Raw genomic sequence first — 56,854 nt, forward strand, 5'->3', positions numbered from 1 at the left:
ACCCTCTCGGGCTTTCCTCCGGGCGCTTCCCTTCGGTCTTGCGTTTCCGACTCTATCAGATCTTTTCTCGATCCGATTTCCTCGGTGCTTTCCGGGCTTCCGCTTTTGTTTCGCGGTTTCCCTTCCGGCGGTTCCGACTTTATCAGAAGTTCTGGGCCGGTCTGACCGGCGGCCATTCATTCCCGATTCATCGGAGGAGGCTTCTGCGGAATCGATACTCCGAGATGCCGATAGATTCTCACTGTCGCCGACCGGGTCACGCCCAGTTCCAGGCAACTGTTCGAATCTACCTCCCCGCTTGATCCGTGTCAACGGCTCTTGCGGGGCGAAGAGGAGACTAGCAGCTCAGCGGCCGTGTCCGCACATCAAGCGGCTGTCGGCAGCGTGGCGCTGCGTTCCGCGGCCTCGACGTCACCCGTCTCGCCGGTACGGACCGCGCGTCCGCCCAGGACATAGACGTAGGCAAGGAAGGCGAGCTCGGCGAGGACGCCGATGGTGATGCGGGACCAGGTGGGCAGGCCGGACGGGGTGACGAAGCCTTCGATGGCGCCGGAGACGAACAGGACCAGGGCCAGGCCGATCGCCATGCCCACGGCGGCTCGGCCTTCCTCGGCGAGGGCGATGCGCCGGGTGCGTGGGCCCGGGTCGATGACGGTCCAGCCGAGGCGCAGGCCGGTGCCGGCGGCGACGAAGACCGCGGTCAGTTCGAGCAGGCCGTGCGGGAGGACCAGGCCGAGGAAGGTGTCGAGGCGTCCGGCCGAGGACATGAGGCCGATTCCGATGCCGAGGTTGAGCATGTTCTGGAGCAGGATCCAGAGGACGGGCAGGCCCAGGAAGACGCCCAGAACCAGGCACATCGCGGCGGCCTGGGCGTTGTTCGTCCAGACCTGGGCGGCGAAGGCGGCCGCGGGGTGGCTGGAGTAGTAGGTCTCGTACTCGCCGCCGGGGCGGGTCAGTTCGCGCAGTTCGCTGGATGTGGCGATGGTGGACTGCACCTCGGGGTGGGTGCCTATCCACCAGCCCAGGACGACGGCCACGGCAGTGGACACGAGTGCGGTGGGTACCCACCAGTGGCGGGAGCGGTAGACCGCGGCGGGGAATCCATGGGTGAGGAAGCGGGTGACGTCGCGCCATGAGGCCCGGCGGGTGCCGGTCACGGCGCTACGCGCGCGTGCCACGAGTTGGCTGAGGCGGCCGGTGAGTTGTGGGTCGGGTGCGCTCGACCGGATCAGGGAGAGGTGGGTCGCGGTGCGCTGGTAGAGGGTGACGAGTTCGTCTGCCTCGGCGCCGGTGAGGCGGCGCCTGCGCAGCAGGGCGTCGAGCCGGTCCCACTCGGCGCGGTGAGTGGAGACGAAGACGTCGAGGTCCATCGGGGTGCCTGCTCCTCGGCTGTTCGTGTCAGCTTTTCGTACCGCGGCGCGATGTGTCCTCAGCTTGGCAGACTGGCCGTTCTTGGGGCAGGTCAGGGAAGGGGCGGCGGACGTGAGTGAGCTGGTGACGGGTGAGGCGGTGGCGCTGGAGCTGAGGCCCGCCAGGTTGCCCAGCAGGGCGCTGGCCGTGTTGCTGGATCTGACGTTGGCTCTGACCGTCTATGTGATCGTGACGATCGGGTTGGTGGTGGCCACGGCTTCTTTGGACGAGGCGGTGCGGTTCGCGTTGTCGATCGCTTCGTTCCTGCTGGTGCTGGTGGGTGGGCCGGTCGCGGTCGAGACGCTCAGTCATGGGCGTTCGCTCGGGAAGATGGCGTGCGGGTTGCGGGTGGTGCGGGACGACGGGGGGCCGATCCGGTTCCGGCACGCGCTCGTGCGGGGGGCGATCGGGGTGGTGGAGATTCTGCTGACGGGCGGGGTCGTGGCGTGTATCGCCTCTTTGGTGTCGGCGCGGGGGCGGCGGCTCGGGGATGTGTTCGCGGGGACGCTGGTGGTGCGGGAGCGGGTGCCGGTCGCTCGGGCGGGTTTCGCGCCGCCGCCTCCTCCGTGGCTGGCGGGACGTTTCTCCGGGCTTGATCTGTCGGCGGTGCCGGATGGTCTGTGGTTGGCCGTGCGGCAGTACCTCGGTCGGATGCATCAGCTGGATCCGCAGGTCGGCTGGAGCATGGCGGAGCGTCTGGCGGGCGATCTCGCGGCGCGGACCGGGGTGCCCGTGCCGCAGGGGGTGCCTCCGGCCGCGTATTTGGCCGCGGTGGTTCAGGAGCGGCAGGGGCGGGAGGTGCGACGGGCTGGTGGGGGTGCGTCGGTGGGCGGTGTGTACGGTCCGGCGGTGAGCGGTGGTGGGGGTGTGGCCGGGGGTGTGGGGGCGGGCTCCGGGCCGGTGGCCGGTGAGGACGAGCGGCGTCCTGCGTCGTCTTCGGGGGATCGGCCCGCGACGGGGTTCGTGCCGCCGGCTTGATGCGGCCCGGCTCGGGTGCGGGTGGGGCTGGTGGGGCCCTCCCCTGTCCGGCTGCGGGGCCCGTGTCTCAGGGGAACGTCGACGGGGGTGAAGCGAGGTCCTCCAGCTCGATTCCCGGGGCTGCCAGGACCACGTCCCCGGCGATGTGGACGGTGTGCTGTTCTCCGGTGTCCAGGGCTGTGACCTGGTATTCGTCCACGGTCAGGGGGCCGTTGTCAGTGGCGTGTGCTTCTCTTTCCAGCAGGGCCCAGGACTGGTCGACGGTGCGCGGGGCGAGGACCGGGTCCGTGAAGGTCACGAGGCGTACGCGGGTCGCGGAGGCGGAAGGGGTGAGGCGCAGGAGACGGGTGGTGGCGATGAGGAACGCCGGGGAGGTGCCGGTGAAGGCGTGGGCGCGCACGTTGCCTTCGGTGGCATGGACCCCAGTGGGGTCGGTACGGACCCAGGTGACGCCGTCCAGGGCGGCGCCGCGGACCTGCCAGCCGCCCGCGTGGAGTTCGAGGCGGATGGGGCGGCCGAGGTCGTCGAGGGTGAGGTCGACGGAGCCGCGGTGATCGCCGCTGGGGGTGGTCAGTTGGGAGACGTAGCGCCAGCCGGAGGGGCCCGGGGCGCACTGGAAGTGTTCTTCCGCGAGAGGGGTGTGATCGTGCGGATCGTGGAGCGAATAGCGGCCGCGGGGCATGGGGGTCCTGAGGTCTGACGAGCTGGTCGGGCGGGTCCGCCGGCGCCCTGCTGGGTGCGGTGGTCCGGTCGACGGGCCCAAGGGGCAGGCCCCCGACACGGGGGTGCGGGGGCCTGCCTCTGAGGTTCTGCCGTCACTGGCCCGACGTGGTGCGGGCGGGGGGCTCAGTAGCGGTAGTGGTCCGACTTGTACGGGCCGTCGACCTCGACGCCGATGTACGCGGCCTGCTCGGGGCGCAGCTTGGTGAGCTTCACGCCGAGCGCGTCCAGGTGGAGGCGGGCGACCTTCTCGTCCAGGTGCTTGGGCAGCGTGTAGACGCCGGTCGGGTAGGCGTCGGGCTTGGTGAACAGCTCGATCTGGGCCAGGGTCTGGTCCGCGAAGGAGTTGGACATCACGAACGACGGGTGGCCGGTGGCGTTGCCCAGGTTCAGCAGGCGGCCCTCGGACAGGACGATGATGACCTTGCCGTCGGGGAAGGTCCAGGTGTGGACCTGCGGCTTGACCTCGTCCTTGACGATGCCGGGGACCTTGGCGAGGCCGGCCATGTCGATCTCGTTGTCGAAGTGGCCGATGTTGCCCACGATGGCCTGGTGCTTCATCTTGGCCATGTCGGCGGCCATGATGATGTCCTTGTTGCCGGTCGTGGTGATGAAGATGTCGGCCTTGTCGATGACCTCGTCGAGGGTTGTGACCTGGTAGCCGTCCATCGCCGCCTGGAGGGCGCAGATCGGGTCGATCTCGGTGACGATGACGCGGGCGCCCTGTCCGCGCAGGGACTCCGCGCAGCCCTTGCCCACGTCGCCGTAGCCGCAGACGACCGCGGTCTTGCCGCCGATGAGGACGTCGGTGGCGCGGTTGATGCCGTCGATCAGGGAGTGGCGGCAGCCGTACTTGTTGTCGAACTTCGACTTGGTGACGGCGTCGTTGACGTTGATCGCCGGGAAGAGGAGGACGCCGTCGCGCTGCATCTCGTACAGGCGGTGGACGCCGGTGGTGGTCTCCTCGGTGACGCCGCGGATCTCGGACGCCAGCTGGGTCCACTTCTGCGAGCCGTCGGTGATGGTGCGGTGCAGGAGTTCGAGGATGACGCGGTGCTCGTCGGACTCGGCGGTGTCGACGGAGGGGACCTTGCCGTCCTTCTCGTACTCGACGCCCTTGTGGACGAGGAGGGTGGCGTCACCGCCGTCGTCCAGGATCATGTTGGGGCCGCCGGTGAGGCTGTTCGGCCAGGTCAGGGCCTGCTCGGTGCACCACCAGTACTCCTCCAGGGTCTCGCCCTTCCAGGCGAAGACCGGGACGCCCTGGGGGTTCTCGGGCGTGCCGTTCGGGCCGACGGCGATGGCGGCGGCGGCGTGGTCCTGGGTGGAGAAGATGTTGCAGGACGCCCAGCGGACCTCGGCGCCCAGGGCGACCAGGGTCTCGATCAGGACGGCGGTCTGCACGGTCATGTGCAGGGAGCCGGTGATGCGGGCGCCGGCCAGGGGCTGCGCCTCGGCGTACTCCTTGCGGATCGACATCAGGCCGGGCATCTCGTGCTCGGCGAGCGTGATCTCCTTGCGGCCGAAGGCGGCGAGGGAGAGGTCGGCGACCTTGAAGTCCTGTCGGTTGTCGACAGTGGTCATTGCGGGCTGCTCCTCGGGGTTGGGGCGAGGTGTGGGTAGGGCTGGTCTGCGCGGCGGCGGACACAGGGGTGCCCTGAGGGGACACAGGCATGCCCGCGTGCGCGCAGCGCAGTCCGTCGGAGGCCCTCTCTCCCTCGGTCGGTCCGTGTCGGGACCGCCCGACCGCCATCAGCAGCGACGTCTGGCTCCGTTCAAAGCTACACGCTGGTCGCCGTCGTCCCCAGTCCGCGTCCGAACAGATCGCGCCGATTACGGGGGGTTGGTCGTGCGGTGGGCGGGTGGGGGCCGGGTTCGGTCGGGTGAGTCAGTGGTCGGCGGCGTGGGGGGTCGGGCCGCCGGGGGTGGCTTGGGGGTCGGGGCCCTGGGCGGCCGCTGCCTCGCTGTAGATGTCCGGCTCCAGGTAGATGACGCGGGCGATGGGGACGGCCTTGCGGATGCGGGCCTCGGCGGCGTCGATGGCGGAGGCGACCTCGGTGGCCGTGTCGTCGTGCTGGACGGCGATCTTGGCGGCGACCAGGAGTTCCTCGGGGCCGAGGTGGAGCGTGCGCATGTGGATGACGCCGGTGACGGTGTCGCCGTCGACGATCGCGGCCTCGATCTTCTTCACCTCGTCCAGGCCGGCGGCCTCGCCGAGGAGCAGCGACTTGGTCTCGGCGGCCAGGACGAGGGCGATGAGGACGAGGAGGATGCCGATGAAGAGGGTGCCGATGCCGTCCCAGACGCCGTCGCCGGTGATCAGGGCGAGGCCGACGCCGCCGAGGGCGAGGACCAGGCCGATGAGGGCGCCGAAGTCCTCCAGGAGGACGACGGGCAGCTCGGGGGCCTTGGCGCGGCGGATGAACTGCGACCAGGAGAGCTTGCCGCGCAGTTCGTTCGACTCCTGGATGGCGGTCTTGAACGAGAAGCCCTCGGCGATGATCGCGAAGACGAGGACGCCGACCGGCCAGTACCAGTGCTCCACCTCGTGGGGGTGCTTGATCTTCTCGTAGCCCTCGTAGATGGCGAACATGCCGCCGACGGAGAAGAGGACGATCGAGACGAGGAAGGCGTAGATGTAGCGCTCGCGGCCGTACCCGAAGGGGTGTTGCGGGGTGGCCTCGCGCTGCGCCTTCTTGCCGCCGATCAGGAGGAGGAACTGGTTGCCGGAGTCGGCGAGCGAGTGAACGCCCTCGGCGAGCATCGACGAGGAGCCGCTGAAGGCGAACGCCACGAACTTCGATGCCGCGATCGCGAGGTTGGCGCCGAGTGCCGCCACGATCGCCTTGGTGCCGCCTGACGCGCTCATGTGTCCGCGTTGTCCCTTCGCCTTCGTACGTATCGCCTTCGTACGTATCGCCTTCGTGCGTACGCCGTCCGGGGTCCAGCCTCGTCGTGGCTTTGCCCGTCCTTTGCCGGTGGGTCATTCTTGCAGCCCGCCCGGGCACGGGCGCGTCAGGTGTCCACAGGTCCGGTCATACGATCACAGTGGCCCGGAAGAGTGTTCCCGTGCCGGACACCCGGGCCGTCTCGCCCGCCGGGACGAACACCGACCGGCCGGGGGTGAGGTCGTACTCCCCCGCCCGGACGGCGCCCGCCGTGCACAGCAGGATCTGCGGGGCGGGGCGGGTGAGGTCGTGGGCGGCGGTGCCCGCGGGGAGGACGTACCGGGACAGCCGGAACTCGTCGATGGGCGTCTCGTAGACCTCTTCGCCGTCGGGGGACGCCTCGGGGCGCAGTACGCCGGGGTCGCCGGGTTCGAAGCGGACGACGCGCAGGAGCTCGGGGACGTCGACGTGCTTGGGGGTCAGGCCGCAGCGCAGGACGTTGTCGGAGTTGGCCATGATCTCGACGCCGAGGCCGTTCAGGTACGCGTGCGGGATGCCTGCGCCGAGGAAGAGGGCCTCGCCGGGTTGCAGGCGGACGTGGTTGAGGAGCAGGGCGGCGATGACGCCGGGGTCGCCGGGATAGTGGTGGGCGATGCCGGCGTAGGGGGCGTAGGGGCCGCCGAGGCGGTCGCAGGCGGACGCGGTGGCGGCAACGGTGTTGGCCATCTCCGTGCGGTCGGCGGTGAGGACGGCGGTGAGGACTTCCCGCAGGGCGGCTTCCTCGGGGTGGGCGCGCAGCAGGTCGGCGTACGGCTTGAGGGAGTCGACGCCGAGTCCTTCGAGGAGGTCGGCGGTGCGGGCGGGGTCGCGGAAGCCGCACAGGCCGTCGAACTCGGTGAGGGCGCAGATGAGTTCGGGTTTGTGGTTGGCGTCCTTGTAGTTGCGGTGGCCGGCGTCGAGGGGGATGCCGCGGCGCTCTTCGTCGGCGTAGCCCTCCTTCGCCTGTGTGAGGTCGGGGTGGACCTGGAGGGAGAGGGGGGCGCCGGCGGCGAGAAGCTTGAGGAGGAAGGGCAGGCGGGGGCCGAACCTGGTGACGGCGCGGGGGCCGAGTTCCTGCTGGGGGGCGGCCCGGATCACCTCGTCGAGGGTGCCGCGGGCGGTGCGCGAGGGGGCTCCGGGGTGGGCGCCCATCCACATCTCGGCCTGCGGCTCGCCGGTCGGCTCGACGCCGAGGAGGTGCGGGATCGCGGTGGGCGAACCCCAGGCGTAGGGGCGGACGGTGTTGTCGAGGCGGTCCATGCGCTTGTCTCTGCCTGCTCTCTCTGTCGTGCGGCGCGTACGACGCTCAGGGATGGCCCAGAGGGTTACACCAGCCTCGTCAAGCTCCCGTGGCGAGCGCGAGGTAGATGGCGGCGAAATCCGTGATGGCGATCAGTTCGGCGAGGGTCTCGAGTTCGTCGCCGGGTTCGGGTTCGAGTTCGCTGATCGGCGTGTCGTGGCTGAGGGCCAGCTCACGGGCGGCGCGGGCGGCGGTGAGGCCCTCGATGGGGCGGTCGCGCAGCAGCACTACGCGCGCGTGCAGGGCGGGTGCTTCCTCTACGCGGTCGCGGAAGAAGTCGTCGGGGTCGGCGCTGGCGGCGAGGGGGCCGGCGAGGAGGGCGCTGTGTTCGGCGAGGGCCTCGGGGAGTTCGGCGACGAGGGCGGGGCGGCCGGCAAGTTCCGCGAGGGCGGCGGCGAAACGGCGGCCGGCGGGGCCGGCGGAGACGCCTTCGGTCCATACGACGGGCAGCGCGTCGGCGAGTTCGGCGGCGAGGGTCTTGGCGGGGTTGCTGTAGGTCGCGATGGCGGGGCCGCAGCGCTCGGCGATGTGGTCGAGGCGGTCGGCGACCTTCTCCAGGGCCTCGGTGGGGGCGGAGATCAGGGTGATGCGGTCCAGGAGGGCGAGCAGGGGGGTGAGCAGGGCCCACAGTACGCCGGGGGCGGACGCGGTGGGGGGTTGTTGTTCGTCGTGTTCGTAGGGGGCGGCCGCCATCGGGACGAACAGGCCGTGGGCGACGCCGGAGGACTCCGTGAGGGGGGAGCGGGCGGGGGCGACGGCGACGACGGTGCAGCCTCGGCGGTACGCCTGCTCGGCGAGCAGGGAGAGGCCGGGTTCGGTGCCGTCGGGGGTGGCGATGAGGAGAAGGTCCACGGAGCCGGCCCAGCCGGGGAGTTCCCAGCGCAGGGCGCCCGCGGCGGGGGCTACGCCGGTGGGGGCGAGGCGGGTGACGGGGCAGGCGGCGCCGGCGAGGGTGCGGAGGAGGTCGGCGACGCAGGCTGCGGCGGCGCCGGGGCCGGCGATGAGGATGGCTCGGGGGCGGCCGTCCGGTTTCAGTTCGTGGACGCCGGCCTCTGTGGCGTGGCGGGCGGCGGTACGGACGCGGGCGCCGGCTTCTGCGGCGCCGCGGAGCAGGGCGCGGCGGTCGGCCTCGGCGAGGGCCTCCGGCGTGTCCAGCAGCGATTCGTCGAGCATGGGGTCAGTCTCCGGTCGCCGGGGGTCGGGGGGTAGGGGTGCGGCGGGGTGTGCGGTACCGGGGGGCTGTTGGTGGTGAGGTGCGGGTGGGCGGGGGTGGGCCGGGGGTGGGTTGCGCAGCCCGGCGCCGGCGGGGTGCCGCCCGCGCCCACCCGTGCCGCCCCAGCGGCACGATTGCCCGCGGAGGGGCGGATGGGCGGATGCGGCTGACGGGAGCCGGCCGCGGAGGGGCGGGCACGGCTGACCGGGAGCTGGTCGGCGTCTGACGGACGCGCCGGTCGACGGCAGCTGCCCGCAGATTGACGGCCGCAGATTGACGGGCGCGGCTGATCGGGAGATGGCCGCTCTTTGACGGAAGCTTCGCGGAGCGGCTGTCGGTTGGGGCCGGCAGGGCTGAGTGGCCGTGGCGGTGCCGCGCCGGGGCGTCGGTGGTGGGGAGGGCGTGAAGGGGTGCTGCCGGGCGGGAGGGAGCGCGGCTGGGGGTGGGTGGGCGCCCTGTGGTCACGCCGGGCGGCGGGCCTCGTCGACCAGGAGGACGGGGATGCCGTCGCGGACGGGGTACGCCAGGCCGCAGTCCTGACCGGTGCAGATCAGCTCGGCGTCCTGCTCCTTGAGCGGGGCGTGGCAGGCCGGGCAGGCGAGGATCTCCAGGAGGCCGGCTTCGAGCGGCATGGGATGTCCCTTCGGGGTGGTGGTGCGGTGTGCGGTTGTGCGCGGGCGCGCCTGGTCAGCGTACCGCCGGGAAGGGGCCCGGCGCGGGTCGGCCGGGCCACGGGGACGGGGCGGTGACGTACCCCGCCGGCCTTGGGGAACGGCCCGGTTCAGGCGCGGATGAGGTGCAGGATCTCGTCGCGTACCTTCGTCATCGTCGCCTCGTCCCTGGCCTCCGCGTTGAGGCGGAGGAGGGGCTCCGTGTTGGAGGGGCGGACGTTGAACCACCAGTCGGCGGCGCTGATCGTGAGGCCGTCGAGTTCGTCGACGGTGACGTCGGCGCGGTCGGCGTACGCCGCCCTGATCGCGGCGAGGCGGGCCGCCTGGTCGTCGACCGTGGAGTTGATCTCGCCGGAGCCCGCGTAGCGGTCGTACTGGGCGACGAGGCCGGAGAGGGGACCGTCCTGGCCGCCGAGGGCGGCGAGGACGTGGAGGGCGGCCAGCATGCCCGTGTCGGCGTTCCAGAAGTCCTTGAAGTAGTAGTGGGCGGAGTGCTCGCCGCCGAAGATCGCGCCGGACCGGGCCATCTCCGCCTTGATGAAGGAGTGGCCGACGCGGGTGCGGACCGGTGTGCCGCCGTTCTCCTTCACGACCTCCGGGACGGTCCAGGACGTGATCAGGTTGTGGATGACCGTGCCCTTGCCGCCGTTCCTGGCGAGTTCGCGGGCGGCGACCAGGGCGGTGATCGCGGACGGTGAGACCGGCTCGCCCCGTTCGTCGACGACGAAGCAGCGGTCGGCGTCGCCGTCGAAGGCGATGCCGAGGTCGGCGCCCTCCTCGCGCACCCGGTGCTGAAGGTCCACGATGTTGGCGGGGTCGAGGGGGTTGGCCTCGTGGTTGGGGAAGGTGCCGTCGAGTTCGAAGTACATCGGGACGAGGGTGAGGGGCAGGCCGGCGAAGACCGTGGGGACGGTGTGGCCGCCCATGCCGTTGCCCGCGTCGACGACGACCTTCAGGGGGCGGATGGCGGTGAGGTCGACGAGGGAACGCAGATGCGCCGCGTAGTCCTCCAACGTGTCGCGGCGCGTGACGGTTCCCGGCGTGGCCGTCGGCGCGGGCGCGCCCGATGCGAGCCACTGCTCGGCGAGTTCACGGATCTCGGCGAGGCCGGTGTCCTGGCCGATCGGGGCGGCGCCGGCGCGGCACAGCTTGATGCCGTTGTACTGCGCCGGGTTGTGCGAGGCCGTGAACATGGCGCCCGGCAGATCGAGCGCGCCCGAGGCGTAGTAGAGCTGGTCCGTCGAGCACAGGCCGATCTCGGTGACGTCGACGCCCCGGGCCGACGCGCCGCGCGCGAAGGCGGCCGCCAGGCCGGGTGACGAGGGCCGCATGTCGTGGCCGATCACGATGGCCGACGCGCCGGTGATCCGGACGAACGCCGCTCCGAACAGTTCCGCGAGCGACTCGTCCCACTGGTCCGGGACGACCCCGCGTACGTCGTACGCCTTCACGATCTGCGACAGATCAGCAGCCACGGCCAACCCTTCTGAAAGTCCTGTGGTTCGGCCCAAAACTACCCGTCCGGTCCGGCACTCCGCTGTGGGTCCGCTGGGTGGACTTCCAGACGTAACGTCCAGGTCAAAAGGCGCCCGCAAGGGGTCCGCCCAGGAACGGGCGGGGGGAATCAGTTGTCCGGCGAGCGCAGGACGCGGAGGTGTCCCCGGCGGGCGACCTCCATCGGGTCGGCCGCGCGGCTCCCGCCGCCGGCGCCCGCCGCCCGCTCCTGCGGACGGGCCGCCTCACGGACGGCGTTGGCAAGCGCTTCCAGGTCGTCGCCGCTGGGCCGGGCCGGGGCCGAGCCGTCGAGGAGGCGGACGACCTCCCAGCCGCGGGGCGCGGTGAGGCGCTCGGAGTGCTCGGCGCACAGGTCGTAGCAGTGGGGTTCGGCGTAGGTCGCGAGCGGGCCGAGGACCGCGGTCGAGTCGGCGTAGACGTACGTCAGCGTCGCGACGGCGGGTCGGCCGCAGGCGGTTCGCGAACAGCGACGTACAGGGCTCACGACGTTGGACGGTACCGCACTCTTGAGCGGGCCGCGACGACTCTCCACCAGGTCACTCCACCGTGTCGTGTTGTGAAACGCCTCACGGGCACCTCCTGTCATACCCCGCTGACCTGCATGAACGCCAGTCTTTAGCGAAGGCTTCGGGGATGGATCCGGTCGCCTGTCGGGACAAACGCCCTCAATTGCCATGAGCTTGCCGGTCTCGGAGAGATACGGAATCGAGCCCAACCTTGGCTGGAATGGTCATCCTGCGACACGCGGTGATCAGTGGCCGGACGGTGACGGTGATGGCGCGTGGGGCGGGGCGCCGGGGCGTGCCGGGGACTACGCTTCAGTAGTGATGGACAACCCCGTACCGCCCCGTGCCGCAGGCCCCGGGCCCCGCCGTCGTGATCGACACGGTCGGGGCATGCGGGGGCCCATCGCGCCGCCCCAGGTGCCGTTGGCGGCCAGCCGGGCGGAAGCGTTTGCTGATCTGGTGCAGGACTCCGTGGAGCGGCTGGAGCGGCGGTGGCCGCAGCTGGCCGAGATCGACTTCCTGGTGCTGGAGGTGCCTCGGCTGGACGGGGCGGCGGGGCGCGGGCCGTGGAACGACGAGGCGGTACCCCTCGGGGGGACCGTGGCGGCGCGGGACGGGCGGCGGGCTCGGGTGGTGGTGTACCGGCGGCCGGTGGAGATTCGTACGAAGGGGCGGGACGAGCGGGCCGCGTTGGTGCATGAGGTCGTGGTCGAGCAGGTTGCCGAGTTGTTGGGGCTTACTCCGGAGACGGTGGATCCTCGGTACGGGGAGGACTGAGCCGGTCGTCGCGTGGTGACCGGTGTTGGGCTGGGCCGGGGGTGGGTTTCGCTCGCCAGCGCCGGCGGGGTGCCGCTGCTCCCACCCGTGCCGCCCCAGCGGCACGACTGCCCGCAGCTACGGCGACAGAAGTGCCATCACTTCTGGAGTACCTCCAGGTTCTCGTCCGCCACCGGTACCGACACCGTTCCCCTGTCGTTCGGGAGGGTTTGGATCGTGAAGCCCGGGGTGTCCTTGTCCGTCGAGGTCAGGAGGCGGGAGGCGTAGACCGGGGTGTCCGTCGTCTGTTCCACCGTCAGGGCGTAGGTGCCTTTCAGGCCCGCGGGGACGGGCGGGGTGATGTCCTGGGTCGTGCCGGCCTTGATCGTGTACGTCTTGGACGTCGTCGTGCCCGCCTCGGTGCCCGCCGAGGCCGTGATCTTGATCTGGGCGGTGCCCGTGGGTGCCGTCAGGGAGAGGGTCGTGCCCTTGGCCGTGTTGGCCACGACCGACGCGCGCGGGCCGACCGCGGCCGTGGCCGGGATGAAGGCCGACTCCTGGTTGTCGCCCTTGCCACGCACGATCCGGACCGCCGCCACGACCGGCGTCTTCCCGCCCGTCGGTGTGAGGACCAGGGAGCCCGCCTCGCCGCGCGTGACGTCGCCCAGGTCGACCGCGGTGGTCATGCCGGCCTTGAGGTGCAGCGTCTCGTGGCCGGCCGGGGTGATCAGGCCGCTGGCGGAGGCCAGTTGGATCTTGAGGTCGGCGTCGGCGTCGCCCGGCGCGAAGGCGATCAGGCGGGCGGAGACGGCGTCCTTGGGGATGCCGGGGATGACCAGGCTCTCCGCCGGGTCGCCGGCGGCGGCCAGCCAGTCGCCACCCAGTTTGGCGTCCAGGGCCTGGACGGCGGCGGCCACGCGCCCGCTGCGCACGTTGACGTGCACGGTCAGTTCGTCGAGCTTCTCGCCGGTGAGCGTGGACAGCAGGATGGGGTCGGTGGAGTGCGGCTTGACGGTGATGTTCTCGCCGACCGTCGTCGCGATGGCGCCGTCCTTGCCGTAGAGCTCGATGTCGACGACGGCGGCGGAGTCGTCCGGGTTGGTGAGGTGGACGTAGTCCGTGCGGTCGGCGGCCGTGCTGGCGCCCGGGAACCAGAACTCGGCGTCCGGGGCGGTGCAGTTGACGCCGAGCAGGCCGCGGCCCGTGCCCACGGCGACCTCGGTGGTCTCCTGCACGGTCCAGCCGGGCGCGTACCCGCCCTCGGCGGTTCCGATGAACGCGGGCGTGTCGCCGCCGCTGGTGGATCCGGTGGCCGGGGTGCCGGGCGCCTTCGGGGTGAGGACCGGCTTGGCCGGGGTCTTCTTCTTGCCGCCCTTGCCGGACTTGGCGCCCTTGGCGGCCGTCGGGTCCGCCGACTCCTCGGTGGCGGCGGTCAGTTGGGCGGTGCCCTTGCCGCTCGCGCCCCGGACGACGGGTGTGAACGACGTGTACGCCGTCTCCGCGATCTCGGAGGTGCTGGGCGCCGGGCAGACCAGGCTGGTGCGCTCCACGGGCATCTCGGCGGCCGCCTTGGCGGTGGCGGTGCCGGTGGTGTCGGGGGCGGTGAGCACCGCGAGTCCGGTGACGGCGGTGAGCGCGGCCGTGCCGGCGATCAGGGACAGGGTGGTGCGGTTCACTGCTGGCTCCCGTCGGGGCGCTCGCTGCCGGTGCCGTGGGGGTGGTGCTGCGCCGGGTCGTAGGAGGGGTCGTAGCCCTGGCCGTACGCCGGGTCGTAGGGCTGCTGGTACGCCGTCTGGTCGTACGAGGCACGGGTCCCGCCCTCGTACGCGTAGGGGTCGTACTGGCCGCCCTGGTAGGGGTCGTACGTCTGCTGGTCGTAGCCGCCGGCCGGGTACTGCTGGGCGCCCTGGTACGGGTCGCCCGCGTAGGTGTCGTAGCCGGCGCCGGCGTAGTCCGGGGTGTCCCAGTCGCCGTAGGGCTGCTGCTGCGGGACGGCGGCCGGGGGCCGGTCCGGCTCGGGGGACTGCGGGTCCTCCTCGCCGGCGGGCTCCTCGGCCTCGGCGCGGTCGCGCAGGCGGCGGGCGCGGCGGCCCTCGCCGCCGACGGCCTGGGCGGGCAGGGGCTGTTCCTCCTCGGGGAGGTCGTCGTCCACGTCGCGGCGGCGGCCGGGCAGGGCGAGGACGACGAGGACGAGGGCGAGGAAGCCCTGCGTCCACAGCCAGGCGGTGTGGGTGAACGGGTCGTCGTAGACGACGTCCAGCCTGCCGCCGGAGGCGGGGAGTTCGAAGCCCTGGGCCCAGCCGTCGAGGGTGGTGGCCTTGAGGGGCTTGCCGTCCAGGGTGGCCGTCCAGCCGTCGGCGGCGGTGTCGGCCAGGCGCAGGACGCGGCCGTCGGTGCCCTCGGGGATCTCGGTGTGGATCTCGACGGGGCCGGCGGCGACCGCGGTGGTGGTGCCGGAGCCGGAGGCGGGCACGATGGCCGCGCGGGAGACCTCCCGGTCGACCGTCCACAGGGCGCTGCCGCCCTGCTGGCTGAGCCGCTTCAGGCCGGGGGTCGCGTCCAGGACGCGGGCGACCTCGCGGGGCGCGCCCTTGTGGACGAGGACGTAGGCGACGGCGAACTTGCCGAGCTGGTCGGCCTGGTCGGCGCCGGAGCCGGCGACGAGGTTGGCGACGACCTTGTCGAGCTGCCCGTTCTCGCCGTCGGCGGTGGCGAGTTCGGCGTCGCCGAGGCGGGCGCCGGAGCCGCGCACCAGCATGTAGTCGACGTGGGCGGTGGAGTCGCTGTCGAGGACGAGGGTGCGGGCCTGGTCGCGGTTGCCGGCCTCCTCGGCGACGAACGCGGGCACCTGGACGGGGTCGCGGCGCTCCAGGGGGCCGTCGGCGCCGCCGATCATCCAGCCGGCGGCGACGAGCAGCGGGCCCGCGGCCGAGGCGAAGGCGATCAGGGCGGCGACGGGCTGGCGCCAGCCGAAGCTCTGCTCGGCGACGCGCGCGCGTGCCCCGTCGGCGCCGAGGACGGCGGCGGCGATGAGGGCGATGCCGTAGACGAGGGTGGCGGGGCCGGCCCAGGTGGAGCCGTTGGACAGGGCCGCGAAGACGAGGCCGACGAGGGCGATCGCCCAGGCGATCCAGATCGCGTACTGCCGCTGCGATCGCAGGAGGGCGGCGAGGGCGGCCAGGACGACGCCGATGAGCATCAGCCCGTCGACCGTGCCGGGCCCGCCGGGGCTGGCGCCGAGGAGGTCGAGGGCGCCGGCGGCCGAGGCGCCGTAGTCGAGGCCGGCCTGGGTGAAGAAGCCGAGCGGCAGCAGGGACAGCGACCAGGGCGCGAGGACCAGCAGCGGGGTGCCGAGCTGGGCCAGGAAGCGGGGGCCGTAGCCGATGAGGTCGGTGCGGCGCAGGGCGAGGACGGCGAGGCCGAGGGTCAGGGCGATGGGCCAGACGATCGGCGTGAACGCGGTGGTGATCGTCAGTAGCAGTGCGTAGGCCCAGGTGGCGCGCCAGCTGCCGCGGGCGCCGGGGCGACTCGTGAGGCCGCTCGCGGCGATGCCCGCGCGCGCGATGAGCGGCAGCAGGACGGCGAGGACGGCGGTGCCGACGCGGCCGCCGGCGAGGGCGCCGGTGGCGGCGGGCAGGAAGGCGTAGACGATGGCCGCCCACGCGCGCAGCAGGCGGGATTCGACGAGCGGGCGGGAGGCGAAGTACGCGGTGCATCCGGCCAGCGGCACCGAGCAGACCAGCAGGACCGTGAGCGCGAGGCCGGTCGAGCCGAACAGCAGGGTGGCGAGCGTGGCGATGATCGCGAGGTAGGGCGGCGCGGAGGGGGTGCCGCCGGCGCCGACGGGGTGCCAGGCGTCGAGGTAGCGCGACCACAGGTCGGAGGCGTCGGCCGGGGCGGGCAGCAGGGCGCCGCCCGCGAGCGCGCCGCCGCCCAGCAGGTTGCGGCAGGCGGCGAGGGAGACGAGCAGCAGCACCAGGAAGAGCACCGGTCCCGGCTTGCGGGCGATGCGCTTGAGGCGGGCGAACTGCTCGACCTCCAGGAAGTCGGCGTCGTCGCCGCCGGGCCCGGACTCCAGTCCGCCGCCGTGTCGTCCGGCCGCGGTCGACTCGGTGTCGGAGCCGCCGAAGACGTTGCCCGCGGCCTGTTCGAAGGTGGCCCGCACGGTCGCGCCGGGCGGCGGGAACAGGGCCCGCAGCTCGTCCTTGTCGATGGCCGGGCGGCCGCGCCTGCGCCGGCCGGCGATGATCCGCTCGGGGCGCAGCAGGGTGCCGAGCAGGCCGCGGATCTCGTCGACGGCCTGTCCGGGGACCTTGCCGACGAGGTAGGCGAGGGTGCGCAGGAGGGTGCCGAGGACCACGCGCAGCAGCACCCAGGGCAGGGCGGCGGTGCGCGTGTTGACGAGCAGGGTGTAGACGGCGCCCGCCTTGTCGACCTTGTGCGGGGAGGCGGTGGTGCGGCCGGCGCAGTCGACGGCGCGGCGCTCGCGGGAGGCGGCCTCCGCGTGGCGGACGACGGCGTCGGGGGCGATCAGGACGCGGTGGCCGGCGGCGTGGGCGCGCCAGCACAGGTCGACGTCGTCGCGCATGAGGGGCAGCCGGCGGTCGAAGCCGCCGAGCTGTTCGAAGACGTCGCGGCGGATCAGCATGCCCGCGGTGGACACCGACAGCACCGAGCGGACGTGGTCGTGCTGGCCCTGGTCCTGCTCGCGGCGGTCCAGGCCGGTCCAGCGGCGGCCGGAGGAGGCGATGGTGACGCCGACCTCCAGCAGCTGCCGGCGGTCGTACCAGCCGCGCAGCTTGGGGCCGACGACCGCGACGTCGTCGCGGCCGAGGTCGGCCTCGGTCTCGACGACCCGCAGGAGCTCGGCGAGGGCGTCGGGTTCGGGGGCGCAGTCGTCGTGCAGCAGCCACAGCCACTGGACGGGCTCGCCGTGCGGCAGCTCGGGCAGGTCGTAGGCGTCGTCGCGCCAGGTGCGCGTGACGGGGTCCCAGCCGCTGGGCCGCTTCAGGTACGGCAGGTCGTCGGGGGTGAGGACCGGCGCGGTGCGGTTGGCCTCCTCGACGGCCTGGCCGAAGCCGGTGCGGCGGGCGAGGTGCAGCACGCGGTCGTCGCCGAGGGCCTCGGTGACCAGTCGCGCGGAGTCGTCGGCGCTGCCGGTGTCGGCGGCCATGACGGACTGGACGGGTCGCTCCTGGCCGAGCAGCCCGGCGAGTGCGTCGGGCAGCCAGCGGGCACCGTCGTGGGAGACGAGGACCGCGGTCACGACATGACGCGGAAACTCTGGTGTGGCAGCGGCTTCGTGATGCCCTGCCGGGTGGCTGTGCACGGTCATCGAGGTACGGGCCCCGGTTCGATGGACTGCGGTGGACGCCTGTGCCATATGGGGGTGGCGGGGCGTCTCGGACGAGCGACCACACTATCGGCTGGGCATGACCGCGGCCCGCCGCCTGTGGATAACCCACCTGCGACGGGCCGTTCGAACGTCTTTCGAAGACGGTGGACGGGGGCCGGGGTGCCCCCTCGGGTCGGACGGCGACCTGCTTCGGACCGCGGCTCTCTTCAGACCGCGACTTCCTTCAGACGGCCGCCTTCTTCAGACGGCGGCGTTCCCGTTCGGACAGGCCGCCCCAGATGCCGAAGCGTTCGTCGTTGGCGAGGGCGTATTCGAGGCACTCGGAGCGGACCTCGCAGGCGAGACAGACCTTCTTGGCCTCGCGGGTGGAGCCGCCCTTCTCGGGGAAGAAGGACTCGGGATCGGTCTGGGCGCACAGCGCGCGCTCCTGCCAGCCGAGTTCCTCGTCCGCGTCGTCGACCAGCAGTTGCTGCACCAGCTCGGTCATGTGCGCCCCTCGTCTGTCTTTCGCGTCCCCGTGACGTGGCCGTTACCGATTTCGGCTGAACGACACGAGTGAAATTACAAGTGTGCTGCTCCGGGCGAGTCAAGCCGAGATCTGCTATTGGGCCCCTTATTCACTCTGCGGAACCAAGGCCGTGCGGAAAGTGTTCAAATCGGCATAAACCTTGACACGCAGAGGGAGCCCTGGAGGGCCTCCGGCCCCGCACAGGGCCTGTGCAGGGGAGGACGCCCAGAAGGTCGATCTCGTTCCGACGCGCGCGTCGTGGCCATCCGGATCACGGTCCGATCACGGGATCACAACGAGGCTTGCGCGCCCGGCTTGTGCGCCATGTGTCCGGGCCTGCGGATGAACAAACCTTTCGCCGCCGAGATGAACCGGATGAGGTGAACCATGTCCCACATGGCGGGCGTCGAGTTGACACTCCGGGTGTGAACCGCTGTCCTTGTGGGCATGCTCGCGAATCAGGCACTCACCTCGACCCGCACCGCCGGGTCCCACGGTGCTGCCCGCGCTCGCTGTCGCTGTCGCTGTCACAGCTGTTGAGCCACACCCGCTCCAGCTGTGGGCCGAGCCTCCCGTGACTCGGCTTACGTTCCCTCTGACCTTTCTTTCACTGAGGAACCACCGCACCCCATGAACAGCGACAGCGACCTCCAGATCGCCGGCGACATCCTCGAAGTCCCCCACCTGCTCCAGATCCCGCGCGAACACCCGGCCACCGTCGCCGAGTTCGTCGGACTGGCCCGCTCCATCGCCGCCGACCGCGCCCAGTGGGAGCACCTGGTGCGCTATGACGCGGTCAGTCGCTGGTACCACCGGCTGCGCACCGGCCCCGGCTACGAGGTGTGGCTGCTGTCCTGGGTGCCCGGTCAGGGCAGCGGGCTGCACGACCACGGCCGCTCCTCCGGTGTGCTGACCGTGCTCGACGGCACGCTGACCGAGCGGACCGAGCGCGGCACGCGCGCGCTGGGGGCGGGCGCCGAGCGGGTCTTCGCGCCCGGCTATGTGCACGAGGTCGTCAACGACACCCTGGAGCCGGCGGTCAGCCTGCACGTCTACCACCCCGGCCTCACCGAGATGCCCATGCACACGGCCCCGCACTGCGAGGCCCGTCCCGAGGCCGGCGTCGAGGCGCGTTCCGTGACTGCGTGACGCGTTGTCGTACCCGCCTGCAAGACTTGGCGCATGCGCATTGTGGTTCTGGCAGGCGGCATCGGCGGTGCCCGGTTCCTGCGCGGTCTGAAGCAGGCCGCGCCGGACGCGGACATCACGGTCATCGGCAACACCGGGGACGACATCCACCTCTTCGGGCTGAAGGTCTGCCCGGACCTCGACACGGTGATGTACACGCTCGGCGGCGGCATCAACGAGGAGCAGGGCTGGGGGAGGGCCGACGAGACCTTCCATCTCAAGGAGGAGCTCGCCGCGTACGGCGTCGGGCCCGAGTGGTTCGGCCTCGGCGACCGGGACTTCGCCACGCACATCGTGCGGACCCAGATGATGGGCGCGGGTTATCCGCTCAGCGCGGTCACCGAGGCGCTGTGCGATCGGTGGCAGCCGGGCGTGCGGTTGATCCCGATGACCGACGACCGCGTCGAGACGCATGTCGCCGTCGAGCTCGACGGCGAGCGCAAGGCGATCCACTTCCAGGAGTACTGGGTGCGGCTGCGCGCGTCCGTGCCGGCCGAGGCGGTCGTGCCGGTGGGCGCCGAGCACGCCAAGCCGGCGCCCGGTGTGCTGGAGGCGATCGCCGCGGCGGACGTCGTGCTCTTCCCGCCGTCCAACCCGGTCGTCTCCGTCGGCACGATCCTCGCCGTGCCCGGCATCCGGGAGGCCATCGCGAACGCGGGCGTGCCGGTCGTCGGCCTCTCCCCCATCGTCGGGGACGCGCCGGTGCGCGGGATGGCCGACAAGGTGCTCGCCGCGGTGGGCGTGGAGTCCACGGCGGCGGCGGTCGCCGAGCACTACGGCTCGGGGCTGCTCGACGGCTGGCTCGTGGACAGCGTGGACGCGGGCTCGGTGGAGCGGATCGAGGCGGCCGGCATCCGCTGCCGGGCGGTACCGCTGATGATGACGGACCTCGACGCGACCACCGAGATGGCCCGCGAGGCGCTGGCACTGGCGGAGGAGGTGCGGGGGGCGTGAGCGGGGCAGCGGGAGAGGGCCATGACTATCGGGTCTGGGCCGTGCCGGGGATTCCCGAGGTCTCGGCCGGGGACGATCTCGCCAAGTTGATCGCCGCCGCCGAACCGGGGCTGGCCGACGGGGACGTCCTGCTGGTCACCTCGAAGATCGTGTCCAAGGCGGAGGGACGGATCCTGCGGGCCGCCGACCGGGAGGCCGCGATCGACGCCGAGACGGTACGCGTGGTGGCCCGGCGCGGCACCCTGCGGATCGTCGAGAACCGCCAGGGCCTGGTCATGGCCGCCGCGGGCGTCGACGCCTCCAACACCCCCGCCGGAACCGTGCTGCTGCTGCCCGAGGACCCGGACGCGTCCGCGCGCGCGATCCGCGAGGGCCTGCGCGCCCTCCTCGGCGTCACGGTCGGCGTCGTGGTCACCGACACGTTCGGGCGACCCTGGCGCTCGGGGCTCACGGACGTGGCGATCGGCGCCGCCGGCGTGCGCGTCCTGGACGATCTGCGCGGCGGCACGGACGCGCACGGCAATCCGCTGAGCGCGACGATCGTGGCGACCGCGGACGAACTGGCCGCCGCCGGCGATCTGGTGAAGGGCAAGGCGGCCGGCCGGCCGGTCGCCGTCGTGCGCGGGCTGCCGCACGTGGTGGCCGAGGACGACGGCGAGGGGGCCCGGGCCCTGGTGCGCACCGGGCACGACGACATGTTCCGGCTGGGCACCTCCGAGGCGGTACGGCTCGCGGTCACCCAGCGCCGTACCGTACGGGCCTTCACGGACCAGCCCGTCGACCCCGGTGCCGTACGACGCGCGGTCGCGGCGGCCGTGACCGCGCCGGCGCCGCACCACACCACACCGTGGCGGTTCGTGCTGCTGGAGTCCGAGGAGTCGCGGGTGCGGCTGCTGGACGCCATGCGTGAGGCGTGGATCGCCGATCTGCGGCGCGACGGCAAGAGCGAGGAGTCGATCGCCAAGCGCGTGCGCCGCGGCGATGTGCTGCGCAACGCGCCGTACCTGGTGGTGCCGTGTCTGGTGATGGACGGTTCGCACACCTACGGCGACGCGCGGCGGGACGCGGCCGAACGGGAGATGTTTGTCGTGGCGGCGGGGGCCGGCGTGCAGAACTTCCTGGTCGCGCTGGCCGGGGAGCGGCTGGGGTCGGCGTGGGTGTCGTCGACGATGTTCTGCCGCGAGGTGGTGCGCGAGGTGCTCGGGCTGCCGGCGGAGTGGGATCCGATGGGCGCGGTCGCCGTGGGGCACGCGGCGGAGGAGCCACGGGCGCGCGGGGAGCGCGGGGTGGAGGGGTTCATCGAGGTGCGGTGAGCGGGTGACGGCCTACGTCCACCCCCTACGCCTACCCTCGTAATGCCCTCCCTTCTTCGCCGGAACCCCGAGGACCCCGCTCGTGGCAGGACGTTTCGCTCCCAAGCCCACGCGTACGACCGTGCGCGGAGGGCATGTCGTCGTGCCCGCGGGCGTGCCCCGGCAGGGCTCCCCGAGCACGGCGGCGGTGCGGGTGCGGACGTATGTGCCGGACGGGCCGCTCGATCTCGGGCTGGTGCTCGGGCCGCTGAAGCGCGGTCCCGGCGATCCGACCTTCCGGGCGACGCCCGACGGATCCGTGTGGCGGGCCTGCCGCACCCCCGCCGGACCCGGGACGCTACGGGTCGCGGCCCACGGCGAGGAAGTGCGCGGCGAGGCATGGGGGCCGGGGGCCGAGTGGCTGCTCGACGGGCTGCCCGAACTGCTGGGCGGCGCCGACGACCCGTCCGTCTTCGTGCCCCGGCACCGGGTCGTGGCGCTGGCCCGGCACCGGCGGCCCGGGCTGCGGCTCACGCGGACGGGGCTGGTGCTGGAGTCGTTGATCCCGTCGATCCTGGAGCAGAAGGTCACCACCGATGAGGCGTACCGGGCGTGGCGGTTGCTCGTACGGAAGTTCGGGGAGCGGGCGCCCGGGCCCGCGGGGCTCGGTGAGCGGCCCCTGTGTGTGATGCCGGGACCCCGGGAGTGGGCGTTGATCCCCTCCTGGGAGTGGCATCGGGCCGGTGTCGACAACAAGCGGGCGTCGACGATCCTGCGGGCCGTGCGGGTCGCCGCGCGGCTGGAGGAGGCGGTCGGGATGGGGGCGGAGGAGGCTCGGGCGCGGCTGGAGCTGGTGTCGGGGATCGGGCCGTGGACCTCCGCGGAGGTGGTGCAGCGCAGTCATGGGGCGGCGGACGCGGTGACGGTGGGGGACCTGCATCTGCCGGGGATCGTGGGGTTCGCGCTGGCGGGGGACCGGGACGCGGACGACGCGGAGATGCTGCGCCTGCTGGAGCCGTATGCGGGGCAGCGGCATCGGGCGGCTCGGTTGATCCTGCTGAGTGGGCGGGGGCCGGCCCGGCGGGCGCCTCGGATGCCACGGGGGGACATCGGGAAGTTGTAGGCGCGTCGTCGTCGAACGCCGGACGGGGTGACAAACGGGGTTGCCCGTCCGGCGTTCTCCGGGAGACCCCTTACTGGTCCGACGAGAAGCGGACCGCGCCCGCCGGGATGCGGGCGTCGCACCAGACTCTCGCCCCGTCCCGGAGTTCGTTGTCGGGGCCGATGATCGCACCGTCGCCGATGACCGTGCCGGTGAGGACCGAGCGTTCGCCGACGCGGGCGCGGGTGCCGATCAGGGAGTCCGTGATGACCGCGCCGGGTTCGATGACCGCGCCGGGGAGGATCGTCGAACCGAAGACGCGGGCGCCCTCGGCCACGAACGCGCCCTCGCCGACCACCGTGCCGCCCGTCAGCTTCGCGTCGGGGGCGACCCGGGCGGTGGGCAGGACGAGGCGGTCGCCGCAGCGGCCGGGGACCGCGGGCGACGGGGCCCGGCCGAGGACCAGATCCGCCGAGCCCCGTACGAAGGCCGCCGGGGTGCCCAGGTCCAGCCAGTAGGTGGAGTCCACCATGCCCTGGAGGTGGGCGCCGGCGGTCAGCAGGTCCGGGAAGGTCTCGCGTTCCACCGAGACCGGGCGGCCGGCCGGGATCGTGTCGATCACCGAGCGGCGGAAGACGTAGGCGCCCGCGTTGATCTGGTCCGTCACGATCTCCTCGGGCGTGGTCGGCTTCTCCAGGAACGCCAGCACCCTGCCTGTCTCGTCGGTGGGGACCAGGCCGTAGGCGCGCGGGTCCGTCACCTTGGTGAGGTGGAGGGAGACGTCCGCGCCCGTCGACGCGTGGGTCGCCACGAGCCTGCGGATGTCCAGGCCGGTGAGGATGTCGCCGTTGAAGACCAGCACCGGGTCGTCGGGGCCCGAGTGGAGGCGGGCGGCCACGTTGCGGATGGCGCCGCCGGTGCCGAGGGGTTCGTCCTCCGTGACGTACTCGATGTGGAGGCCGAGGGACGAGCCGTCGCCGAAGTACGGTTCGAAGACCTCCGCCAGATAGGACGTGGCGAGCACGATGTGCTCCACGCCCGCCGCTCTCGCCCGCGCCAGTTGGTGCGTGAGGAACGGCACCCCCGCCGCCCTGACCATCGGCTTCGGAGTGTGCACCGTGAGCGGGCGCAGCCGGGTGCCCTTGCCGCCGACCAGGAGGATCGCTTCTGTCACCTTGTCGTCTCTGCTTCCTGCCGGGACCGGCCGAACTGTCTTTCGGCCGGTCAGTGTATGCAGACCGATGTGTGGCGCCTTCTGCGGCCGTGCGGTGTCGCCTCTGCGGTCGTGGTCGCGCGGTGTCCCGTGGCGGTCCACGACCGTCCCCCCGACGGCGCGGTGAATGTGCCCCCCACTGACCGTGTCCCGGGTCTCAGCGCCCCTGGTAGCGCGCCGCCGTCGAACGGGCCGAGCCGAGCTTGCCGTAGAGCTGCCGTCCTGGGCATTCCGTGGCGAAACCGTCCCGGTGACCGGAGATCACGTTCAGTCGTACGTTCTTTCCTTTTCGGTAGAGATTGCCACCGCCCGACTTCAGGTATGTCTTTCCTTTGGGATTGACCCCGTAGAGACCGAGCTTCCAGGCCGTCAGGCGCGCGATGGCGTTGACGGCCGCGGCGGGCGGCTTCGAGGAACCGAACGTACCGATGACGGCGATCCCCATGCTGTTGGTGTTGAAACCGAGGGTGTGGGCGCCGAGGACCGGCTTCGCCACTCCCCCGGCTCGGCCCTCGTAGATGTTTCCGCATCGGTCGACGAGGAAGTTGTAGCCGATGTCCCGCCAGCCCATGCTCTTGACGTGGTAGCGGTAGATACTGCGGATGACCGAGGCGGCCTGTGAGCACTGGTACTTGTTGCCGCTGGCGGTGTGGTGGACGAAGGCCGCCTTCACCTTCTTCGTGTAGACGAAGTTCTTCTCGCGCAGCGACTCGTCGGCGCCCCAGCCGCGGCGGGTGACGATGCGGGGGCGGGGGCCGATGTACGGCTTCGCGCGCTGACTCGCCGTCAGCTCCGGGCCGCGCAGGGAGAAGAGCTCGCTGACGGTGCCGGCGCGGTCCAGGGCGGGGATCTCGGCGGCGTCCAGGGGGGCCAGGTCGGCGTTGGCGGCGGCGGCCTGGGTGCGGGCGTCGGGGGCGGTCACCGGGCCCGGGAGCGCACGGGAAGCGGAGGCGCCGGGGAAATCCGGGAAGCCGGGGATGCCGGGGATGTCGGGGTTCTCGGGGCCCGTAGGGGCTTCGGGGATGCCGAGGGTGTCGGGATTCTCGCGGCTCTCGGGGTTCTCGGGGGCCGCAGGGGCTTCGGGGACGTCGATGGCTTCGGCGGATTCGTGGGCACCGCCCGGGTCGACGAGTTCCAGGCGGAGGCCTGCGGGGAGGCCGGGGCGGGCGGACGCCGTGCGCGGGCCACGGGCCGTCTCGTCGGTGCGGGTGGTGGCGGGGCGGTCCTCGGGGTGGACCCGTACCTCCACGCCGTCCGAGTCGCCGACCCAGAGGGGGGCGGTGGCGCCGCGCAGGTGCGGGGAGGTGGCTTCGGGGGTGTCCGGGTCGGCGCCGTGGTCGGCGTTGTGGGTCTCCACGTCCTGCCAGCCGGACCAGTGGGTCGTGCCGGCGGTACGGGTACGGACCTGGACCCGGCCGTGGAGTTCGGCGCCCGGGTCGTCCCAGACCACGCCGAGGAGGGAGAACGGGTGCACACCCCGGCGGGGCAGGCCCTGGTCGGCGGAGCCGCCGAGGGCCCGGTCGCGGGCGAGGGGGGAGAGGGGCAGGGACTGGGTGCTGCCCGGGAGGTCGGGGGCGGCGGCGGTGCCGGGGGCGCCCGGGGTGTCCGGGACGGCCGGCCGGGACGCGGCCCGGGCCGTGGCGGCCGCCGCCTGCGCCATGGGGGCGGGCGGGGCGGGCGCCGCGACGGCGGGCGGGGCCAGGGGGAGGGCCAGGGCGGCCGCACAGGTGACACCGAGTGAGGTAGCAAGCAATCGAGGCATGCCCCTGATCCTGGACATAGTCATATAAATCTGTCCATTGGGGACTTGACGGGGCGTCGGGAAGGGTTGGGCCGAAACGGTGGCGCGGGGAGCGGGCGGGTTCCGCCGAACCGGTGGTGCGGGGTGGGGGCGGTGCGGAGTGGGGCGGGATGGGCGGGCGTACGCTTCGCGCGTGACTGCCACCGATCGCACCCCTGCCGACCTGCTGCGTTCCGCGCTCGCCGCGGACCCCTCGCGCCCGCTGGTGACCTTCTACGACGACGCCACGGGGGAACGTGTCGAATTGTCCGTGGCCACCTTCGCCAATTGGGTGGCCAAGACGGCGAATCTCCTTCAGGACGGGATGTCCGCGGAGCCCGGGGACCGGGTCGCGCTGCTGCTGCCCGCGCACTGGCAGACGGCGGTGTGGCTGATCGCGTGTTCGTCGGTGGGCGTGGTCGCGGACGTGGGCGGGGACGCCGGGCGGGCGGACTTCGTGGTGGCCGGGCCCGGGGCGTTCGAGGAGGGGCTGGCGTGCCGGGGGGAGCGGTACGCGCTGTCGCTGGCGCCGCTGGGGAGGCGGTTCGTGCCGGGGCCGCCGGAGGGGTACGCCGACTACGCGGTGGAGGTGCCGTCCTTCGGGGACCGGTTCGTGGCGTACGCGCCGGTGGATCCGGAGGAGGCGGCGCTGATCGTGGCCGGGGCGGAGTTCACCGGGGCGGAGCTGGTGGAGCGGGCTCGGGGGGATGCGGAGGGGCTGGGGCTCACGGGGCCGGGGTCGCGGCTGTTGTCGGGGCGCGGGTACGACACGTGGGAGGGGTTGAGCGCGGGGTTGTACGCGCCGTTGGCGAGTGGGGGGTCGGTGGTGTTGTGCCGGAACCTCGATCAGCTGGGGGACGAGGGGTTGGCGAAGCGGATCGAGGACGAGAAGGTGACTGCTACGGCGAGGTGAGCGGGGGTTTGTGCGGCGGGTGCGGGTCCGCTGGTGCCGACCGGGGGTGGGTCGCGCGGCCCGGCGCTGACGGGGTGCCGCTGCGCCCACCCGTGCCGCCCCAGCGGCACGACTGCCCGCAGCTAGGCGGACATGCGACGCGCGTGACCGGGCCTACCTGAAAGGGGCGCGGGGAACTGCGCGACCAGCCCCCGCCGGCCCGCAGCCGGTGAACTACCCGGCACCCCCGCCCCCCTCCCCATTCGGCCCACCCCACCCCGCGACAAGCCCCCTCCCCCGGCATCCTCATAAGTGCACAGCCGTGATGCGTTCGGGGCGGTGGGAGGGTGGGCGGTGGCGTGAGTGGGAGTGCGGGCAGGGTGGCCGGGGTGTCCGGTGCCGGGGCCCGGGCCAGTGGGGTCGGGGTCGGGCGCCGGCGGCGACGCCGGTGGGTGTGGGGCGCCGGCATCGGTGCCGTCGTCCTCGTCCTCGCCCTGGGTGTCGTCGGTTCCGTGCTCTACGCCAAGCTCAACGCCAACATCACCCCGGACCAGGCGGCCGCCGCCGAGCTCGCGCGGTACGAGAAGGAGCGGCCCACCGCCCTCGTCAAGGACGCCCAGAACATCCTGCTCATCGGCTCCGATTCCCGCTCCGGCGACGGAAACGCCCGGTACGGGAGGGATTCCGGGACCGAGCGGTCCGACACCACGATCCTGCTCCACCTCAGCGGTGGCCGGCACAGCGCCACCGCCGTGTCGCTGCCCCGCGATCTCATGGTGGACGTGCCGGGCTGCCGCCGCCCCGACGGCTCCCGCACCGGGCCCGCGTTCACGATGTTCAACCACGCCTTCGAGACCGGCGGCTCCGCCTGCACCATCCGGACCGTCGAGAAGCTCACCGGCGTGCGCGTCGACCACCACGTCGTCGTGGACTTCAGCGGCTTCAAGGAGATGGTCGACGCCCTCGACGGGGTCGAGGTGTGCCTGAGCGAGCCCATCCACGACAAGGCCGCGAAGCTGAGCCTGCCCGCGGGGCGCGTCACGCTGAACGGGGAGCAGGCCCTGGGGTTCGTGCGGGCCCGCAAGTCGCTGGGCGACGGCAGCGACACCGACCGCATGGACCGGCAGCAGCGTTTCCTCGGCGCCCTCGTCAACAAGGTGCGCGGCAATGACGTCCTGCTGAACCCGGTGAAGCTCTATCCCGTGCTCGACGCCGCCACGTCCTCCCTCACCACCGACCCGGCACTGGCGAGTCTGCACGGTTTGTACGATCTTGTCCGGGGCCTGCGGGACATCCCCACCGACCGCGTACGGTTCCTGACCGTGCCACGGGAGCCGTACGCCTACGACGCCGATCGCGACCAGCTCGTGGAGCCCGCCGCGCGGGAACTCTTCCGGCGGCTGCGCGTCGACGCCCCCATCAGCGTGCGCCCCGAGGACGCGCGGGCGACGCCCGGAAACGGCACCGCGACGCGCGCCGCGCGCGCCCCCTCTCCTGAGCCGACGTTCAGCGGTCGTACGGCCGCTCCGGACTCCTGCGGGTAAAGCGCGCCCCAAACCGGCCCGCCCGGCGAACTTCTGTTCAAGGAAATAAGACGGATTGCCCGGTTGTAGGGACGTGGAATTTGTCACCGCCGTCGCTCCACGCCGAAGTGGGCGGATAGTGTGAGCGATCCGGTGCACCCGGCCGCGAGGTCCGACCTGGCGTCGTGCACCGAGTGACGAGTGACTGAGTGACCGAGACGACCCGAGCGCCTTTTGAAAAGAGGGGGAAGGCGCCGCGTGGCCCCGACGGAGGATTCGGACAACCGTGGACGCGCAAGGCCGTGGGCGGGCGGACAACATCGACCCCGCAGACCAGTGGGTGCTCAATCCGGACACCGGCGAATACGAACTGCGACTGACCCCTTCCGGACCGCAGTCGCCGGTCCCCGGACCCCGCCGAGCCGGTTCCCGGGGCGCCGGGTCCCGTAGCGCCGGATCCCCGGGCGCCGGGCCCCGTAGAGCGGCGACACCGGCGGAGGCGGGGCCGCGCGGCCGTACCGCCGCCCCCGAGCGGGACGCGCCCGGAACCGACGCACCCGACGTGCCCGGCCCGCGCCGGCGGCGGGGCGCGCCCGCCGACGAGCCACCGCCGGGACGGCGCGGGCGCCGGCCGGTGAAGAAGAAGTCACGGGCGAAGAAGATCATCCTGTGGACGGGCGGCGTCATGGCCTTCGTCCTGGTCGGGACCGCCGGCGCGGCCTACCTGTATCTGGAGCACCTCAACGGCAACATCAAGTCGGTCTCCGACGACGGCGCGAGCACCGGTGGCTTCAACAAGGACAAGGCCATCAACATCCTGCTGATCGGCACCGACAAGCGCACCGGCGCCGGCAACGAGGGCTACGGCGACGCCGGCAGCGTCGGCCACGCCGACACCACGATCCTGCTGCACGTCTCCCAGGACCGGACGAACGCCACCGCGCTGAGCATCCCGCGCGACCTGATCGTCAACGTCCCGGACTGCCCGACGCAGCAGGAGGACGGCACCACCAAGGTGATCCCGGGCAGCGACGGCGTCCGCTTCAACACCAGCCTGGGCCAGGACGGCCGTACGCCCAGCTGCACCGTGCGCACGGTCACCGAGCTGACCGGCATCCAGGCCGACAACTTCATGGTGGCCGACTTCAACGCGGTCAAGACGCTGACCACGGCGGTCGGCGGGGTCGAGGTGTGCCTCGCGAAGGACATCGACGACAAGGACTCGCATCTGAAGCTGCCCAAGGGCACGCACAAGATCGAGGGCGAGCAGGCGCTGGCCTTCGTGCGCACCCGGCACTCGGTGGGCTTCGGCGGCGACCTGAGCCGGATCCAGATCCAGCAGCAGTTCCTCAGCGCGCTGATGCGCAAGCTGAAGTCGAACGACACCCTCAGCAGCCCCACCAAGATGATCAAGCTGGCGGAGGCGGGCACCAAGGCCCTGACGGTCGACTCCCAGCTGGACAGCATCGACAAGCTGAAGGATCTGGGCATGGAGCTGGGCAAGCTCAACACCAAGAACCTGACCTTCACCACCGTGCCGGTGGCCGACAACCCGGCCGAGAAGGTCAAGGCCACCGTGGTGCTCCAGGAGGCCGCCGCGGCCTCCGTCTTCCAGATGATCAAGGACGACGTCTCCTTCACCGAGGTCAAGCAGAAGGCGCAGGCGTCGAAGAACGCGGCCGCCGCTGCCGCCGCCGCCCGGTTGAAGGGCCCCCAGTCCGCGGCCTCGGAGGTGCGGGTGCGGGTCATGAACGGCGGGGCCGCGGCCGGCAGCGCACAGTCCACTCTCAGCTGGCTGCAGAATGATGAGGGCGTGACGAAGTCCGAGAACGCGGGCAACGCTCCCGCCGCGCTGGCCAGGACGACGCTCGAGTACGCGCCGGACCAGGCCGACCAGGCACGCAAGCTCGCCGCCATCATGGGACTGCCCGGGACGGCGCTGAAGCCGGGCAAGAGTGTCACCAACGCCCAGGGCCTGCCGACGATGACGCTGACGCTGGGCAAGGACTTCAAGGGTGCGGGTGTCTCGCTGACGGCTCCGGCGAAGGTGCCGGACTCGGTCCAGAAGTCCACGGCGGACAAGGTCGCTTGCGCCAAGTAGGTCACGGCCAGGTCACGAATTGTCGTGAACCAGACGTGAACTGAGCACCACAAGTGACGCGGTGAACCCGTCACACGTCTTGTACAACGTGAGGGCGGGCCCGTGCGTCTGATGAACGCGGGGGTACCCGCGCGTGGCGCACGCCGGGGAGGGCAAGTTGGCGCAGAGCAGTGTGCGGGGGGAGGTTCCCGCGGTCGAGGACACGATGTCCCTCACGCCGCAGGAACCACGGACACCCGAGACGGAGGGCCGGCCCACCGGCCGCAGGACATCGCGCGGGCGACGCGTCCTGCGCTGGTCGGCGAGCGTGCTCGCGATGGTGATACTCGGCACCGCGGGCGCCGGTTACCTCTACTACGAGCACCTGAACAGCAACATCAAGAGCGAGGACCTGAACCTCGGCGACGCCAAGGACCGGGCGGCGCAGACCAAGGCGAACGCCGCGGGGCAGACCGCCCTGAACATCCTGCTGATCGGCTCGGACGCCCGTGACACCGCGGAGAACCAGAAGCTCGGCGGCGCGAAGGACACCTTCAACGGCACTCCCCTCGCGGACGTCCAGATGCTGCTGCACGTCTCGGCGGACCGCAGCAACATGTCGGTGATCAGCATGCCGCGCGACACCCTGCTGCAGATCCCCAAGTGCACCGACCCGGACGACGGCACGGTGTACCAGGCGAGCAGGGGCCGGCTGATGGCCAACGAGTCGCTCGGCCGCGGCGGCCCCGGCTGCACGGTGGCCACCTGGGAGAAGCTCACCGACATCCACATCGACCACTTCATGATGATCGACTTCTCGGGTGTGGTGTCGATGGCCGACGCCGTCGGCGGTGTCCCCGTGTGCGTGGACGCCAACGTCTGGTCGCACACCTCCAGCGGCAAGGGCTCCGGCCTGAAGCTGAAGAAGGGCACCACGTACATCAAGGGCACGCAGGCCCTCCAGTGGCTGCGCACCCGCTACGGCTTCGAGGACGGCAGCGACCTCGGCCGGGCCAAGGCCCAGCACATGTACATGAACGCGATGGTCCGCGAGCTGCGCGCCAACGCCAAGCTGACCAACCCCAACAAGCTGCGCAAGCTGGCCGAGGCGGCCACCAAGGCGATCGTCGTGGACGACGGCCTGGACACGGTCAAGAAGATGTACGACCTGGCGGGCGAACTGAAGGAAGTGCCCACCGACCGCATCACGATGACGACGATGCCCAACCGCTACGTCGGCGCCCGGGTGGAGCCCACGGACGACGCCGAGCAGCTGTTCCGGCTGGTGCGCGAGGACATCGCGCTGGACGGCAAGGACAAGAAGAAGACCACCGCCCCGGCCTCGGCGTCTCCGGCCGTGGCGGACCCGGCGGCGGCGAACGACCAGATCGCGGTGCAGGTCCTCAACGGCACCGCCACCGACACCCAGGCCGCGGCCCGCGGGCGCGCGAGCACGGTGGCCGAGCAGCTGACCGGCAAGGGCTTCACCAAGGCGGTCGCGGACCGGTCGGCGGCGACCTCCTCGCCGACGACGGTGGTGCGGTACCCGAGCGCCGATCTGCAGGGCGACGCGCTCGCCGTCGCCAAGGCGCTCGGCATCCCGGCGAGCGCGGTGAAGAAGTCCACCGACGTCTCGGGCGTCACGGTCGTCGTGGGCGCGGACTGGCGCGGCTCGGGGGACTACAAGGTGCCGGTCAAGGACGACACCACGCCGGACACGGCCCAGGCGATGAACGCCTCCGACACCGGCCAGTGCATGCACGTGAACCCGGGCTTCACCTGGTAGCCCGGGTTCCGTGGGAGCGCGCCGTCAGCGGGAGCTGAGCACCGCCGGGCGGCGCGAGGCGATGACCTTCCTGGCCAGCGACTTCGGGCTGGTCAGGAAGCCCCATCCCCACGACATGTGCATGGTGGCGAGGGCGACGGGGATCCGCAGCCGCGCCGCCACCGGCAGCCCCTTGCCGGCCGGGAGCGACCCGGCGACGATCGCGGCGAGATAGCCGGCGGGGATCACGAAGCCCAGCGGGGTGAGCGCGGCGCCGACGACGAGACCTGCCGCGATCGCGCACACCGCGGTCGGCGGGGCGAGGTAGCGCAGGTTGATGGAGCCCTCGTGGTAGCGGGCGACGACGTGCCGCCAACGGCCGTAGTCCTTGTACTGCTTGGCGAGCGCCTTCACGTTCGGGCGGGGCCGGTACGACACCTTCAGCTCGGGCGAGAACCAGATGAGCCCGCCGGCCTCCCTGATCCGGAAGTTGAGCTCCCAGTCCTGGGCGCGGATGAACTCCTCGTTGTAGCCGCCCTGTTGCTCCAGGGCCTCGCGCCGGAAGACGCCGAGGTAGACCGTCTCCGCCGGGCCGGCCTGCCCGCCGGTGTGGAAGGCGGCGTTGCCCACGCCGATCTTCGAGGTCATGGCGGCGGCGACGGCGTGCTCCCAGTCGTTCTCGCCCTCGGCGTGCATGATGCCGCCGACGTTCTGCGCGCCGGTCTCCTCCAGGAGCCGTACGGCGGTGGCGATGTAGTTCGGGGAGAGCATGCCGTGGCCGTCGACGCGGACCACGATCGGGTGGCGGGAGGCCTTGATCGCGGCGTTGAGGGCAGCGGGCGTGCGGCCGGTCGGATTGGGGACGGTGTGCACGCGAGGGTCTTCGGCCACGAGCTCGGCGGCGATCTCGTCCGTGCGGTCCGTGGACGGACCGAGGGCGATCACGACCTCCATCTCGCCGGCGTACTCCTGCGCGAGGATCGCTTGGACGGCTCCGCGCAGATGCCGCTCCTCGTTGAGGACGGGCATGATGACGGACACGGCGGGGAGCTGCACGTCGGACTTGGCGTTCATAGGGGGCTCACGTTACCGCGAACGGGGGACACGCCGACGCCCGCCGGGTGCGCTGCCGCCGGTCGACGATCGTATGGGCCTACGGTTCACACGGCTCCCCCCACGCCCGGCCGTTCCGGAGGTGTCCCCCATGCCCACCACCCCTCCCCGGTCCCCCGCCCGCCGGCCGTCCCGTCCGCCCGCGCGCCGGACGCCCGTACGGAGGAAACGGCCGCGCTGGGCCCTTCGGGCGGCGACGACCGTGTCGGTGGTGGTGCTGGCGGCGGCCGGCATCGGGCACTCGCTGATGGCGAGCCTCGACGCGGACATCGCGCGGATCGACCCCTTCAAGGACATGAAGAACCGCCCTCGGGCGGGCCACGGCATGAACGTGCTGCTGGTCGGCACGGACGGCCGGGAGCGGATCTCCGAGACCGAGCGCCGCCGCTACCGGCTGGGCGGCGCGCCCTGCCACTGCACCGACACGATCATGATCGTGCACATCTCGGCGGACCGGGAGCGGGCGAGCGTGGTCAGCCTGCCGCGCGACTCCTACGCCGAGACGCCCGCGCACACCGACCGGATCACCGGCGAGGAGCACCGCGGGCACCCGATCAAGCTGAACGCGGCGTACGCGGAGGGCGGGCCGCAGCTGACGGTCCGTACGGTCGAGAACATGACCCATGTGAAGATCGACCACTATCTGGAGGTCGACTTCACCAGCTTCATGAAGACGGTGGACGTGCTGGGCGGGGTCGAGATCTGCACGGCCGAGCCGCTGAAGGACGCCTACACCGGCCTGGATCTCGCGCCCGGCCGGCACACGCTGGGCGGTGGCGAGGCGCTGCAGTACGTCCGCTCGCGGCACACGGACGGCTCCTCCGACCTGGGCCGGATGAAGCGGCAGCAGCGCTTCCTGGCGGCCCTGGTGGACCGGGCGACCTCGTCGGGGATCCTGCTGAACCCGTTGAAGTTCCGGGACGTGACCCGGGCGGTGCTCGGCTCGGTGCGCGCCGACCGCGGCTTCGGCACCGACGAGCTGCTCGACCTGGGGCGGGCGATGCGCACCTTCTCGCCGCGGTCGAGCGAGTTCACGACCGTGCCGATCGGGCAGATGGGGTACGTCGTGAAGGGCATCGGCTCGACCCTGAAGTGGGACCCGGTGAAGGCGCAGCGCCTCTTCGCGTCCCTGCGCGACGACGAGCCGCTGGCCGTGGCGGGCGTCAAGCCGCGGCGTGAGAACGCGCGCGTGGTGGAGGTGGCCCCGGCGCGGATCCGGGTCCAGGTGGAGAACGGGACGCGGACGGCGGGCCTGGCGCGGCGGGTGGACGCGGGGCTGGCGGCGACGGGCTTTCGGACGACACGGCAGCCGGTCACCTCGGCGAGCCATGACGTGCGGCGCACGGTCGTGGTCTACGACCCCCGCTGGGACCGCTCCGCCAGGTCGCTCGCGGCGGCCCTGCCGGGCAGCGAGCTGCGGGCGGTGAAGGGGCAGGGGCCGACGCTGCGGGTGATCGCGGGGGCCGACTTCAGGGACGTACGCGCGGTGCGGGCGGAGGACCCGGCGCAGGGCGGCTCGGCGGTGGTGCGGGGCGACGAGGTGGGGTGTTCCTGAGCGGCTTCCCCACGGCGGGCGGTGCTCCGGAGGCGCAAGTTGCTCAAGTGGCCGCCAGGGACCGCCACTTGTGTCTAGTTTGGGTCGCATCACGATCAGCGCTGCCCGAAGGAGACCTGACGCCATGTCCGACCTCTCGGCGTCCCGCGACGAAGGCGTCGCCCGTGCCGCCCGACTCCGTAGCGACGTGTCCCATTCCGCCCGGATCTGGAACTACTGGCTGGGCGGCAAGGACCACTATCCGGTCGACGAGGAGGTCGGCGACCAGATCCTCTCGTTCGTCCCGGCCCTGCCCCGCTCCGCCGTCGCCGACCGGCAGTTCCTGGCGCGGGCCGTGCGCTTCCTCGCCGGAGAGGCGGGGGTGCGGCAGTTCCTGGACATCGGCACCGGACTGCCGACCGCCGACAACACCCACGAGGTCGCCCAGCGCGTCGACCCGTCCGCGCGGATCGTCTACGTCGACAACGACCCGCTGGTCCTCACCCACGCCCACGCGCTGCTCACCAGCACGCCCGAGGGCGTCACGGACTACATCGAGGCGGACGTCCACGACCCCGAGGCGATCCTGCGGGGCGCGGCCGCGACCCTGGACCTCGACCGGCCCGTCGCGATCACCATGCTGGGCATCCTGAACTTCGTCATGGACACCGACGAGGCGGTCGGCATCGTCCGCCGTCTGCTGGACGCCGTGCCGTCGGGCAGCTATCTGGTGGTCTCCCACCCCACCACCGAGGTGGACGGCGAGGCCATGACCCAGGCCGTGGAGTACTGGAACGGCCAGGGCTCGGCCCCGATGACCCTGCGCACCCGCGATGAACTCCTGCGCCTGTTCGAGACCACCGAACTGCTGGAGCCGGGCGTGGTGTCCTGCTCGCGCTGGCGCCCGGAGGGGCCCGCCGGGGAGATCGCCGAGGTGACGCACTTCGCCGGGGTCGGACGCAAGGCGTAGCTCAGGCGAGCAGCGGCTCCAGGGCCCGCTCCAGGTCGGCCGCCGCCCGGAAGTGCACCGTGCGCATGCCGAGGGCGGCCGCCGCCTCGACGTTCTCCAGGGTGTCGTCGACGAACAGGCAGCGGTCGGGCCGTACGCCCGCCCGCTCCGCCGAGAGTTCCAGGATGCGCGGGTCGGGCTTGGCCAGGGCCACCCGGGCGCTGCTGACGACGTCGTCCGCGAGGTCGGCCAGGCCCAGCTGGGCCAGGTCGGCCTCCAGGCCGAGGGTCGCGTTGGTGACGAGGACCAGGGGGACGCCGCGGGCGCGGACCCGGCGCAGCAGGGCGACCACCTCCTCGTCGGCGTGGAAGGGCGCCTGGAGCAGGGTGGCGCCGAGCTCCCAGGCGAGGTCCTCGTCCGCGACCAGGCCGGCCAGGCCCCGGGCGATGGACTCGACCCACTCCTGCTCGGTGATCCGGCCGAGCAGCACCGGCAGATCGGTCTCCGGGGCGAAGGCGATCTTCATCGTGGTGCCCTCGGCGAGCCCGGCGGCCCGCTCCAGCGCGGTCACGGCGGAGGTGTCGTAGTGCCGTATCACGTTGTCGACGTCGCACAGCACGGCGTCGAAGGGCGGCCGGGCGGCCCGGGAGCCGTCACTCACCCGACACCGTGACCTTCTCGTCGTTGTTGAGCTGCTCGACCAGCTTCTTCACCTTCGCCTTGTCCCAGACGAGGTTGCCGCCGGTGGAGCCGGAGATCGGCATGTTCATCGAGGTGCCGTCGCCGCTGTTGACGCCCTTCATCGCGAAGAACATCGAGCCCAGGTCCCACAGGCCCATGTCCTTGTCGACGATCAGGGAGTCCAGGCCGGCGCCCATCACCGGGTAGAACTTGAAGGGGTTCAGCACGGTCGACGGGGTCGCGACCTGGTGGGCGAGGGCGGCGAGGAACTTCTGCTGGTTCTTCGTGCGCTGGAGGTCGGAGGCGGCGAACGCGTGCCGGGTGCGGACGAAGGCCAGGGCCTCCTCGCCGTTCAGGGTCTGCTTGCCGGCCTGGAAGTCGGCGCCGGAGTACTTGTCCTTGAACGCCTTGTCGATGGTGATGTCGACGCCGCCGACCGCGTCCACGATGCTCGCGAAGCCGTTGAAGCCGATCTCGACGTAGTGGTCGATGTGCAGGCCGGTGTTGTACTCGATGGTGCGCACCAGCAGCTCGGGGCCGTCCATGGCGTAGGCGGCGTTCAGCTTGGTGTGCCGGCCCGTGCCCTTGTACGTCTTGCCGGACTCGGAGCCGACGAACGTCGGGATCTCCACGTCGGAGTCGCGGGGCAGCGATACCAGCGTGTCGCCGTTGTCGCCGACGTGCAGGATCATCATCGAGTCGGTGCGCTTGCCCTCGGCGGAGCCCGTGTGCAGCTCCTTCTTCTCCTCGGCGGACATGCCCTCGCGGCTGTCCGAGCCGACGATCAGGTAGTTCGTGCCGTCGCCGGCCTCGGGGCGGTCGATGACCTTGCTCAGGTCGACCTCGCGGCGCAGCTTGGAGTCGGCCCAGAAGTACGTGGCGACGGTCGTGACGACCAGCACCGCGGTCACGGTGATCGCGGTCCACTTGATGCGGCGGCGCCAGTTCGGCGCGGGGCGCGAGCCGCCGACGGGGCCTTCACCGCCGGGTCCGGCGGGGCCGCCGGGGGTGCCGTAGACATGGCCCGTGTTGTAGCCGCTGTCGTAGCCCGTCTGCTGGGCGTTGGTGTAGTCACCGTGGCCCTGGCCGCCCGCGTACGACGGCTGCGGCGGGACGCCGGGACCCTGCGGCGGGGCGGCCGGGCCACGGCGGACCTGCCGCATGACGCGGGCGCTCTCCGGCTGCGCGCCGGCGCTGCCGCGTCCGTAGCGGTCGCCGCGGTTGTCGTCGGACCATCCCTGGGGCCAATCGTTCATGGGCCCCAGTGTGCCGGGCGCGGCTGTGGACCTTACAAGGGCCGTCGGGGAATCAGGGCCGCGCTGTTGCCAACCTGACACAAAGTCCCGGCTTGTCCGGGGCGGCATAAGGTGGAGGTCATGACAGACCAGGTCACCGCAGCAGACCGGGGCGTACCGGACATCTCGGACAAGCCCACGTCCGCGTCCCGCACCACACTCAGCCACATCATGACCCACAACGACACCAACCTGCTGGGCACGGTGCACGGCGGTGTGATCATGAAGCTCGTGGACGACGCGGCGGGCGCGGTCGCCGGCCGGCACAGCGGGGGCCCCGCCGTCACCGCCTCGATGGACGAGATGGTGTTCCTGGAGCCGGTCCGGGTCGGCGACCTGGTCCATGTGAAGGCGCAGGTCAACTGGACCGGCCGCACCTCCATGGAGGTCGGCGTCCGCGTCCTCGCGGAGCGCTGGAACGAATCCGCGCCCGCCACCCAGGTCGGCTCCGCCTATCTGGTCTTCGCCGCGGTCGACGCCGACGGCAAGCCCCGCCCGGTCCCCCAGGTCGTCCCGGAGACGGAGCGCGACAAGCGCCGCTACCAGGAGGCCCAGATCCGCCGCACCCACCGCCTGGCCCGACGCCGGGCGATCCGCGAGCTGCGGGAGAAGCGCGCGGCGGAGGGCATCGAGGACTGACGCCCACGTCACGCGCGGGTCCGTGATCCGACGGTGCGGGGCCGGGATCGGCGGGGACGCGCGTTTCACCCGGCGGTGCGCGGCTTGTGACCGGAACGTCGAGACGCGCCCCTCGACCCGGTGAGAGACGCGCTCCCCCGGCGCCGTGAGATACGCGCGTCGCCCCCCGTCCGGCCCCCGAAGCGGGGCGGGACGGGGGGCGACGGGTGGTGGCCGCGGGGGTGCCTTACGGCAGGTTGCGGGCCATCACGATGCGCTGGACCTGGTTCGTGCCCTCGTAGATCTGGGTGATCTTGGCGTCGCGCATCATGCGCTCGACCGGGTAGTCGCGGGTGTAGCCGTAGCCGCCGAGGAGCTGGACCGCGTCCGTGGTGACCTCCATCGCCACGTCCGAGGCGAAGCACTTGGCCGCCGCGCCCTGGAAGGTGAGGTCGCTGTCGCCGCGCTCCGACTTGGCCGCCGCGGCGTACGTCAGCTGGCGGGCGGCCTCGATCTTCATCGCCATGTCGGCGAGCATGAACTGGATGCCCTGGAAGTCGGCGATCGGCTTGCCGAACTGCTTGCGCTCCTGGACGTAGCCCTTGGCGTAGTCGAAGGCGCCCTGCGCCACACCGAGCGCCTGCGCGGCGATCGTGATGCGGGTGTGGTCGAGGGTCTTCATCGCCGTGGCGAAGCCGGTGCCCTCCTCGCCGATCATGCGGTCGGCGGGGATGCGGACGTTGTCGAAGTAGACCTCGCGGGTCGGGGAGCCCTTGATGCCGAGCTTCTTCTCGGGGGCGCCGAAGGAGACACCCTCGTCCGACTTCTCGACGACGAACGCCGAGATGCCCTTGGAGCGCTTCTCCGGGTCGGTGACGGCCATCACCGTGTAGTACTCGGACTCGCCGGCGTTGGTGATCCAGCGCTTCACGCCGTTGAGGATCCAGTGGTCGCCGTCGCGGACCGCCTTGGTCTTCATACCGGCCGCGTCCGAGCCGGCGTCGGGCTCGGAGAGGCAGTACGAGAACATCACGTCGCCCTTGGCGAGCGGGCCCAGGTACTTCTTCTTCAGCTCCTCGGAGCCGGAGAGGATCACCGGGAGGGAGCCGAGCTTGTTCACCGCGGGGATCAGGGAGGAGCTCACGCAGACGCGGGCCACCTCCTCGATCACGATCACGGTGGCGAGGGCGTCGGCGCCCGCGCCGCCGTACTCCTCGGGGACGTGCACGGCGTGCAGGTCGTTCGCGACGAGGGCGTCGAAGGCCTCGCGCGGGAAGCGGGCCTCCTCGTCCACCGCGGCGGCGTGCGGCGCGATCTTCGCCTCGGCCAGCGAGCGGATGGCGTCGCGGAGCATGTCGTGCTCCTCGGACGGGCGGTACAGGTCGAAGTCAGCCGATCCGGCCAAGGTCTCTCACGCTCCAATAGACACTGTGACGCTGACGCTAATTACCGTTAAGTAACTCAAATTTTAGAGCTCCGCCCAGCAAGCGCATACGTGACCTTCGCGACAAGGGGAAGAGAGGGGGAGCGGCGGGGAACGGCAGGGCCCGGAGGCGCGGGAAACCGCCCGGTGAGGGGCCCCGGCACGCCCCGGCTATGCTCGGGCACCGCAGCGAACGACGTCCAGTTCAGGAGCACCCATGGCCGCCGCCCCCAGGATCACCGTGATCGGCACCGGGTACCTCGGCGCCACCCATGCCGCCGCCATGGCCGAGCTGGGCTTCGAGGTGCTCGGGCTCGACGTCGTCCCCGAGAAGATCGCGATGCTGGAGCGCGCCGAGACCCCGATGTACGAGCCGGGCCTCGAAGAGCTGCTGCGGCGGCACGTGGCCGGCATCGAGGGCTCCAGCGGGCGGCTGCGCTTCACCACCGACTGGGCCGAGGTCGGCGCCTTCGGCGACGTCCACTTCGTCTGTGTGAACACCCCGCAGAAGCACGGCGAGTACGCCTGCGACATGTCCTACGTCGACGCCGCCGTCGCCTCCCTCGCCCCGCACCTCACCCGGCCCGCCCTGGTCGTCGGCAAGTCGACCGTGCCCGTCGGCTCCGCCGAGCGGCTCGCCGCCTATCTGGCCGAGCACGCGCCGGCCGGCGAGGAGGCCGAGCTGGCCTGGAACCCGGAGTTCCTGCGGGAGGGCTTCGCCGTGCAGGACACCCTGCACCCGGACCGGATCGTCGTGGGTGTGCGCAGCGAGCGCGCCGAGCGGACCCTGCGCCAGGTCTACGCGACCCCGATCGGCGAGGGCTCGCCGTTCGTCGTGACGGACTTCCCGACCGCCGAGCTGGTGAAGACCTCCGCGAACTCCTTCCTCGCCACCAAGATCTCCTTCATCAACGCGATGGCGGAGGTGTGCGAGGCCGCCGGCGGCGATGTCGCCAAGCTCGCCGAGGCCATCGGGCACGACGACCGGATCGGCAGGAAGTTCCTGCGCGCCGGGATCGGCTTCGGCGGCGGCTGTCTGCCGAAGGACATCCGGGCCTTCATGGCGCGCGCCGGTGAGCTGGGCGCCGACCAGGCGCTGACCTTCCTGCGCGAGATCGACTCCATCAACATGCGCCAGCGCGGCCAGATGGTCGAGCTGGCCCGCGAGGCCCTCGGCGGGGGTTCCTTCCTGGGCCGGCGGGTCGCCGTGCTCGGGGCGACCTTCAAGCCGGACTCCGACGACGTCCGTGACTCGCCCGCGCTGAACGTCGCCGGGCAGATCCACCTCCAGGGCGGCCAGGTCACGGTCTACGACCCCAAGGGCATGGACAACGCCCGCCGTCTCTTCCCGACCCTGGCGTACGCCGACTCGGCGCTGGAGGCCGTACGGGGCGCCGATGTCGTGCTGCACCTCACCGAGTGGCGCGAGTTCCGCGAGCTGGACCCGGCCGCGCTCGGGGAGGTCGCCAAGGCCCGCGTCGTCCTCGACGGCCGCAACGCGCTGGACCCGCAGCTGTGGCGCAAGGCGGGCTGGACGTACCGGGCGATGGGGCGCCCCACGGCGTAGCAAGGCCGGACGCCTCCGGGCGACGAGCAGGACGACGCCGGTTCGGCCGAGGCTCAGTCGGCCGAACCGGCGTCTTGTTGCATTCTGCACCACGTCGGTGCGGCTCAGGACCGCTTCGCCCGGTAGCGCCGCATCTTGGCGCGCGCCCCGCACACCTGCATCGAACACCAGCGGCCGCGCCCGGCCGGGCTGCGGTCGTAGTACGCCCAGTGGCAGGTGGGCGACTCGCACGCCTTCAGGCGGCTCCAGGTGCCGGCGACCAACGACTCCGCCACGGCGGCCGCGATCCGGGACAGCAGCGGCGGGGTCGCCTGGACGGCGGCGGGCCGGAGTGCCGCGGAGCCGTCCCGTTCGTCGACCGCCACGTACAGGGGTGCGCCCGCGAGCAGCTCGCCGAGCGGGGTGACCTCGCGGTGCGGCGGATGACCGGCGTGGGCCAGCAGGACCGCCCGCAGCGACTCGCGCAGTACGCGCGCGGCCGCCAGCTCCGCCTCGGTCAGTCCGAGGCGCGCCCGGCCGTCCGCCGTGTCGAGCGTGTCGGCGCCCGACTCGATGTCCAGCGTGTTCACCAGGGACTCGACCAGCGCGAGTCCTCCGGGGGCGGCCGATCTCTCACTCATGCCCGCGACCTCATGCTTGCGACGTTACCTCTGATGGGGCAGCATGCAGTAACCGTTACCGGTGGCCCGTCTCTACGGGTAACCCGAGGAGGTAGTCATGGCTCTCGCCAAGCTGGGTGTCGTCGTCCTGGACTGTCCGGACCCGCGCGCGCTCGCCGCGTTCTACGCCGAGGTGCTGGGCGGCACGGTCGAGGGGGACGGCGACTGGGTGGACCTGAAGGTGCCGGGCGGTCAGGCCCTGGCGTTCCAGGCGGCCCCGGGATTCGTACCGCCGCGGTGGCCGTCGCCCGAGCACTCGCAGCAGTTCCACCTGGACCTGGTCGTCGACGACCTCGACGAGGCCGAGCGGGGAGTGCTGGCGCTGGGGGCGAAGCCGCTGGCCGAGGAGGGCGGCAGCAGCTTCCGGGTTTACGCCGACCCGGTCGGGCACCCGTTCTGTCTCTGCGCCTGCTGACACCGGGAGACCCCATGACCGCGATCGCCCGCCTCCGCAACGTCGTGATCGACTGCCCGGAACCGCTGCCGCTCGCCCAGTTCTACGCGGCGGTCGCCGGGGGCACGCCCGAGGTCCAGGACCCCGACTGGGTGGTGCTGCGCATCCCCGACGGGCCCCGGCTCGCCTTCCAGCGGGCGCCCGGCCTCACCCCTCCGGAGTGGCCGCGGGCGGACCGCAACGCTCAGCAGTTCCACCTCGACTTCGACGCCGGGGCGACCTGGGAGGAGGTCGACCGGGCCCATGAGCGGGTGATCGCGCTGGGGGCGAAGCCGCTGGACATGAAGGGCCGGGACAACGGCGAGGACTTCCTGGTGTACGCCGACCCGGCCGGTCATCCCTTCTGCCTGTGCCGGATCTCGTGAGCCGCTAGGGCCTGTCCGGCGGATCATGCCGCAGACGCGGGGCCTGGCACGCCCATCTGCGGCGTTGTCGTCGCTTGCCGATGCTCCGCATCGCCGCGCTCCTCCGCCTTGCAGCTGGCCGCACCAGGCCCCGCTCGCCTGCGCTGACGAGGTCCCGCCGATATCCTGCGACCTGATCCGCCGGACAGGCCCTAGCCGTCCAGTTCCGCGATGCTCGCCGTCGACGGCTCCCTGCGGTCGCGGCTCGCCCGGGAGAGGAAGTCCGCGCTGCGCAGCACCCGCTGGACGTTGCCCCAGGTCAGCAGGGCGATGTCGGGCTCCGGCCAGCCCCGGCGGAGCAGCTCGGCGATCAGCCGGGGATAGCCGGAGGCGTCGGCGAGGTCCTGGGGATGCGCGGCGCCGGAGTCGTAGGTGCCGGACAGGCCGACGGACTCGGGGCCGGCCAGCGCGCGCACATGGTCGAGGTGGTCGGCGACGTCGCGCACGCTCGGGCCGGTCTGCTCGGCCGTCAGCGGCACCAGGCACAGGCCCTTGGCGGCGCCCAGCTGGGTGAGCAGTTCGTCGGGCAGGTTGCCCGGGTGGGGGCGCAGGGCGCGGGCGGCGGCGCGGGTGCACAGCACGGGTGTCTTGGACAGGGCGAGGGCGCGGGCGACGGTGGCGTCGGAGGCGCCGGAGAGATCGGCGAGCACGCCGAGCCGGTTCATCTCGCGCACGACCTCCTCGCCGAACCGGGTCAGCCCGGCCTCGCTCGCCCAGGACGTGCCGGCCAGCGTCAGCACCCGCAGTCCGAGCGAGTGCAGGACGCGCAGGATGCCGAGGGAGTCGTCCAGCGCGGCGGCGCTCGCGGGGCCGAGGAGCACGGCGACGCGGCCGCAGTTGCGGGCGTCGATGACCTGCCCGGCCGAACGGGCCAGCCGCAGCCCCTCGGGGTGGGAGTGGATCACCGAGCGGACCAGGTCCAGCTGTTCCAGGGTGGCGCCCACGGCCCGGTCGGCGGCCAGTCCCTCGGGCAGGTGCAGCGCCCAGAACAGCGCGCCGACATGGCCCTCGCGCAGCCGCGGTACGTCCGTGTCGACGGCGCTCTCGCCCAGCTCCAGGTCGTACCAGGGCAGATGGCGCAGCGCCCAGGGCAGTCCGCTGTAGCCGTCGGCGACGGGGTGCGCGTCGAGGAGGGCGTGGGCGCACTCCAGGGCGCTCCGGGGTTCGGTGGGCTCCGGCGCGGGCAGGTCGCGCAGCTCCGGGAAGGAAGCGTCCAGCGGCAGCTCGCCGACCTCGGTGGTGGGGTTCAGTTCGTCCTGGAGGTCGGCCATGGCGGTCTCCGTACGTCGTGATCGGCGCCGTGATCAGCAGTACGGTCACCGTCGCACGGAGACGGGGCGGCTTCCTGGTGGGTGGGGCGTTCGGGTGCCCCGCCCACCAGGACGGGTTCAGCCGTCCAGGGACGCGATCGTCGCGTTCGACGCGGTGCGCGTGGTCTGGAGCTCGCGGGCCACGTCCTCCGCCGCGCCCAGCACCCGTACGGCGTTGCGCCAGGTCAGCTTGGCGAGGTCGGCCTTCGACCAGCCGCGGTCGAGGAGCTCGGCGATCAGGTTCGGATAGCCGGAGACGTCGTCGAGGCCCTCGGGGGTGAAGGCCGTGCCGTCGTAGTCGCCGCCGATGCCGAGGTGGTCGATGCCGGCGGCCTCGCGCATGTGGTCGAGGTGGTCGGCGACCGTGGAGACCGTGGCGATCGGGCGGGGGTTGCGCTCCTCGAAGGCGCGGTGGATCTTCATCGCCTCGGCGGTGGTGTCGAGGTGGTGGAAGCCGTGCGCGCGCATGTTCTCGTCGGCCGCGGCCGTCCAGTCCACGGCCGCCTGGAGGACGAACTTCGGCACGAAGGTCACCATGGCCATGCCGCCGTTGGCGGGGAGGCGTTCCAGGACGTCGTCGGGGATGTTGCGCGGGTGGTCGCAGACGGCCCGGGCGGAGGAGTGGGAGAAGATCACCGGCGCGGACGAGGTGTCGAGCGCGTCGCGCATGGTCGTCGCCGCGACGTGCGAGAGGTCGACGAGCATGCCGAGCCGGTTCATCTCCCGGACGACCTCCCGGCCGAAGGCCGTGAGACCGCCGGCGCGCGGGGTGTCGGTCGCGGAGTCCGCCCAGTCCACGTTGTCGTTGTGGGTGAGGGTCAGATAGCGCACGCCGAGCCCGTACAGGCCGCGCAGGGTGCCGAGGGAGTTGGCGATGGAGTGCCCGCCCTCCGCGCCCATCAGGGAGGCGATACGGCCCTCGGCGCGCGCGGCCTCCAGGTCGGCGGCGGTCAGCGCGGCCCGCAGCCGCTCGGGGTGCCGTTCGATCAACTGCCGTACGCAGTCGATCTGTTCGAGGGTCGCGGAGACCGCGTCCGGCAGGTCCGAGCGCACGTAGACCGACCAGTACTGCGCGCCGACCCCGCCCTCGCGCAGCCGGGGCAGGTCGGTGTGCAGATGCGGGGTCTGGCGTACGGCGATGTCGCGGGCGTCGAGGTCGTAGCGGACCTGTTCGCGCAGCGCCCAGGGCAGGTCGTTGTGCCCGTCGACGACCGGGAACTCCCGCAGGAGTTCCCGGGCCCGGTCCAGCGATGTCGCGGGGGGCGTCACTTGCCGAACCCGAAGCCGCCGGAGCCGTCGACCTTCGCGCGCAGCCGCTTGCCCTTCTCGGTGGCCTGGTCGTTGAGGTCCTGCTGGAAGTCGCGCATCCTGCCGAGCAGTTCCTCGTCGTGGGTGGCGAGGATGCGGGCGGCCAGCAGACCGGCGTTGCGGGCACCGGCGACGGAGACGGTCGCGACGGGCACACCGGCCGGCATCTGCACGATCGACAGCAGGGAGTCCATGCCGTCGAGGTACTTCAGCGGCACGGGGACGCCGATGACCGGCAGCGGGGTGACGGAGGCGAGCATGCCCGGCAGGTGGGCCGCTCCCCCGGCGCCGGCGATGATCACCTTGAGTCCCCGGTCGGCGGCCTGCTCGCCGTAGGTGATCATCTCGCGCGGCATGCGGTGGGCGGAGACGACGTCGACCTCGTAGGCGATCTCGAACTCGTCCAGGGCCTGGGCGGCGGCCTCCATGACGGGCCAGTCGGAGTCCGACCCCATGACGATGCCAACAACGGGGCTCATTCGGTGATCGTGCCTCTCAGGTAGCCGGCTGCGTGGCGGGCGCGCTCCAGCACCTCGTCCAGGTCGTCGCCGTAGGTGTTGACGTGGCCGACCTTGCGGCCGGGCTTCACGTCCTTGCCGTACATGTGGATCTTGAGCTGGGGGTCGCGGGCCATGCAGTGCAGGTACGCGGAGTACATGTCGGGGTAGTCGCCGCCGAGGACGTTGACCATGACGGTCCACTTCGCGCGCGGGCGCGGGTCGCCGAGCGGGAGGTCGAGGACGGCCCGGACGTGGTTGGCGAACTGGGAGGTGATCGCGCCGTCCTGGGTCCAGTGGCCCGAGTTGTGGGGGCGCATCGCCAGCTCGTTGACGAGGATGCGGCCGTCGCGGGTCTCGAACAGTTCGACGGCGAGGTGGCCGACGACGCCGAGTTCCTTGGCGATGGTCAGGGCCATCTCCTCGGCCTTCAGCGCCAGCGTCCCGTCGAGGCCGGGGGCCGGGGCGACGACCGTGTCGCAGACGCCGGCGACCTGCCGGGACTCGACGACCGGGTAGGCGACGGCCTGGCCGTGCGGCGACCGTACGACGTTGGCGGCGAGCTCGCGGACGTAGTCGACCTTCTCCTCGGCGAGGACGGGGACGCCGGCCCGGAAGGGCTCCGCGGCCTCCTCGACGCTGTCGACGACCCACACGCCCTTGCCGTCGTAGCCGCCGCGGACGGTCTTCAGGACGACGGGGAAGCCGTCGCCCTCCTCCGCGAAGGCGGCCACGTCCGCCGGGTCGCTCACGATCCGGTGCCGTGGGCACGGCACCCCGATCGCGTCGAGCCGCGCCCGCATCACGCCCTTGTCCTGGGCGTGCACGAGGGCGTCGGGGCCGGGGCGCACGGGGATGCCGTCCGCCTCCAGAGCCCTGAGGTGCTCGGTGGGTACATGTTCGTGATCGAAGGTGATCACATCGCAGCCCCGCGCGAACTCACGCAGCGTGTCGAGATCGCGATAGTCGCCGATGACGACATCGCTCACGACCTGCGCCGCGGAATCCTGAGGGGTGTCACTGAGGAGCTTGAACCTGATGCCCAGCGGGATGCCCGCCTCGTGTGTCATACGAGCGAGCTGGCCACCGCCGACCATGCCGACTACCGGGAACGTCACGCCCCTAGGGTATCGGCCGCGCCAGGAAGGCCGGATTCCGTGCCGTCCGCGGCCGGATTCCGGGCTTTGCGCGGCCGGATTCCGGGCAGTGGGGCCGACCACAGGAAACCTTCGAGGGGGGTGGTTAGCATGGCTGGGTTGACACAACCGAGACCCGAACGGGGGCCCGTACGACCATGGGACATGGCGGAGGTGCCTCGGGGCTGCGCCGGCTCGTGCAGGAGCTGGCCAAATTCGGCGCGGTGGGCGGAGCGGGACTGCTCGTCAACCTCGCCGTCTTCAACCTGGTGCGGCATCTCACCGATCTCCAGGTGGTGCGGGCGAGCGTCATAGCGACGGTCGTGTCGATCGTCTTCAACTACATCGGGTTCCGCTACTTCACCTACCGTGACCGCGACAAGAGCGGGCGTACGAAGGAACTGACGCTGTTCCTGCTGTTCAGCGCGGTCGGACTGGTGATCGAGAACGGCGTGCTGTTCGTGGCGACGTACGGCTTCGGCTGGGACAGCCAGCTGCAGAGCAACGTCTTCAAGTTCCTCGGCATCGGCGTCGCGACCCTGTTCCGCTTCTGGTCCTACCGCAGCTGGGTGTTCCGCGCGCTTCCCGCCCGGGAGGCGGTGGCGGACGCCGAGGCCCTGCTGCTGGCGGCGGAGGCCCAGGCACAGGATCCGACGGGGGCCCAGGCGGGCCGCCCGAAGCAGCGCCAGAAGCAGCGCCAGCGCGTCGGCTGACACCCCGCCCGCCCGACGGTCCGGCCGTCCTACCTGACCGTCGGCTCCTCGTCCCTCGGCCGCTTCGTGGGCTGGGTGCGGGAGAGGAACAGACCGAAGACCGGGGGCTGGGTCTGGAGCATCTCCAGACGGCCGCCGTCCGCCTCCGCGAGGTCGCGGGCCACCGCGAGGCCGATGCCCGTCGAGTTGCGGCCGCTGATCGTCCGCTCGAAGATGCGCGCGCCCAGGTCCGCCGGGACGCCGGGCCCCTCGTCGGTGACCTCGACGACCGCCTGGTTGCCGGTGACGCGGGTGCGCAGGGCGACCGTGCCGCCGCCGTGCATCAGGGAGTTCTCGATCAGCGCCGCCAGGACCTGGGCGACCGCGCCGGGCGTGCCCACCGCCTGGAGGTGCCGCTTGCCCGAGCTGACGATCGCCCGGCCCGCGCTGCGGTACGCCGGGCGCCATTCGGCCAGCTGCTGCTGGATGACCTCGTCCAGGTCGAAGGAGACCGCGGAGCCCGTCCGGGGGTCGCGGGAGTTCGTGAGCAGGCGCTGGACCACGTCGGTGAGCCGCTCCACCTGGGTGAGGGCCACATTGGCCTCTTCCTTCACCGTGTCCGGGTCGTCGGTGAGGGTGATCTCCTCCAGCCGCATGGACAGGGCCGTCAGCGGCGTACGGAGCTGGTGGGAGGCGTCGGCGGCCAGGCGCCGCTCGGCGGTCAGCATGCGCGCGATCCGCTCGGCGGAGGAGTCCAGCACATCCGCGACCCGGTCCAGCTCGGGGACGCCGTACCGCTTGTGGCGCGGGCGCGGGTCGCCGGAGCCGAGGCGTTCCGCGGTCTCGGCGAGGTCGGTCAGCGGGGACGCCAGCCGGTTGGCCTGCCGGATGGCCAGCAGCACCGCCGCCACGACCGCCAGCAGCGCCACCAGGCCGATGATCAGCAGGGTCCGCCCGACCTCCCGGGTCACGGTCGAGCGCGGCTCCTCGACGCGGACCGTCTCACCGCCCTCCCCGCGTTCCTCGGCGTGGATGACGTCCCCGCCCGGCCGGGTGCCGACCTCGATGGGCGGGCGGCCGGGGACGCGGATGACGGCGTAGCGGTCCTGGGTCACCTGGTCGCGGAGGATCTCCGCGGTGACGTCCTCGGAGCCGAGCAGCCGGCTGTCGACGATGCCGACGATCCGCACCGCCTCGGAGTCCACCCGCTCCTGCGCGCTGTTGCTGATCGTCCGGCTCTCGACGATGACGAGGGAGACCCCGAAGACCGCGATGACGACCAGGACGACGGCGAGGGTGGACTGGATCAGACGGCGACGCATGGACCCGTACTACTCAGCTCTTCTCGAAGCGGAACCCGACACCGCGCACGGTGGCGATGTACCGGGGGTTCGCCGCGTCGTCGCCGAGCTTCTTGCGCAGCCAGGAGATGTGCATGTCGAGGGTCTTGGTGGACGACCACCAGGTGGTGTCCCAGACCTCGCGCATCAGCTGGTCGCGGGTGACGACCCGGCCCGCGTCGCGGACGAGGACCCGCAGCAGGTCGAACTCCTTGGCGGTGAGCTGGAGCTCCTCCTCGCCCATCCAGGCGCGGTGCGACTCGACGTCGATGCGCACGCCGTGGGTGGCGGGCGGCTGCGTGGGCTCGGCGGCGCCGCGCCGCAGCAGGGCCCGGACCCGGGCGAGCAGTTCGGCGAGGCGGAAGGGCTTGGTGACGTAGTCGTCGGCGCCCGCGTCGAGACCGACGACGGTGTCGACCTCGTCGGCCCGCGCGGTCAGGATCAGGATGGGTACGGCGTGGCCTTCGGCGCGCAGCCGGCGGGCCACCTCCAGGCCGTCCATGCCGGGCAGCCCGAGGTCCAGCACGACGAGGTCGACGCCGCCCTGCATTCCGGCGTCGAGCGCGGTCGGTCCGTCCTCACGCACCTCCACCTCGTACCCTTCCCGGCGCAGTGCGCGGGCCAGCGGCTCCGAGATGGACGCGTCGTCCTCGGCGAGCAGTACACGGGTCATGAGCTGATGGTAGTCCGCGCCGTCTTACGGCCGAGGGGTGATCGGACGTGCCGTTTCTTACCCGGGGACACACCGGACAAGCCACCGGGCCCGGCGCCTCGCCGATTCGCTCTCGATCTTGGTCTGGACCTATGGTTCCACGGGTGCCACCCCCCTGGGGACCTTCGACACAGGGCCAACGGTTCCATGATCACCTGTGATCCGTGTCTCAAGTCCTTCCATATCCGGCAGTGTCCTGCCGTATGGTGAAACAACGCCTCTAGCAGCACGGGGACCTTCGGCGACGACTTGACGCTGAGGGTCTCTTTTGTGTGCGGGCCGGCCCGTCGGCCGGCCCGACAAGGAATGACCTGTGGCCGGGCCTCCCGCGCGTACGACGCGCGCCGAGGCGTGGATCCCGGTGGTCGCCGTCCTTCGCTCCGCGATCCGGAGCGGACTCCCCCCGGGCGTGGGTGGACGAGCCGATCGGCCGGTGCCGGCCGACCCACCGGGCGACGCAACGCTCCAACCGCGCGTCCCGACCAGCAAGGAAACGACCCATGGCGTCCAGCCTGACGAAGGACTCGGTCCGTCCGGCCACCCCCGGCTCCGGGAAGACCTTCTTCGGCCACCCCCGCGGCCTGGCCACCCTCTTCATGACCGAGATGTGGGAGCGGTTCTCCTACTACGGCATGAAGGCCCTGCTCCCGCTCTACCTGGTGGCTCCCGGGGGCCTGCACCTCAGCGCGTCGACGGCGACCGCGATCTACTCCGTGTACCTGTCCCTCGTCTACCTGCTCGCCCTGCCGGGCGGCTGGTTCGCGGACCGGGTGCTCGGCCCCCGCAAGACCGTCGCCGTGGCCGGCGGGATCATCATGCTCGGTCACCTCACCCTGGCGCTGCCGTGGGCCGGTTCCTTCTACGGGGGCCTCGGTCTGGTCGCGATCGGTTCCGGTCTGCTCAAGGCCAACATCTCCACGATGGTCGGCCAGCTCTACGACGGCCCCGACGACCCGCGCCGCGACGGTGGCTTCACCCTCTTCTACATCGGCATCAACCTCGGTGCCTTCGCCGCCCCGCTGGTCATCGGCACCATCGGTGAGAACGTCAACTGGCACTTCGGCTTCGCGCTCGCCGCGCTCGGCATGTCGCTGGGTCTGGCCCAGTTCCTGCTCGGCAGCCGCCACCTGAGCAGCCGGTCGGACGTCGTCCCGACCCCGCTGACCGCCGACGAGAAGGCGGCCACGCTGCGCAAGGCGGGCTTCTGGGCCGCCGTCGCCGCGGTGTTCTACGTCGTCGTGGGCGTCTCCGGCGTCTACACCCTGAACTGGCTGCTGGTCCCGATCACGATCGCCGGCCTGGTCATCCCGGTCCTGGTCATCGCCCGGATGAAGCGGGACAAGGAGCTGGACCGCGCCGAGCAGTCCAAGCTGAGCGCGTACATCTGGTTCTTCGTCGCCGCGGCCGTGTTCTGGATGATCTACGACCAGGGCGGCTCGACCGTGTCGCTGTTCGCCGACTCCTCGGCGGAGAACACGATCTTCGGCTGGGAGTTCCCGGTCTCCTGGTACCAGTCGGTCAACCCGGTCATGATCATGGCGCTGGCCCCGCTGTTCGCCTGGGCCTGGCTGGCCCTGGCCCGGCGCGGCAAGGAGCCCAGCACCGCGGTGAAGTTCGCCATGGGTCTGGTCATGATCGGCGCGTCCTTCTTCCTCTTCCTCGCGCCGCTGTCGATCGCCCAGGACGGGCACAAGGCCGCCGCGCTGTGGCTGGCGGCGATCTACTTCGTGCAGACCATCGGTGAGCTGACCGTCTCTCCCGTGGGTCTGTCGGTCACCACCAAGATGGCGCCGAAGAAGTACGCCTCGCAGATGATGGGCGTCTGGTTCCTCGCGGTCACCGCGGGCGACGCCACCACCGGTCTGCTGTCCATCGCCGGGGTCGACCTCAACAAGACGGGGATCGTGGCACTGGAGGCCGTGCTGGCGGTCGTCGCCGGTGCGGCGGTGTGGATGTACCGGAACAAGGTGAAGGAACTCATGGGGGACGTGCACTGACGTTCGTCTGAGATACGCGGAGAGGGCCGTTGCAGGCGCGTGTGTCTGCAACGGCCCTCTGTGCGTCGGCGTGTGGGTGGGTTACCTCGTCCGGCGTCTCGGCATGAACGTGAAGACCGCCGCTCCCAGCAGGATCGTCGTGCCTGCCACCAGGCCCAGGGCCTTCAGGGCGCCGTGGTCGCCCGAGCCGGTCTCCGCCAGGCCGCCGCCGGTCGACGTACCGCCGGAGGAGGAGCCGGAGCCGCCCGACGCGCCGCCCGCCTGCTCCTGCGTGTTCAGGGTCAGGGAGACCGACGTCCTGTCGGGGTGGCAGGTCGTCGTCGTGCCCAGGGCCTTGATGACCAGGACGCCCGGGGAGAGGGTCGACGCGCCCGACGCGCCCGGCCTGTAGGTGCCCCTCAGGTCGGGGATCTGTATCGGTTCGCCCGACTTGATGGGCGCGGAGTTCATCGCGCCCTCGGTGTGGACCGTGCCCTTGTCGGCACCGCCCAGGGCCACCTCCATCGACGGCTTGACCGAGTTCGCGGGGATGTCGGCCGGGCTGTTCATCACCGACTTCTTGAACTGCACGGTGATCGCGTAACTCCCGCCGCTCTTCTTGGCGTTGATCTGCACCGGCGAGGTCGCCTTCTTCTCGCCGAGGGGCGACTGGCAGGTGTACGGGATCTCCACGACCTTGCCGGTGAAGTCGGTCTGGCCGCCGGTGCCGCCCGTGTCGCCGCCTCCGCCGTCACCGCCGCCGCCGGTCTGGCTCGCGGACGCGCTCGGCGTACCGGACGACGACTGCGAGCCCGTCGGACTCGGCGTGGAGGTCTGCGAGCCCCCGCCTCCGGCCGTCACGGTGATCGTCGCCGCCTGCTGCACGGTCTGCGTCGGCGCGCACGTCGTGTTCGTGCCCATGGCGTTGACGACGTACGTGCCCGGTGTCAGCGTCACCTGCCCGGCCGTAGTCAGTTTCAGCGTGCCCTTCATGGAGGACAGCACCATCGTGGCGCCCTTGGGGATCGCCGGGTTCTCGCGCGGACCCTGCATCGCGATGTCGGCGGTCTGCGCCCCGGCCGCCTTCAACGTCCCCGACGGCTGCACCGAGTTGGCGGGCAGATCGATGATGTCGGGGTTCTTGGACGCGGGCTGGGTGAACTTCCAGACGATGTCCACCGTGTCGCCGACCTTCGCCGTGGCCGGGGCGGTGATCTCCACCTTCGTCGTGCCGTCGACGGGGTCGATGCCCGCGGGCGGCACGCAGTGGGTGGCGTAGGACACCTCGGCGGCCTGGGCCGGGCCGACGGCCAGGCCCAGCAGCGTGGCCGTGCCGCCGACCAGGACGGCCGCCGTCGCCGCCGCCAGTCCCCTGCGTACGGGAGTGGCTCTCTCGCGCTCGCTCACGTGGTTCCCTTCCTGCCGGGAGTCGTGGGACTCGTCGGATCGTCGTCGTGCGGTGCGGAGAGCCGGCCCGCCGTGCCCGGACCGGCGTCCGGGGTGAACCACGGCAGGGTCGTCGATGTGGTGCCGGGCGACACCGGTCCGGCGGCCGCGGCACGGCCGGGAAGGCGCCGGCCGACGAAGAGGCGGCGGGGCAGGCCGGGACGGCGGGCCGGACGTGCGGGGCGTGCGGGCCCGTGGTGGCGGGCCGGGCGGGGGCGTATCCGGTCCACGACGGCCATCCCGACGCGGAACACCGCGGCCGGGACGACCAGCGCGAGCAGGATCCAGAACAGGGTCACGCCCCAGGGCCGGCCCACGCCCCAGGGCTGCTGGGCGAGGACCTTGCCGTCGTACTTCAGCGCGACCGTGTAGTCGCCGTGCGCGCCCGCGTCCAGTTCCACGGGCAGTTCGACGCGCGCCTTGCCTCCGGGGGCGACCGTGCCGTGCCACCGCCGCTCCTCCCACTGCGGGGCGAACACCCCGTGGGAGGTGCCGACCTGGAAGACCGGGTCCTTCACGGGCTGGGTGCCGACATTGCCGACGGTGAAGGCCAGCGTGCGGCCGGGTGGTGCGCCGAACCAGGTCAGCAGGCCGCTGGAGCCGGTCAGGCGGGTGTCGCTGACGACGGACAGCCGCCCCTCGGACGCCTCGGCGGGCAGCGGCTCGACGGGGTGCCCGGCCACCTGGAACACCGCGTCCGCCTGCGCCTTCGCCCCGGTCGCGGTCGCCGCGTGCACCACGCAGGGGCAGGGGACGGGCGGCTCGGCGACCGGCAGCGGGTGGCTGAAGCGGCCGTCGGCGTCGGTGGTGACGGCCCGGCCGTCCGCGTTGGCGCAGGAGTTGGTGCCGCCGATGACACCCCGGGCCGGTGTCGCGCGCCCGCAGACCAGCAGCATCAGCAGGGTGTGCGCCCGCCATCCGCTGCCGCTCACGGTGACGGAACTGCCGGTGCCCGCCTGGGAGACGGAGACCGAGACAGCGGGCCGCGCATCGGCCGAGGCGGCCACCCCACCCCAGGGCAGCAACAGCCCGACCACCACCCCGACGACGACCACACCCCAACGCCCGCTCACCTCAAGCCCCCTGCCGACTCGATTTCCGGACGCGGGACTTGGGGGTCGGTGGGTCGGGATTGGGGGTGCCTGGAGCGTCGTAGGGTCAGGGTCGCCGCCGTGGCCGTCAGTGTGGCCGCCGCCGCGAGCGCGAGCGTGGTCCACGGGACGAAGGTCGCCGAGGTCTCGGCCGTGGCACGAGGGGCCCCCGGGGCCGTCACCGTCAGGCGGACCCGCACCGCGTCCAGGGCGGGGCGGTCGCTCCACGGCTCGGTGAGCTCGACGCGGCGGCCCGGCGGCACGGTGACCGGCAGCGGGCGCTCCGCACGGTCCAGGACCGGGCCGAGGAGACCGTCGGCGTGCACCGCGAGACGCGGGGCGAGAGCGGTCGTACCCCGGTTGACCAGCTCGTACGTGATCCCGCCGGAGCGTACGGACATATGCTCCACCGTCAGTGCGGCGAGCGCCGGCCCACCGGTCCGCAGCAGCAGTCGTACGGCGCTCTCGTGGCCCTCCGCGTCCCGTACGACGACACGGCCCGTACGGTCGCCGGGGACCGCGTCCGCCGGGACCGTCACCGTGAACGGCACCTCGGCGCGCGTGCGGGCGGGGACCCGGAGGGTCGGTTCGGCGAAGGCGACGGGCAGGCCCGTGCCGCTCAGGCGCACGGTGAGCGGGCGGGTGCCCCGGTTGGTGACGGCGACCGTGTCCTCGAGCACCGTGCCGGGGGCGCCCTCCGCGTAGAAGGACGGGCGCCCGCCGCCGGACGGCGCGGCCGACCAGCCGCCGTCGGCAGCGGCCGGCGCGGCGGCCGACAGCAACAGCGGAAGGACCGGCAGCAGGACACGGGCGGCGTACGGCATCGGCGACTCCGGCGAACGATGGCGGTCGATGACGGTCGATGGCGGGCCACGGGGGCGGCCGGTGAGGGGCTGACGGGGGCTCAGTGGGGGGCGCGGGCCGTGCGGTTGCGGCTCGTCTGGTTGCGGCGGGTCAGCCACAGGGCGCCCGCCGCGCCCGTGAGCAGGACCGTGCCGCCGAAGGTGGCGAGGGCGACGGCCGAGTCCTCGGGGCCGGTCCGCGGAAGCTCGTTCCCGGTGCCGCTGTCGTTCCGCGTGCCGCCGCTGCCGCCCGCCGCGGTCACGTCGAGGGTGAGGGACGGCCCCGGCTTCCTGGTGGGCGTGCACCGGGTCGTCGTACCGAGCGCCTTGATGGTGAGCACACCGGCCGTGAAGGTGACCTTGCCGGTCTCCCTCGGGGTGTACGTGCCGCTCAGGTCACTGATCTTGATGGGGGTGTCGGCCGGGATGGCCTCCTGGTTGGCGGGACCGGAGACGGTGAGCGTCCCCTCCTCCGCGCCGCCGAGCTCGATGGTCGCGCTCGGGCTCATCGCCCCCTTGCCCAGCTCGACGGGGCTGGACGAGACGCCCTTCTGCCACGACATGGTGATCCGGTAGCCGCTGCCGCTCTTGACGCCCTTGATGTCGATGGGCGACACGGCGCTCTTGTCGCCGATCGGCGTCTTGCAGGCGTAGTTGACGTCGACGACCTCGGCCCGGGCCGTCGGCGCGGTCAGCACGACCGCTGCTCCGGCCAGGGCGGCGGCCGACGCGAGAGCGGCGGTTCGCTTCTGCTTCGACACGGCCTCGTCCCCTCGTTCCTGACGGCACATCAGATCGGGCCGTCAAGGTACGCCCGGCCGTTGGAGGAAGGAAGACAAAGGAAGTGTTGGAAATGTGCGGACGGGTGAAGCGGAATCTAGGCGGGCGCGCCCAGCTCGGCCCACACCGTCTTGCCGGCGACCCCCGGGGTCCGCACGACTCCCCAATCCAGGCAGAGCCGCTGCACGATGAACATCCCGTGCCCGCCCGGACGGCCGGCCCGGTGCGGCGTACGCGGCGCCGGCTGCCCGCCGCCCTTGTCGGCGACCTCCACCCGGATCACCTTGTTGTCGCAGCCCAGCACCATCTCCTGCGGACCCTCCGCATGCAGACACGCGTTGGTGACCAACTCGGAGACGACGAGCAGGACATCCTCGGCCGCGGCCCGCTGATCGGCGGTCGCGGCGGGCAGCCAGCCCCAGTCGTAGAGGGCCTGCCGGGCGAAGTCGCGGGCCAGCGGGACGACCCCGCTCGCACCGTCGAAGCCCAGTCGGCGGACCTGGCCCGCCGACGGCTCTGAAGCGCCACTCGGCTCCGGGGAGCCCGGCGAGACAGGCCGGGTGGTGCTCATCAGCGCTTCACCTCACCCGATTCGCGGTTCACAGAGTGCAAGATCGTTCCCCCGTTGCGTACTGTCCGTGTCGTCCGTGCCGTCCGTCCTGTCCGCACCATCCGTACTGTCCGTACATACCGTCCGTACGTGCTGTCCGTACTGTCCGTACATGCCGGCGACATGTTCCTCAGGCCTCCGCCCCTGTCTCCTGCCCGACAGGACGGACGGAACACCCCCCACACGCGCCTCCGCCCACAGCCAGGGACGCGGGCTGCGCGCCACGGCCGTCGACGGAGGACCTCAGCCGTCCTCGTCCGCCAGGGCCGCCTCGACCGAATCGTGCACGGTGAAGACGGCGTCCGCGCCCGTGATCTCGAACACCCGGGCGACGACCGGCAGCATCCCCGCCAGATGGACCCCGCCCCCGGCGGCCTCCGCCTTCAGACGGGCGCCGAGGAGCACGTTCAGCCCGGTGGAGTCGCAGAACTCCAGCCGGGAGCAGTCGATGACGAGGCGGCTGAAGCCCCTGGCCAGGCTGGCCTCCAGCGGTTCACGCAGCAGATCGGCGGTGTGGTGATCGAGCTCACCGGCCGGTGTCACCACGGCACTGGAGCCCTCTTCGCGCACCTCCACCAGAAGCCGGCCCGACTGTGCGCTGCCGACCGTCCCGTGGTCCATGTGCCGTCTCTCTCCCGAGGTCGTTCACTGCGTGCTGACGCCCTCGAACATTACGCCTTCGCCACGTGCTCCGACACCCGAACAAGCACCCACAAACAGACATAAGCCACCAGAGTGTACTTGCGGTGGGCTCGGTAAAGCGGGTAG

At 72.0% G+C, this 56,854-nt stretch carries 49 protein-coding genes; 18 read left to right on the plus strand and 31 right to left on the minus strand.

The genetic code is table 11. The features are described 5' to 3' along the window. Positions 1-365 precede the first annotated feature (365 nt). On the minus strand, positions 366-1,370 hold the full coding sequence (locus tag ACZ5NW_RS29410) for a stage II sporulation protein M (protein ID WP_468746985.1): 1,005 nt from the start codon (positions 1,368-1,370) through the stop codon (positions 366-368). Between the two features lie 112 nt (positions 1,371-1,482). Here ACZ5NW_RS29410 and ACZ5NW_RS29415 point away from each other — a divergent pair, with 112 nt between their 5' ends. Then, positions 1,483-2,388: an RDD family protein gene (locus tag ACZ5NW_RS29415; RefSeq protein WP_468746986.1), complete on the plus strand. Its 906-nt coding sequence runs from the start codon at positions 1,483-1,485 to the stop codon at positions 2,386-2,388. 67 nt (positions 2,389-2,455) lie between these two features. Here ACZ5NW_RS29415 and ACZ5NW_RS29420 read toward each other — a convergent pair whose 3' ends face one another. From ACZ5NW_RS29420 to ACZ5NW_RS29455, 8 genes are all read right to left on the minus strand, one after another. Continuing rightward, complete coding sequence (locus tag ACZ5NW_RS29420) at positions 2,456-3,070, minus strand: hypothetical protein (RefSeq protein WP_468746987.1); 615 nt, start codon at positions 3,068-3,070, stop codon at positions 2,456-2,458. A 164-nt stretch (positions 3,071-3,234) separates the two neighbouring features. Continuing rightward, positions 3,235-4,692, minus strand: coding sequence for an adenosylhomocysteinase (ahcY, locus tag ACZ5NW_RS29425; RefSeq protein ID WP_468746988.1), 1,458 nt, complete (start codon positions 4,690-4,692; stop codon positions 3,235-3,237). 304 nt (positions 4,693-4,996) lie between these two features. Continuing rightward, entirely contained in the window at positions 4,997-5,977 is a 981-nt protein-coding gene (locus tag ACZ5NW_RS29430; protein ID WP_468746989.1) for a cation diffusion facilitator family transporter, read from the minus strand. A 166-nt stretch (positions 5,978-6,143) separates the two neighbouring features. Beyond that, on the minus strand, positions 6,144-7,295 hold the full coding sequence (gene manA / locus ACZ5NW_RS29435) for a mannose-6-phosphate isomerase, class I (RefSeq protein WP_468746990.1): 1,152 nt from the start codon (positions 7,293-7,295) through the stop codon (positions 6,144-6,146). A gap of 79 nt (positions 7,296-7,374) precedes the next feature. Next, the gene (locus ACZ5NW_RS29440) at positions 7,375-8,508 is read right to left on the minus strand and encodes an SIS domain-containing protein (protein ID WP_468746991.1); all 1,134 of its coding nucleotides are present in this window, start codon (positions 8,506-8,508) and stop codon (positions 7,375-7,377) included. A 501-nt stretch (positions 8,509-9,009) separates the two neighbouring features. Next, complete coding sequence (locus ACZ5NW_RS29445) at positions 9,010-9,180, minus strand: Trm112 family protein (protein ID WP_020940431.1); 171 nt, start codon at positions 9,178-9,180, stop codon at positions 9,010-9,012. 149 nt (positions 9,181-9,329) lie between these two features. Next, entirely contained in the window at positions 9,330-10,694 is a 1,365-nt protein-coding gene (locus ACZ5NW_RS29450; RefSeq protein WP_468746992.1) for a phosphomannomutase/phosphoglucomutase, read from the minus strand. A 149-nt stretch (positions 10,695-10,843) separates the two neighbouring features. After that, a complete protein-coding gene (locus ACZ5NW_RS29455; RefSeq protein ID WP_468177446.1) occupies positions 10,844-11,266 on the minus strand; it encodes a DUF3499 domain-containing protein in 423 nt (140 codons plus the stop codon). A 295-nt stretch (positions 11,267-11,561) separates the two neighbouring features. Here ACZ5NW_RS29455 and ACZ5NW_RS29460 point away from each other — a divergent pair, with 295 nt between their 5' ends. Continuing rightward, entirely contained in the window at positions 11,562-12,017 is a 456-nt protein-coding gene (locus ACZ5NW_RS29460) for a metallopeptidase family protein (RefSeq protein WP_468747339.1), read from the plus strand. 137 nt (positions 12,018-12,154) lie between these two features. Here ACZ5NW_RS29460 and ACZ5NW_RS29465 read toward each other — a convergent pair whose 3' ends face one another. The 3 genes from ACZ5NW_RS29465 to ACZ5NW_RS29475 all read right to left on the minus strand — a co-directional run bounded on the left by ACZ5NW_RS29465 (position 12,155) and on the right by ACZ5NW_RS29475 (position 17,839). Further along, a complete protein-coding gene (locus tag ACZ5NW_RS29465) occupies positions 12,155-13,672 on the minus strand; it encodes a DUF5719 family protein (RefSeq protein ID WP_468746993.1) in 1,518 nt (505 codons plus the stop codon). After that, a complete protein-coding gene (locus tag ACZ5NW_RS29470; protein WP_468746994.1) occupies positions 13,669-17,331 on the minus strand; it encodes a glycosyltransferase family 2 protein in 3,663 nt (1,220 codons plus the stop codon). The genes ACZ5NW_RS29465 and ACZ5NW_RS29470 overlap by 4 nt, the downstream gene beginning before the upstream one ends. A gap of 244 nt (positions 17,332-17,575) precedes the next feature. Next, positions 17,576-17,839 (minus strand): WhiB family transcriptional regulator, encoded by a 264-nt coding sequence (locus ACZ5NW_RS29475; RefSeq protein WP_003975777.1) that lies wholly within the window; start codon positions 17,837-17,839, stop codon positions 17,576-17,578. A 651-nt stretch (positions 17,840-18,490) separates the two neighbouring features. Here ACZ5NW_RS29475 and ACZ5NW_RS29480 point away from each other — a divergent pair. The 4 genes from ACZ5NW_RS29480 to ACZ5NW_RS29495 all read left to right on the plus strand — a co-directional run bounded on the left by ACZ5NW_RS29480 (position 18,491) and on the right by ACZ5NW_RS29495 (position 22,417). Further along, positions 18,491-19,009, plus strand: a complete 519-nt coding sequence (locus ACZ5NW_RS29480) for a cysteine dioxygenase (RefSeq protein ID WP_468746995.1) — start codon at positions 18,491-18,493, stop codon at positions 19,007-19,009. A gap of 33 nt (positions 19,010-19,042) precedes the next feature. Next, positions 19,043-20,002, plus strand: a complete 960-nt coding sequence (cofD, locus tag ACZ5NW_RS29485; protein ID WP_468746996.1) for a 2-phospho-L-lactate transferase — start codon at positions 19,043-19,045, stop codon at positions 20,000-20,002. Next, positions 19,999-21,315 (plus strand): coenzyme F420-0:L-glutamate ligase, encoded by a 1,317-nt coding sequence (locus ACZ5NW_RS29490; protein WP_468746997.1) that lies wholly within the window; start codon positions 19,999-20,001, stop codon positions 21,313-21,315. Before cofD ends, ACZ5NW_RS29490 begins: the two co-directional genes overlap by 4 nt. 82 nt (positions 21,316-21,397) lie before the next feature. Then, a complete protein-coding gene (locus tag ACZ5NW_RS29495) occupies positions 21,398-22,417 on the plus strand; it encodes a DNA-3-methyladenine glycosylase family protein (protein ID WP_468746998.1) in 1,020 nt (339 codons plus the stop codon). Between the two features lie 70 nt (positions 22,418-22,487). Here the strand turns inward: ACZ5NW_RS29495 and manB are convergent, their stop codons facing one another. Both manB and ACZ5NW_RS29505 read right to left on the minus strand, forming a co-directional pair. Continuing rightward, positions 22,488-23,570, minus strand: coding sequence for a mannose-1-phosphate guanylyltransferase (gene manB, locus ACZ5NW_RS29500; RefSeq protein ID WP_468746999.1), 1,083 nt, complete (start codon positions 23,568-23,570; stop codon positions 22,488-22,490). Positions 23,571-23,766: 196 nt separating this feature from the next. Beyond that, a complete protein-coding gene (locus tag ACZ5NW_RS29505) occupies positions 23,767-25,371 on the minus strand; it encodes a peptidoglycan recognition protein family protein (RefSeq protein ID WP_468747000.1) in 1,605 nt (534 codons plus the stop codon). A gap of 172 nt (positions 25,372-25,543) precedes the next feature. Here ACZ5NW_RS29505 and ACZ5NW_RS29510 point away from each other — a divergent pair, with 172 nt between their 5' ends. From ACZ5NW_RS29510 to ACZ5NW_RS29525, 4 genes are all read left to right on the plus strand, one after another. Then, positions 25,544-26,302: a TIGR03089 family protein gene (locus ACZ5NW_RS29510; RefSeq protein WP_468747001.1), complete on the plus strand. Its 759-nt coding sequence runs from the start codon at positions 25,544-25,546 to the stop codon at positions 26,300-26,302. Between the two features lie 338 nt (positions 26,303-26,640). Then, a complete protein-coding gene (locus tag ACZ5NW_RS29515) occupies positions 26,641-27,825 on the plus strand; it encodes an LCP family protein (RefSeq protein ID WP_468747002.1) in 1,185 nt (394 codons plus the stop codon). Between the two features lie 265 nt (positions 27,826-28,090). Continuing rightward, a complete protein-coding gene (locus ACZ5NW_RS29520) occupies positions 28,091-29,905 on the plus strand; it encodes an LCP family protein (RefSeq protein ID WP_468747003.1) in 1,815 nt (604 codons plus the stop codon). Between the two features lie 205 nt (positions 29,906-30,110). Beyond that, a complete protein-coding gene (locus ACZ5NW_RS29525; RefSeq protein WP_468747340.1) occupies positions 30,111-31,670 on the plus strand; it encodes an LCP family protein in 1,560 nt (519 codons plus the stop codon). 24 nt (positions 31,671-31,694) lie between these two features. Here ACZ5NW_RS29525 and ACZ5NW_RS29530 read toward each other — a convergent pair whose 3' ends face one another. Beyond that, positions 31,695-32,723, minus strand: coding sequence for a glycosyltransferase family 2 protein (locus tag ACZ5NW_RS29530; RefSeq protein WP_468747004.1), 1,029 nt, complete (start codon positions 32,721-32,723; stop codon positions 31,695-31,697). 130 nt (positions 32,724-32,853) lie between these two features. Here ACZ5NW_RS29530 and ACZ5NW_RS29535 point away from each other — a divergent pair, with 130 nt between their 5' ends. Further along, positions 32,854-34,317 (plus strand): LCP family protein, encoded by a 1,464-nt coding sequence (locus ACZ5NW_RS29535; RefSeq protein ID WP_468747005.1) that lies wholly within the window; start codon positions 32,854-32,856, stop codon positions 34,315-34,317. Between the two features lie 124 nt (positions 34,318-34,441). Next, positions 34,442-35,266 (plus strand): SAM-dependent methyltransferase, encoded by an 825-nt coding sequence (locus tag ACZ5NW_RS29540; protein WP_468747006.1) that lies wholly within the window; start codon positions 34,442-34,444, stop codon positions 35,264-35,266. Position 35,267: 1 nt separating this feature from the next. Here the strand turns inward: ACZ5NW_RS29540 and ACZ5NW_RS29545 are convergent, their stop codons facing one another. Both ACZ5NW_RS29545 and ACZ5NW_RS29550 read right to left on the minus strand, forming a co-directional pair. Continuing rightward, a complete protein-coding gene (locus ACZ5NW_RS29545; protein ID WP_468747007.1) occupies positions 35,268-35,906 on the minus strand; it encodes an HAD family hydrolase in 639 nt (212 codons plus the stop codon). Continuing rightward, the gene (locus ACZ5NW_RS29550) at positions 35,899-37,182 is read right to left on the minus strand and encodes an LCP family protein (protein WP_468747008.1); all 1,284 of its coding nucleotides are present in this window, start codon (positions 37,180-37,182) and stop codon (positions 35,899-35,901) included. Before ACZ5NW_RS29550 ends, ACZ5NW_RS29545 begins: the two co-directional genes overlap by 8 nt. A 120-nt stretch (positions 37,183-37,302) precedes the next feature. Between ACZ5NW_RS29550 and ACZ5NW_RS29555 the strand changes: the two genes are divergently transcribed. Further along, positions 37,303-37,860, plus strand: a complete 558-nt coding sequence (locus ACZ5NW_RS29555) for an acyl-CoA thioesterase (RefSeq protein WP_468747009.1) — start codon at positions 37,303-37,305, stop codon at positions 37,858-37,860. Positions 37,861-38,086: 226 nt separating this feature from the next. Here ACZ5NW_RS29555 and ACZ5NW_RS29560 read toward each other — a convergent pair whose 3' ends face one another. Beyond that, on the minus strand, positions 38,087-39,244 hold the full coding sequence (locus ACZ5NW_RS29560; RefSeq protein WP_468747010.1) for an acyl-CoA dehydrogenase: 1,158 nt from the start codon (positions 39,242-39,244) through the stop codon (positions 38,087-38,089). 235 nt (positions 39,245-39,479) lie between these two features. Here ACZ5NW_RS29560 and ACZ5NW_RS29565 point away from each other — a divergent pair, with 235 nt between their 5' ends. Further along, complete coding sequence (locus ACZ5NW_RS29565) at positions 39,480-40,829, plus strand: UDP-glucose dehydrogenase family protein (protein ID WP_468747011.1); 1,350 nt, start codon at positions 39,480-39,482, stop codon at positions 40,827-40,829. Between the two features lie 104 nt (positions 40,830-40,933). Here the strand turns inward: ACZ5NW_RS29565 and ACZ5NW_RS29570 are convergent, their stop codons facing one another. Next, a complete protein-coding gene (locus ACZ5NW_RS29570) occupies positions 40,934-41,449 on the minus strand; it encodes a CGNR zinc finger domain-containing protein (protein ID WP_468747012.1) in 516 nt (171 codons plus the stop codon). Between the two features lie 97 nt (positions 41,450-41,546). Here ACZ5NW_RS29570 and ACZ5NW_RS29575 point away from each other — a divergent pair, with 97 nt between their 5' ends. After that, a complete protein-coding gene (locus ACZ5NW_RS29575; protein ID WP_468747013.1) occupies positions 41,547-41,903 on the plus strand; it encodes a VOC family protein in 357 nt (118 codons plus the stop codon). Between the two features lie 14 nt (positions 41,904-41,917). After that, entirely contained in the window at positions 41,918-42,307 is a 390-nt protein-coding gene (locus ACZ5NW_RS29580; protein WP_468747014.1) for a VOC family protein, read from the plus strand. 191 nt (positions 42,308-42,498) lie between these two features. Here ACZ5NW_RS29580 and ACZ5NW_RS29585 read toward each other — a convergent pair whose 3' ends face one another. From ACZ5NW_RS29585 to ACZ5NW_RS29600, 4 genes are all read right to left on the minus strand, one after another. Next, positions 42,499-43,617: a dipeptidase gene (locus ACZ5NW_RS29585; RefSeq protein WP_468747015.1), complete on the minus strand. Its 1,119-nt coding sequence runs from the start codon at positions 43,615-43,617 to the stop codon at positions 42,499-42,501. 117 nt (positions 43,618-43,734) lie between these two features. Further along, complete coding sequence (locus ACZ5NW_RS29590) at positions 43,735-44,925, minus strand: dipeptidase (RefSeq protein WP_468747016.1); 1,191 nt, start codon at positions 44,923-44,925, stop codon at positions 43,735-43,737. Continuing rightward, on the minus strand, positions 44,922-45,443 hold the full coding sequence (gene purE / locus ACZ5NW_RS29595) for a 5-(carboxyamino)imidazole ribonucleotide mutase (protein ID WP_468747017.1): 522 nt from the start codon (positions 45,441-45,443) through the stop codon (positions 44,922-44,924). Before purE ends, ACZ5NW_RS29590 begins: the two co-directional genes overlap by 4 nt. Further along, positions 45,440-46,579, minus strand: coding sequence for a 5-(carboxyamino)imidazole ribonucleotide synthase (locus ACZ5NW_RS29600; RefSeq protein ID WP_468747018.1), 1,140 nt, complete (start codon positions 46,577-46,579; stop codon positions 45,440-45,442). The genes purE and ACZ5NW_RS29600 overlap by 4 nt, the downstream gene beginning before the upstream one ends. A gap of 176 nt (positions 46,580-46,755) precedes the next feature. Here ACZ5NW_RS29600 and ACZ5NW_RS29605 point away from each other — a divergent pair, with 176 nt between their 5' ends. Then, positions 46,756-47,310: a GtrA family protein gene (locus ACZ5NW_RS29605; RefSeq protein ID WP_468747019.1), complete on the plus strand. Its 555-nt coding sequence runs from the start codon at positions 46,756-46,758 to the stop codon at positions 47,308-47,310. Between the two features lie 29 nt (positions 47,311-47,339). Here the strand turns inward: ACZ5NW_RS29605 and ACZ5NW_RS29610 are convergent, their stop codons facing one another. Next, a complete protein-coding gene (locus tag ACZ5NW_RS29610) occupies positions 47,340-48,611 on the minus strand; it encodes an ATP-binding protein (protein ID WP_468747020.1) in 1,272 nt (423 codons plus the stop codon). A gap of 13 nt (positions 48,612-48,624) precedes the next feature. Then, on the minus strand, positions 48,625-49,302 hold the full coding sequence (locus ACZ5NW_RS29615; RefSeq protein WP_468747021.1) for a response regulator transcription factor: 678 nt from the start codon (positions 49,300-49,302) through the stop codon (positions 48,625-48,627). Positions 49,303-49,841: 539 nt separating this feature from the next. On the opposite strand from ACZ5NW_RS29615, the gene ACZ5NW_RS29620 reads away from it, so the two are divergent. After that, positions 49,842-51,338 carry an oligopeptide:H+ symporter gene (locus tag ACZ5NW_RS29620; RefSeq protein WP_468747022.1) on the plus strand — a complete coding sequence of 499 codons (1,497 nt, stop codon included), beginning with the start codon at positions 49,842-49,844 and terminating at the stop codon, positions 51,336-51,338. A gap of 81 nt (positions 51,339-51,419) precedes the next feature. Here the strand turns inward: ACZ5NW_RS29620 and ACZ5NW_RS29625 are convergent, their stop codons facing one another. The 6 genes from ACZ5NW_RS29625 to ACZ5NW_RS29650 all read right to left on the minus strand — a co-directional run bounded on the left by ACZ5NW_RS29625 (position 51,420) and on the right by ACZ5NW_RS29650 (position 56,707). Continuing rightward, positions 51,420-52,685 (minus strand): hypothetical protein, encoded by a 1,266-nt coding sequence (locus ACZ5NW_RS29625; protein ID WP_468747341.1) that lies wholly within the window; start codon positions 52,683-52,685, stop codon positions 51,420-51,422. Between the two features lie 35 nt (positions 52,686-52,720). Then, the gene (locus tag ACZ5NW_RS29630; protein WP_468747023.1) at positions 52,721-53,836 is read right to left on the minus strand and encodes a hypothetical protein; all 1,116 of its coding nucleotides are present in this window, start codon (positions 53,834-53,836) and stop codon (positions 52,721-52,723) included. Beyond that, positions 53,833-54,678 (minus strand): COG1470 family protein, encoded by an 846-nt coding sequence (locus ACZ5NW_RS29635; RefSeq protein ID WP_468747024.1) that lies wholly within the window; start codon positions 54,676-54,678, stop codon positions 53,833-53,835. The genes ACZ5NW_RS29630 and ACZ5NW_RS29635 overlap by 4 nt, the downstream gene beginning before the upstream one ends. Before the next feature lie 80 nt (positions 54,679-54,758). Then, positions 54,759-55,457 carry an LPXTG cell wall anchor domain-containing protein gene (locus ACZ5NW_RS29640; protein ID WP_468747025.1) on the minus strand — a complete coding sequence of 233 codons (699 nt, stop codon included), beginning with the start codon at positions 55,455-55,457 and terminating at the stop codon, positions 54,759-54,761. 116 nt (positions 55,458-55,573) lie between these two features. Beyond that, positions 55,574-56,047: an ATP-binding protein gene (locus tag ACZ5NW_RS29645; RefSeq protein WP_468747026.1), complete on the minus strand. Its 474-nt coding sequence runs from the start codon at positions 56,045-56,047 to the stop codon at positions 55,574-55,576. Between the two features lie 282 nt (positions 56,048-56,329). Then, entirely contained in the window at positions 56,330-56,707 is a 378-nt protein-coding gene (locus ACZ5NW_RS29650; RefSeq protein ID WP_468747027.1) for an STAS domain-containing protein, read from the minus strand. Positions 56,708-56,854: the final 147 nt, after the last annotated feature.

It is taken from the genome of Streptomyces sp. NPDC032126, assembly GCF_055580085.1.

Excerpts from the sequence above, each read along its gene's own strand:
- ACZ5NW_RS29580 (WP_468747014.1), top strand. The coding sequence starts at position 41,918 with ATGACCGCGATCGCCCGCCTCCGCAACGTCGTGATCGACTGCCCGGAA.
- ACZ5NW_RS29575 (WP_468747013.1), top strand. The coding sequence starts at position 41,547 with ATGGCTCTCGCCAAGCTGGGTGTCGTCGTCCTGGACTGTCCGGACCCG.
- ACZ5NW_RS29420 (WP_468746987.1), bottom strand. The coding sequence starts at position 3,070 with ATGCCCCGCGGCCGCTATTCGCTCCACGATCCGCACGATCACACCCCT.
- ahcY (WP_468746988.1), bottom strand. The coding sequence starts at position 4,692 with ATGACCACTGTCGACAACCGACAGGACTTCAAGGTCGCCGACCTCTCC.
- purE (WP_468747017.1), bottom strand. The coding sequence starts at position 45,443 with ATGAGCCCCGTTGTTGGCATCGTCATGGGGTCGGACTCCGACTGGCCC.
- ACZ5NW_RS29505 (WP_468747000.1), bottom strand. The coding sequence starts at position 25,371 with ATGCCTCGATTGCTTGCTACCTCACTCGGTGTCACCTGTGCGGCCGCC.
- ACZ5NW_RS29445 (WP_020940431.1), bottom strand. The coding sequence starts at position 9,180 with ATGCCGCTCGAAGCCGGCCTCCTGGAGATCCTCGCCTGCCCGGCCTGC.
- ACZ5NW_RS29610 (WP_468747020.1), bottom strand. The coding sequence starts at position 48,611 with ATGCGTCGCCGTCTGATCCAGTCCACCCTCGCCGTCGTCCTGGTCGTC.
- ACZ5NW_RS29645 (WP_468747026.1), bottom strand. The coding sequence starts at position 56,047 with ATGAGCACCACCCGGCCTGTCTCGCCGGGCTCCCCGGAGCCGAGTGGC.
- ACZ5NW_RS29440 (WP_468746991.1), bottom strand. The coding sequence starts at position 8,508 with ATGCTCGACGAATCGCTGCTGGACACGCCGGAGGCCCTCGCCGAGGCC.
- ACZ5NW_RS29585 (WP_468747015.1), bottom strand. The coding sequence starts at position 43,617 with ATGGCCGACCTCCAGGACGAACTGAACCCCACCACCGAGGTCGGCGAG.
- ACZ5NW_RS29570 (WP_468747012.1), bottom strand. The coding sequence starts at position 41,449 with ATGAGTGAGAGATCGGCCGCCCCCGGAGGACTCGCGCTGGTCGAGTCC.
- ACZ5NW_RS29410 (WP_468746985.1), bottom strand. The coding sequence starts at position 1,370 with ATGGACCTCGACGTCTTCGTCTCCACTCACCGCGCCGAGTGGGACCGG.
- ACZ5NW_RS29605 (WP_468747019.1), top strand. The coding sequence starts at position 46,756 with ATGGGACATGGCGGAGGTGCCTCGGGGCTGCGCCGGCTCGTGCAGGAG.
- ACZ5NW_RS29525 (WP_468747340.1), top strand. The coding sequence starts at position 30,111 with ATGTCCCTCACGCCGCAGGAACCACGGACACCCGAGACGGAGGGCCGG.
- ACZ5NW_RS29550 (WP_468747008.1), bottom strand. The coding sequence starts at position 37,182 with ATGAACGATTGGCCCCAGGGATGGTCCGACGACAACCGCGGCGACCGC.
- ACZ5NW_RS29460 (WP_468747339.1), top strand. The coding sequence starts at position 11,562 with ATGGACAACCCCGTACCGCCCCGTGCCGCAGGCCCCGGGCCCCGCCGT.
- ACZ5NW_RS29620 (WP_468747022.1), top strand. The coding sequence starts at position 49,842 with ATGGCGTCCAGCCTGACGAAGGACTCGGTCCGTCCGGCCACCCCCGGC.
- ACZ5NW_RS29475 (WP_003975777.1), bottom strand. The coding sequence starts at position 17,839 with ATGACCGAGCTGGTGCAGCAACTGCTGGTCGACGACGCGGACGAGGAA.
- ACZ5NW_RS29555 (WP_468747009.1), top strand. The coding sequence starts at position 37,303 with ATGACAGACCAGGTCACCGCAGCAGACCGGGGCGTACCGGACATCTCG.
- ACZ5NW_RS29470 (WP_468746994.1), bottom strand. The coding sequence starts at position 17,331 with ATGACCGTGCACAGCCACCCGGCAGGGCATCACGAAGCCGCTGCCACA.
- ACZ5NW_RS29430 (WP_468746989.1), bottom strand. The coding sequence starts at position 5,977 with ATGAGCGCGTCAGGCGGCACCAAGGCGATCGTGGCGGCACTCGGCGCC.
- cofD (WP_468746996.1), top strand. The coding sequence starts at position 19,043 with ATGCGCATTGTGGTTCTGGCAGGCGGCATCGGCGGTGCCCGGTTCCTG.
- ACZ5NW_RS29615 (WP_468747021.1), bottom strand. The coding sequence starts at position 49,302 with ATGACCCGTGTACTGCTCGCCGAGGACGACGCGTCCATCTCGGAGCCG.
- ACZ5NW_RS29650 (WP_468747027.1), bottom strand. The coding sequence starts at position 56,707 with ATGGACCACGGGACGGTCGGCAGCGCACAGTCGGGCCGGCTTCTGGTG.
- manA (WP_468746990.1), bottom strand. The coding sequence starts at position 7,295 with ATGGACCGCCTCGACAACACCGTCCGCCCCTACGCCTGGGGTTCGCCC.
- ACZ5NW_RS29535 (WP_468747005.1), top strand. The coding sequence starts at position 32,854 with ATGCCCACCACCCCTCCCCGGTCCCCCGCCCGCCGGCCGTCCCGTCCG.
- ACZ5NW_RS29480 (WP_468746995.1), top strand. The coding sequence starts at position 18,491 with ATGAACAGCGACAGCGACCTCCAGATCGCCGGCGACATCCTCGAAGTC.
- ACZ5NW_RS29565 (WP_468747011.1), top strand. The coding sequence starts at position 39,480 with ATGGCCGCCGCCCCCAGGATCACCGTGATCGGCACCGGGTACCTCGGC.
- ACZ5NW_RS29530 (WP_468747004.1), bottom strand. The coding sequence starts at position 32,723 with ATGAACGCCAAGTCCGACGTGCAGCTCCCCGCCGTGTCCGTCATCATG.
- ACZ5NW_RS29540 (WP_468747006.1), top strand. The coding sequence starts at position 34,442 with ATGTCCGACCTCTCGGCGTCCCGCGACGAAGGCGTCGCCCGTGCCGCC.
- ACZ5NW_RS29635 (WP_468747024.1), bottom strand. The coding sequence starts at position 54,678 with ATGCCGTACGCCGCCCGTGTCCTGCTGCCGGTCCTTCCGCTGTTGCTG.